Genomic DNA, 57,671 nt, shown 5'->3' with positions numbered 1-57,671 from the left:
ATGGGCATATAAAATAAACGCTTCCAGACGGGCAACGGCTCACAAATCATCATATCCAATTCACCATCTTCCACCGAAGCCATGGGAAAAAAATGAAATCCACCGCCCGCACGCGATGAATTAAAGACCATGCATAAAAAGACAGGAAGGCCTGAAATCCGATAATGCTTAAATCTAAATAAGGCTGGAATTGCGGCCAAATAATAGCCCAAACCACCTTTGATGTGGCGTATCGCCTCCATCGAGCGTAAGACTTCGCCCTCTATTCCGATCCCCACACCATTTAAAAATAGCATCTCGTTCACCTGCCCCGCATCGAATCGCCCAGTGACACCAGCCAGCATACTAGCCAAATGAGCTTCACGCGAACAATCCCCAAAAAGTTTCCAGTAAAAATCATTCCCCGTTCCCCCTTTGAATAGGCCGATCGGCAAGGAACAAGTCGGATATCGATTCACAAAATAATTAAACGTTCCATCTCCCCCCATCACCCAAACTTCCTCAAATCCTTCCAGCGTGAATGGCCAATCCCGGTCAAAAACCGTGATTTGATGCGTAGGACACTGATTCAAAACCCAGCTTACATAACTGGCCAACTCCTGTTGCTTGTGGGGATTAATTAAAAACGTAACCTTTTTAGGCATGTATGTAGTTTTTCAAGTGCTCAATCGTTTCCAAATGATCTTGAATCGTCGCTTTGATCAAATCATTACTAGAGATAATGCCTACTAATTCCGCATTTTCAACAACAGGAAGGTAGCGAATGTTTCGTTCCGACATCAAAATCATGCAGACTTCGATAGAACTGCCCAACTCAACCCCGGGCAAATCCGTTGACATAATTTCTGCAACCGTTGTATCCGATGAATTCTTATCCAGCAAAATTACCTTACGTGCATAATCACGCTCTGTCAATATACCGCGGTATTTCCCATGGTCCATGACCACTACAGAACCCACGTTACAATCTTGCATCAATTGCAAAGCCTCGATAATCTTTGCATCCGAAGGTATGGAAATCACAGTCGCATCCTTCTTGGTTAAAATGTCTTTGACCTTTTTCATGATATAAAAATTAGAATTATATAAAATAATACAATAATAATTCAATAAACAAGCCAAAATCAATCCGCTTTATTTTAGTAAGTTTGAAACATGAACCAAAACTACCCAACCGCCATCATAACCGGCGCTTCCAAAGGAATTGGACGTGCACTCGCCCTCCTACTTGCCGGACATAATTTCCAACTCAGCCTCATCGCACGCAATCAAGGCGAACTCAAAGACCTCGCCGCGGAGATTACCGAAATTGGGCACCGACCGCTTTATTTTGCCGGTGATATTGCCGATGAAGCCTTTATCAAAATGGCCATCGAAAAGACCGCACACACCTTCCAAAAAATTGACTTCTTAATTAACAATGCGGGCGTTGGCGCTTTTGGGCCAACCGAAAGTTATACGAGCGAAAAATGGGATCAAGTTTTTGACACCAATGTGAAAGGGACTTTTTTGTGCACCCAACACGTCTTACCTCACATGAAGGAAGCGAAAAAAGGCCACCTCATCACCATAGCATCAGACGTAGCGAAACGGGTTTTCGATGGTGGTTCCTTGTATTGCGCCTCAAAATATGCCCAACATGCCTTCACCGAAGCGGTACGAAAAGAAGTCAGAAAAGATGGAATCAAAGTTTCTACGGTGTATTCCGGTTTAGTGGACTCCCATTTTCATGCAGACCCACAAGGCGATCCATCCCACGCGGATTGGTTGAGCCCTGAAAATATGGCCGATAGCATCTATTACATCATGAATCAGCCCGCGCATGTCGTCATCGACGAACTGATGATTCACCCGTTATCGCAGGAATATTAGGGAACAGCCTAGTACTGTTTGCGCAAAAACATCCGATTATTTAAATTTAATCTGAAAATAAACCTATTGGAATGTATATAATAAAACCACACCTCAGCTTTAGTCAGATCATCAACATGAACGTTGGTTTTTTCGGCATTCAATATAGCTTCGGGCTCCAGCAAAGTGCGGTTAATCCCATATATGATTTCTTAGGAGCGAGTCCAGATGAAATACCCTTATTGAATTTAGCGGGACCAGTGACAGGTTTATTGATTCAGCCATTCATAGGTGCCCTTTCCGATAGCACCTGGCATCCACGCTGGGGACGCAGAAAGCCCTATTTCTTTATCGGGGCACTTTTATGTAGTATCTGTTTACTCTTGTACCCATTCAGTTCATCCTTGTGGATGGCCGCTAGTTTATTGTGGATATTGGATGCAGGAAATAACACCGCGATGGAACCCTATCGTGCGTTTGTGGCCGATAAACTCAATGAGGACCAGCAGCCCACAGGCTTTCAAATGCAAAGTTTTTTCACGGGTTTTGGCCAAACCTTAGCCAATTTATCACTCTTCATTTTCCCATTAATTTTTATCGGAAAAACCGGCTCCTTACCCACTTGGGTATATGCCTCCTTCTTTTTAGGAGCGATTTGTTCCATTGGATCGATTTGGTGGAGCATGCGGACAACATCGGAAATTGAACCCACAGCTGAGGAACTCGCCCAGATTCGGGCGCGCAAAGTCAGTGTGACGGAATCGGTTGTTGAGATTTTTCAAGCAATCAAGGTCATGCCAAAGGTGATGTGGCAATTAGCTTTGGTGTATTTATTTCAATGGTATGCCCTCTTCTGTTATTGGCAAAATTCTTCCAAAAGTATTGCCTTATCTGTTTGGAATGCAACACCAAAAGATAACCCGGAGCTATATGAAAAAGCGGTTTCCTGGACCGGTTTAGTGAACGGATGGTACAATATTGTGACGTTTTTATCCGCTTTGGCTTTAGCGAATTTCGCCAAAAAATACGGAGCCAAATCCGTGCACATGATCTGTTTATTGCTTGCCGCCATCGGATTTCTAGCGTTTCCACACATCGAAAACAAGAACCTGTTATTCTTTGCGATCTCAGGTTTTGGTGTTGGCTGGGCCAGCATGATGGGAATCCCCTACTTATTAGTTGTCAGTGACATCCCCAAAGAACGTTATGGCGTCTACATGGGCATCATCAACATGATGATTGTGATTCCGATGATCTTACAAAATATCTCGTTTGGGTATATTTTAAAGCACTTTTTAGATAACGACCCGAGAAATGCGATTACCTTTGCAGGCGTGTTATTGGCCATTGCTGCCGTAGCGACAGCTTTTATTAAACCATCCCCAACCAAACTAGCCTAATGAGTGTATTGTGTATTGGAGAAGCCTTGATCGATATGATCTGTACCGACAAAGGCTCGAGCTTATCAGACGGACAAAATTTTCTTAAAAAACCAGGTGGCGCTCCTACCAATGTGGCGGCGGCAATCGGTGCCTTAGGTGGCTCCGTGGCCTTATCTGCCAAAGTGGGCAATGACCCATTTGGCAAACAATTAAAACAAGTGATGGCTGAATTCCATGTGGACACAACGCATGTTCATTTAGATTCCAATCACTTTACCACCTTTGCTTTTGTCTCCTTAATGCTTGACGGCGAACGCGATTTCGTGTTTAACCGCGGCGCAGATGCGGAATTAACAGTGGACGAAGTCAATCAAATCGACCTAAGCCAAACGAACATTATCCATTTTGGATCAGCCACCGCATTTCTAGATGGACCCTTAAATGCCGCCTATTATCATTTATTGGATGCAGCGAAAAACGAAGGCAAAACGATCAGTTTTGATCCCAATTACCGGCATTTGTTGTTTGGCGACAAACAAGAAAGCTTCATCAAGCAATCGTGGATATTCCTGAAACAAGCGCATTTCACCAAATTAAGTGATGAAGAAGCAATGCTCATTACAGGAAAAAATTCCCTAGAAGAAGCGGCAGAAAACTTACTAAATAATATACCAGGAGTTTTTACGATTACACTAGGCAAAGAGGGAACGCTTTTGGGATTAGGTGGAAAAACCTATATCATTCCGAGTATTGCGATTAAGCCAACCGACACCACCGGTGCGGGTGATGCGTTCGTGGGTGCCGTCTTATACCAGTTGGATGAAGCATCCTTAAATCCTTCGAATTTAGGATATGAAGGTTGGAATAAAATCATCCAGAATGCCAACAAAGCCGGTGCGCGTACCTGTGAATATATGGGCGCGATGGAGGCATTTAAACATTTGAATAACAGCATTTTTAATTAATATACGTGTACAACCCAAGCCTTCAAAAGAAGCTCCACGAGCTAATCAAATCGCATAAAATCAAAGATGCCGCTTTCCAGGAACGCTTCACAGCGAACCTAGATGATATATTTACGCATTTTCATACCATTTACGGGTCACACCCCTTAGCGGCAGGATTATTCGAAACCTTATTAAATTCCATTTGTCAAGCGCACCTCGATCGATCGGATGCGTTAAAAAAGCGGGATGCCGACAAGGAAAAAAAAGGCACGTGGTTCTTGAGTCAAGACCTCGTGGGTATGAGTTTATATGTGGACCGCTTTGCTGGTCAAATCAATAAGCTCCCTTCTAAACTTCCTTACCTCGAAAAACTAGGCGTTAATTTCCTGCATTTGATGCCCCTGTTTAAAAGCCCGGAGGGTGAAAGTGATGGTGGCTATGCGGTGGAAGATTTCCGGGTGGTGGAAGATCGCTTAGGAACGATCGATGATTTACGCGCATTTCAGGCTGAATTACAAGCAAAAGACATGTATTTGATGATTGACATCGTGCTCAATCATACCTCGCATCACCACGAATGGGCGAAGTTGGCAAAGAAGGGAATCAAAGAATACCAGGATTATTTTTACATGTACGATGATCGCCGCATCCCGGATTTGATGGATGAGACGATGCCTGAAATTTTCCCAGAAAGTTCCCCGGGGAGTTTTACGTATGATGAAAAAGCCGACAAATGGGTGATGACCGTGTTTCATCACTACCAATGGGATTTGAATTACACGAATCCGCGCGTGTTTGTGGAGATGCTTGGCAATGTATTTTTCTATGCCAATTTGGGCGTGGATGTCGTCCGAATCGACGCACCGGCTTTCATTTGGAAACAAATGGGAACGACGTGCCAGAATCTTCCGGAGGCGCACCAACTACTACAATTGATTAAAATGTGCGTGGAAGTGGCCACACCGGGCATGGCGATTTTGGGCGAGGCGATTGTAGCTCCGGCGCAGATTATGGAGTATTTCGGTACCGGCAGATACGCAACACATGAATGTGATTTCGCTTACAATGCCACGCAAATGGCCGTGCAATGGGATGCCTTGGCGACAGGAGATATTCGCATTATGCAGCATGCGCAACATGAATTGCAACGTAAACCATTAGGAACCACGTGGTTAACCTACACGCGCTGCCATGATGATATTGGCCTAGGATATGACGACTACATGATTGAGCATGCGGGTTTTACTCCGTATGATCACCGGATGTACATCAAAAATTATTACAGCGGAACCTTCCCGGGTACGCCGGCGCGCGGTGCGTTGTTTGCTATCAATCCGAAAACGCAGGATGCGCGTTTATCTGGATCTTTGGCATCCTTGTGTGGCTTGGAATCAGCGATTGAGGCCAAAGACTCCGCGCTCATTCAAACATCGATCGATAAGATTTTATTAATGCAGGCGCAATCCATGTTTGTGGGTGGCTTACCGATGTTGTTTTATGGGGATGAGGTGGCTTATACCAACGACTATTCCTATTTACAAGATCCAGGAAAAAGTTATGATAATCGCTGGATGCACCGGCCGAATATCGACTGGAAACGCGCGGAACTAATTGACAAAAAAGGAACGATTGAACAACAGGTTTTTCAATCGATGCAACGATTAATTGCACTTCGTAAATCCTTGAAGGTCGTCGCTGACCTCAAAAATACCCGTTGGCTCGAAGTACACAACAACTCCGTCATCGGATTCGAACGTTTTCTAGCGGGTGAAAAAGTGTTCTTTATATTCAATTTCAGTGCTTCACCGCAAGCGCTAACCTGGTATGTATTGAATAGCTATGATTCACGTCCAGCTCAGGTGACCGATTTGTGGTCTCAGGAAACGTTACAGGTGGGCATGGATCATGAGTACATGCATTTTGCACCGTATCAATTTAGAATTTTGAAGTAGACGATGGTTAAACGTTTCAGGTTATTCTTGGTTTGCTGGGTGATTGGTCTCGTACCAATGGAATCAGCGCATGCCGTAATGAATTCCTTGGAATGGATTGAGCCGCAGACCTCGGTTCGCAAGCGTTTGAACTTAGAAAATTTGTTTATAGAGGAGCAGTTACCGTCAACCCTTTGGCAAAAATTAAGTCCATTTACCGTAGATGGAGAGGAATTGAAGACCTTGTTGTATCGATACAATAATTCCAGGTATTTTTTCCCAGACAAGCAGACCATTCGATTTACGATTCAGGGAACGGGATTTGTGTATGATTATAATACGGCAACGTCCCAATTAAAACGGATTGATCAGACGATCCATAGTGGCCATAATTTTGGGGCGTATCAATTTTACAGAAACAACATTTTGTATTCGGTAGGTGGCGAAGGGATGTGGAGTTACCATCGGCAAATCACGTATTTCGACGACAAGACGCGGGAGTGGGAAATTTTGAGACCTAAAAACCAGGGGCCAGAGGCGATGTCGAATGGCTTCCAAGGGTACTCGGACGCGGAAAATGCCTATTTTACAGGTGCTGGGGACCATAAGAACTACTTAGAGCATGAGAAGATTGAAATCCAACGTAGTTTTTATCGCTTCGATTTTATTGCCAAAAAATGGGACCATTTAGGTGAAATCAATCCTAATTTACCCATCACGGAGCATCGAATCATGTATTGGAATGGGGCTCATTTCATTCTTTTGGCGCGGGACCGACTTTTTATTATCAATCCGGTCAGCAATGAAGTGCATTTGTTTCGGGATAATAGCTCGTATTTTGAAGGAGGGGATAGACCGTATGTCCGACATGACACCATTTTTTATTTCCACAATGGGGATCAGGGGCCGGTGATCTCGGTACCTGTGAACGCGCTTTTGAAGAAGGCCAGTTATTTCGGAACGTTTTACGAAAAAGATTATTCGGCCTATTATTATGGCGCCATTGCTTGTTTACTGCTCGGATTAGGCGCTTGGCTTTTTATACGTAATCGATCAACCAAGGAAATTCGATTGGAAGCGGCTGAAATAAAATTATTAAAACGTCTGCTAGTAGAACAGAATAGACCTGTTAGTACACAGGAACTGAACAAGTTATTGGATTGCGATACGAAATCGCAGGAAAGCCAGCGACGTATTCGCTTCATGATGATCAAGCAGATCAATGAGAAGATTGAATTGCATTTGGATATTCACGATTGCATTGAGCGCATCCCATCCGAGGAGGATAAGCGCTTGACGAATTACCGACTGAAACTGGGGACGGAGAAAAAGATTAAGGATTTGGTGTAGCGATACCGCGCATCTTATCACGGCCATTTATCTCCAAAAACCCACCTAAAATTGATGTCCTCAGCCGGTTGATTTGTATTCGTCTGATGCCAGGCAAAATCACCTCCCGTACGGTGCGTATTCACATAAAATACCCGATGACCCCAAGCTAATTTCCGATCGCCCGACTGGTAAATTGGTGCATCCGCCAGGTGTTCATCAAACTGGCAATTGACCAAAAAGAACTGAGCCTCCCGGTGATAACGGCCGAGCTTATACCCCTTATCTCCTATAAAACGGCAGTTTTTGAGCACCGACTTCGCCCCTTCCTCACTAGAACCATCATGCCAAATCGCCGCACTCATGTTATGGCAAATGAACGTACAATTCTCAGCAAACGCATAGCCACGCGGACAGTACAAATCCACCCCACCTTCAATCTCACAATCATTGAAATAATACATCCCCGCATTCACATCCCACGGACTCATCGTATCGCCTCCACCTGACCGAAATGTACAATGCGCAAAACGTAAACGCGTCGCGCCCGGCATGGTCCGCACCGCAAACTGATGTCCATCCACACGTACCATTTTTTCCCCATCCTTCTCCCCTGACTCACGCGGTAACGCATATTTTTGAACCGACGATTGCGTCGTTTTTCCCGACTCATTCAGACACGGAATCGTGATGTCCTGCTTCGTAATTAAACCATAATCATTGATCACGGTCAAATGCTCAAAGCTCAAATCATGCCCTTTAATATTCAATACCCCAGCTCCATAATCATCCGGATTTGAACAGCGCCAAATATCCCGCGCCTGCGTAAACTTGATAACAACCCCAGCACGCGATTGCCCAATCATCCGCAAATCATGACGCAAAGAATCAATGTACACTTTCTCTGAATACGTGCCGTTTTTGATAAAAATGGTTTGATTATTTGACCCTTGATTCACTGCCTCTTGGATCGTCCGCACATCCCCCGAACCATCTTGCGCCACGGTGATTTGCTGCATGAACTGATCGATTAGTTGGACCGTTTTATCGAACCAACGGGTAAACAACAGAAACGTATGCGGCGAATTTTCATGGGTATACACATCTGTAAAAAGGCCAAATTGACCCATCTGAGCACGAAAATCTTCCCTTCCCGCATGCATACGCCCAACACCTGAATTGATAAATAACACCGGCGGATCTTGTTTGGACACATGATGCAAAGCTGATCCCTGATTCCAAATAGCTGGATTCTCCGTTTTCGAATAGCCAAAATAAGACGTTGCTGCCGACGTCCGCACGCGGTCATCGCCTTCCCCCGACTCCGGATGAATGAAGGCCAATATCCCATCGAGGTCAATCACCCCTTTGATTTTTTGACCCGGACCAAATACATTTTCATCCTGAACGGAACCCAGCAACGCCGCCATTTGGCCGCCCGCTGAATAGCCCGCGACATAAATTTGCTTCGAATCGATATAGAGCTTGTTGGCTTGTTGGTGCAAATAAATCAACGCCGCCTGCGCATCTTCCATCGCAGCCGGATACAACGCCTCGGTCGACAAGCGATATTCCGCCAGAAACACCCGATATCCTTTTTTGGCCAAAGCCTGCGCCAGCGCGACATGTTGGGACCGATGGCCCGTTCGCCAGCCACCCCCGTGGAAAAACAACAGTGTCTTGCGGAAGCGCTTATCTTTTGGCTCATATACGTCCAAGACTAATTTCCGCTGGCCTATTCGCTTGTACACGAACGTGCGTGTAGCCTTAATTTCTTTGGCCGTATATTCCGCAAGTTTTAACGTGGGATCTGATTTGAGCGCGGATTGCCACGCAGAATAATTGGCAAAACTGGTATCTGGAATTCCGGTTAGTCCTTTCTTATTTTGGGCTAATAAACCCTGACAAACAAACAATAATATGATTCCGATCTTGCGCATATTTTATAAAGACAGGGAATCGAATTTTATAATCATTCTTAGTAACTTGGGCTTTTCAAATCTGAACCTATGCAAAAATTACGCGTATTAGTGGTGGGATGTGGCAACATGGGTGCCTCCCACGCAACAGCCTATCATAACGCAGCCGCTTTCGAAATTTGCGGCCTCGTTTCTCCCGGCAAAAGCAAGGAGACATTGAATCAAAAATTAGGCGGCTCCTACCCATTATTCGACGAATATCTATCGGCCCTCGCTGAAACCAAACCCGATGCCGTTTGCATCTCCACCTACCCAGACACGCACGAAGCGTACGCGATTGCGGCCATGGAAGCTGGTTGTCATGTGTTTATCGAAAAACCCATTGCCGATAGTTTAGCGGGCGCGATTCGCGTGGCAGCTGTGGCACAAAAAACAGGCAAAAAACTCGTTGTTGGCTATATTTTACGCCACCATCCTTCGTGGATTAAGTTTATCGAGATTGCCAAAGAAATGGGAAAACCGCTCGTGATGCGGATGAATTTGAACCAACAATCCCACGGATACATGTGGGATGTGCACCGTAATTTGATGGCGAGTTTAAGCCCAATCGTGGATTGCGGCGTGCATTACATCGATGTCATGTGCCAAATGACGCGTTCGAAACCCGTTCGTGTTTCAGCGATCGGGGCGCGCATGACGGAAGATATTCCAGCAGGAAATTACAATTATGGGCAGCTCCAAATTCATTTTGAAGATGGTTCCGTAGGCTGGTACGAAGCAGGTTGGGGTCCGATGATTTCCCAAACTGCTTATTTTGTCAAAGATGTTTTTGGTCCGAAAGGTTCTGTTTCCATTGTCGCCCAAAACGCAAGTGGCGAAGGGAAATCTGACTCCGTAGAATCCCATACCAAAACCGAATCATTGCGTGTGCACCATGCAGATATCAATGCTGAAAATGAATTCACCCGTGCAGATGAGTGGATTAACCTAACCGACGAACCCGATCACCAAGGTTTATGCGATCGCGAACAAGCTTATTTCTTACATGCTATTCAGGCAGATGTGGATTTAACAGATCACGTAGAAGACGCGGTGAACAGTTTGCGAATCGCATTCGCGTGCGATGAGTCTGTTAGGACGGGGAAGATGATTCAACTTTAAGTCCGAAGGGAATTAGTCCGGAGGGAAAGAGTCCGGAGGGAAAAAGTCCGAAGGGGAATTAGTCCGGAGGAAAATAGTCCGGAGGGAAATAGTCCGTAGGGGAAAAGTAATAAGTCCGAAGTCTATAGGAGATTGTTCAAGCTATTAGCTTTTGACTCATTCCCTATGGACTTCGGACTCTTTTACTTCGGACTATTTTACTTCAAATACCCCCCCAACCAATTCCTAACCTCCTGATAATGAAACTTCGAATTATCTGGACTTAGGATCCAATGATTCTCGCCGGGGAAAACAATCAATTTACTTGGGATTTGTAAGCGCTGATGGATACTCCAGTTTTCGAGCGTGTTGTTGATGGGTACACGGAAATCATTTTCCCCAACGGTCAATAACATCGGCGTTTTGAAATTAGCGGCAAAACGCATCGGATTCTGTTCTTTCCAAGTTTTACTCGGCACCCATGGGGCACTTCCATTCATTAATTCACGACCCCAAATTACATCCGAAGTTCCCCATTGCACCTCCGAATTCACCAATCCCGCGTGCGCAATTAAACATTTGAAATGCGAGGTAGTCGCCTGCATCCAGTTGGCCAAATGCCCTCCATACGACGCACCTCCAGCTGCTTGGCGGGAGGCATCAATAAACGGATAGCGCTTAATGGCATCTGCCGCAGCCTCTAAAATTTCATTTCCGGGTCCTTTAAATGGATCAAATTGAATGTCTTGGGCGAATTTCTCGCCATAGCCTACTGAACCTGTGTAGTCGGTCATGACCAAGACATAATCGGAAGAACCTAATACATAAGGGTTCCAACGGGAACCAAAAACATCCTTAAATGAGATGGCGGGTCCTCCGTGCATCAACACGAAAAGTGGGTATTTTTTTGACGCATCAAAACCCGCCGGACGCAAGATGGTACTACGAATCATTTTACCACGGGATGATTTAGTCCAAAAAACCTCTGGTTTAGGCAAATCCAATGAGGCCAAAACTGCATCATTCGCTTTGGAAATTCCGATGCGTTTTCCACCTACATAGGTAAACACTTCGGCCGGCGCAGCGATATGCTGGTAGGTGTAGGCCACAACGCCATTCGATACCGACAACGCAGTCACAGAACCAGACTCCCCGCCAAACAGCGGTTTCACTTCACCTGACTCGATCGAAATCTGAATCGCTCGATCCACACCTTGATCTTCGATACTCGCGTAAATCGATTCACCGGAGATTTGCATGTCGTTGATCGGGCGATCTAAGCCCACGGCTAATTCAGTCCGACCGCTCATACTTGGCCACGCAAAACGGTACAGGTGATTTAAATAATAGATTTTGTTGCCATTCACATGTCCAGTCGACATGAGGTATTTCCCATCTTCCGAAAATTGAACTTGGGCATAATCGGTGATTTCATCACTGATCAATTTCGCCTCGCCGCCGGTAATGGAAATGGCATATAGATGTGACGTTGCCGACTGGTAAGCAGTCCTATTATATTCTGTTGTTGCTGAGAAGACAATTTGAGAACCGTCAGGAGAAATGTCAAACGCTCCCAATTGGAAACCTTTGGATTCCACTAAGCTTACCTGAGCGAAAATATTCTTGAGTGTAGGCTTGGGCGCTGTAACATCCATCACGAAAATGTGTGTTTGTTTTTCATCGAGCCAAGCATCCCAATAGCGAATCGGGAAGGAGGTATATACCCGTGCTTTAGTTTTGATTTTCTTCTTATCCTCCGCCATTTTCTTGCTAAGTGAATCTGTGAACGCTGTTGGGTATACGCGCGACGTAAATGCGATCAATCGGCCATCCGAACTAATTTTAGCTCCTGAAACACCCGTAGACAAATTCGTCAAACGTTGTGCTTCACCGCCAAAATCAAGATTTAAGCGGTATAATTGAGCGACTTCATCGCCTTCACGTTTCGCAGAAAAAAAGATTTGATTGGCAGTTGGGTGCCAGAAATAACCCTCTTCACCGCCTTTGGTATTCGTTATTTTTCGTGGCTCCGTAGACCCGTCGGCTGCCGCAAGCCACAAATCCGTAGTTTGTTCTTCCGTATTGTAAGACGTCTCGGTCCGACTGTAAATCACCCATTTGCCGGAAGGGCTGAGCGCGGGTGCACCGATTTTTTTTAGCATCCACATGCGTTCATGTGTCATCGCTGGTTTCTGCCCAAAGGAATTAAATCCGCAAGCAAATAGAATAATTAGGAGAATTTTTTTCATGTAAAACATTTAGCTTCGTAAATTAGTTGATAATTCTTCATCATTTAAAATCTTATGAAAAAAAAATACGCATTACTTAGTTTGGCGTTAACCTTAAGTATAGGTACCCTGAACGCACAAACTCCGGCCAAATTCATTGACCGCGCAAACATGAATCTTTCCGTAAAGCCTGGAGATGATTTCGTGCAATATTCAAATGGCACTTGGTTGAAAAACAATGTCATTCCAGCCAAAGAAACACGCTGGGGCAGCTTCAACCAACTTCGTGATTTCAATATCAATGCCGTTAAAACCATCCTCGAAGGAACGCAGAGCTCACAAGCCGCTGCAGGTTCAGTGGAGCGTCGTGTAGCTGATTTCTATGCAGCAGCGATGGACAGTTTGACGATTGAAAAACTAGGTTTTTCGCCAATTCAAGCCGATTTAAACCAAATCAACGCGATTCAATTCAAGTCTCAGATCATCACGGAAATTGCCCGCATGCGCAAGACGGGTGCTGGTTCTCCCCTATTCAGTTTCTACGTGGGTCAAGACCGCAAGCAAGTGGACAAAATGGTACCGCAGTTGGGCCAAGGTGGAACATCTTTACCTGATCGCGATTTATACTTAAAGTCGGACGCACGTAGTTTAAAGATCCAAGAAGGATTTAAAACCTACGTAGCAACTTTGTTCGAACTGATTGGCACATCTCCTGCACAAGCAAAAGCGAATGCAGAGTCTATTTTCCAATTGGAGAAAAAATTAGCGGAAGCACAAATGTCGCGTTTGGAAATGCGAGATCCATATAAGACCTATAACAAACTTGTCTTTGCGGATTTCAACCAAAAAACTCCGGCATTCAATTGGGCATTGACGTTCCAAGATTTTGGCACAAAAGCACCTGATTCGGTCTTGGTTTCTGCGCCTAAATTCTTTGAGTCTGTCAACAAAATGTTGATCGAAACACCTGTGGAGACATGGAAAACATATTTGACTTGGAATCTATTGAAGGGTTCTTCTAGCTACTTAAGTTCTCCATTTGTGAAGGCTAGCTTCACATTCAATCAAATTGTGAGTGGTCAAAAAGTACAAACGCCTCGTTGGCAACGCATGTCATCCCTAACCGATGGCGTCGTAGGTGAATTATTAGGCCAGTTATATGTAGCCAAATATTTCAAGCCAGAAGCGAAGGTGCGTATGGAGGAATTGGTTAAAAATCTGCGCAAGGCATTTGAGATTCGGATTAAGCAATTGGATTGGATGAGCGAGGAAACGAAGCAAAGAGCCTTAGCTAAATTATATGCCTTTACGCCGAAAATCGGTTATCCAGATACATGGAAGAATTATGAAGGTTTAGAAATTTCACCAAACACCTTCTACCAAAACATGCGTAATGCAGGTGCGTGGGGATTCCAAGAGAACATCGCTCAGATCGGAAAACCGGTAGACCGCACGAAGTGGGGCATGACGCCGCCTACTGTTAATGCGTATTACAGCCCGGTAATGAATGAAATCGTATTCCCAGCGGGAATTTTACAATTCCCATTCTTTGATGCCAAAGCGGATGATGCGATTAATTATGGTGGTATTGGTGGCGTTATTGGCCATGAAATGTCCCATGGATTTGACGATTCAGGGAGTCAATATGACAAAGATGGAACGTTACGTAACTGGTGGAGCAAAGAGGATTTAGCAAAATTCAAAGCGAAGACAGAGTTGTTGGGCAAGCAATTTGATGCCTATACGGTATTGGATACCATCCATGTGAATGGCAAGTTGACAATGGGCGAGAACATCGGTGATTTAGGTGGTTTAAACGTGGCTTATGAGGCATTTAAGATGACGAAGCAAGGCAAGTCCAAAACGAAAATTGATGGATTTACACCAGACCAACGATTCTTCTTAGCGTGGGCTCAGGTGTGGAGAAGCAAGACATTGCCTGAAACAGCTGCGAATTTGGTACAAACAGATCCACACTCACCAGCTGAATACCGTACCATCGGAGCACCCGTTAATATGGATGCGTGGTATCAGGCGTTCGGTGTGAAACCGGGTGATAAATTGTATAAGAAGCCAGAGGATCGGATTAAGATATGGTAAATAGAATTGAGAGGTGAGAGGTAAGAGGTAAGAGGTAAAAAATCCTCTCACCTCTTACCTCTCACTTCTTACTTCTTAAATAAATATAAAAAGGCGACCTTCGGTCGCCTTTTTATATTTATTTAAGATACTTCTCTAACCACTGAAACTGTTCCCAAAGCAAGTGAAGGACATTTTCACGGCCACGATAGCTATGCGCTTCGTAGGGTAAATACACAAAACGAGTTGTACCACCATTTCCTTTTAAAGCGGCATATAAACGCTCACTGTTGATTGGGAAGGTACCTGTGTTATCATCCTGCTCGCCGTGCACTAATAAAATCGGTTCCTTGATTTTATCTGCATAACTAAATGGGCTCATCTCAAAATATAATTGAGGTGCTTGCCAGTAGGTACGATCTTCATTTTGGAAACCAAATGGCGTTAAGGTACGGTTATAAGCACCACTGCGTGCGATACCCGCCTTAAACAAATCCGTATGGGCCAATAAATTAGCCGTCATAAAGGCACCATAACTATGACCACCTACAGCCATGCGCTTGCGATCGCCTACGCCTAATTGAACCAAATGATCAATCGCTGCAGAAGCATTTAAACGTAATTGATCTACAAAATTATCGTTTGGCTTCTTAGAAGGATCCGTAGAGACAATCGGCATTTCCGCATTATCCAAAATCGCATAACCCTGTGTCGCATAGTAAATAGGCGAAGCCCAGCTCAAAGTTGTAAAACGGTCTTTACTTCCACGAATCTGTGCCGCATCTGCTGCCGAATTAAATTCACGTGGGTAGGCCCAGATTAACACTGGCAACGGACCATCTTTCTCTTTGTTATAGCCTTTAGGTAAGTATAAATCTCCCGTCAGGTCTACCCCATCAGCTCGCTTATACTTGATTTTCTCCTTCGTGATCCCGACTAAATTCGGATAAGGATTTTCAAAATGAGTCAATGCTTTATCTAGGGCAGGATTCAATAGATTCTTGATGTAGTAATTTGGCACCTCTGTTTGAGATTCCTTTCTGCTCAAAACAATACCTTTTTCCGCATCGATCACCTCTTCTACTTGCTCAAAATGACCCGGCTTCGCGCGCCAAATAATCTCATTTTTCTTCGTAGCTAAATCGAATTTGGCGATAAATGGAAGGTCACCTTGATCTGAAGAGCCAACCGGGTTGTTCATCAAAATCTTAGTTCCGCCATCCGTTACTTGAATCACCTCGCGTCCAAACGCATTTTTTGTCTGAACTGGACTTCCTGGATTGCGGTAAGCATCTGTTAGATTACGTTCATACAAAACCTCCATTGTTCCTGTCTGTGGCGTATAGCGACTCACTTTAGACGACTGCTTCCCGCGCAATACCTCGGATACCAATGCGAGATTTTTGTCTCCCCAAGTCACCCCGGCAAAACGCGTTTTGGTTTTAAACAACTCCTTCGCTGCTTGCGTAAATGGCGCAGCTAAGCTATAAACCGCATCATGAAATTCCACTTGCTTCTTGATGAAACCACTATCCAACGGCATCGCGTACACAATTGAAGCTGGCTCATCATCACGCCACTCAAAACCTCTTGGGACATTTTGCACGTTGTCATTACCTGCTGGAGCACTCTCCGCAGAAGGAAGCTTAGCTAATTCCTTGATCACTTTTCCATCCAGATTCATCACCGAAACAGTGGATGTAAATCCATACGCCGGCACCGCATACGAGAATGGTTTCGTTAAAGTACGCATCATCACATACTGACGATCAGGCGATAGTTGAAAGGAGTTGGTCAGCTCAGGCTTGCCGACTTTCTTATTCACCCCATTTTTGTACAGGACCAGTTGGCTCTCCGCATAATACGCAAACAAACTCTCATCATACGGCGATTTGATCAAATCCTGGAACGTGGGACGTGGAGCAGCCTTGCCAATATTTTGTTGGATCGTTGGCCCCTTCGGCGTAATTGGGCGCTTGGGTGCGCCAGCTGCGTCATGTGTGGTGGCTTTGTATAAAATAGTTTGATCATCGACCCAAGTAAAGGCATTGCCTAGGACTTGGTTAATCGGGTCAACATTCACGCGTGTCGCTTTTTTGGTGGCGATATCGATGACATATAGATCTACCCGATTCACTTCGGATTGGGTAAATGCAATTTTAGTTTCGGATGGATTCCAGGCGATTGCTCCGGCAGCTAGGTTTTTGGGAAGGCCAACAATCGCGATGGGAGCACCGGATTTGATGGACTGCAACGTAATACTGCTGATGGGGCTTTGTCGGCTTGGAGAAAAATTAAGGGGATTCAATCGCAATCCCGCAATCTTCATTTCCGGTTGGCCTAATTCCTCCACACTTGGATACGAATTACGGCCAAGTAATAACAGGTATTCTGCTTTGGAATCAATGCGCACAAAAGGAGTTGGCTTCGCTAAAAGCAAGTCGGCAATTTCCTTAGGCGGCAATTGGTACGCATCAGTATCTTGTGCGTGGCTAACGCTAGCAGCACCTACAAAAAGGGCTATAGACAAAAATAAGGTTGATTTTTTCATAGGATAAATAAGGGATAAAAAAAGGTGGCTGAAATCAGCCACCTTTTAAAATTTAATTTATAGTGGATTTTGTGTAACCGCTGGATTGGCATTAATCTCACGACGTGGAATTAAGAATTCCCAACGTGCATCACCCGGAGCTACATCGAACAATAGTGCAACTGAAGCAATGGCATTGGTACCATTACGATTCAATGGGGCATTGGTACGCTTCAAATCTAAGAAACGGTGTCCTTCACCCCAAAGTTCTACACGACGATGTACTAAAATTTCATCAATTAAAGCTTGGCCTGTATTTGTCGACTTCACATAAGCAGCATCTCTAGTTTTGATTAAATCAAATAATACTTGAGATGCACCAGCTGCATCGTTTAAACGCGCTTTCGCTTCTGCTTCAATTAAGTACATTTCAGCTGCACGCATGTAAGGTACATCACCCATAGCTGATGTTGAAGGCGTACCTGGTAATCTGAACTTCTGGTTCAAGAATTTAGGACGCACACCCCCTGGAGGCACGATTGAATTAGCTGCAGTTGGTGTCTCCACCCACATCTTTGATCTAACGTCCGTTGCAGGAATTTGCTTATAAAGCAAGTTATTGATAACCTTTGGATAGGTACGAATAACCGTCGAGTTGTAGTTACATGAAATATACGAGTGGTATCCACCGAAATATTCCGTTTGATCTTCTAAGTGATCAAAACCCCACATCCACTCGGAATTAGCGATATCTTGGAAGCCATCTAAATATTGCGTTGCATTCATTGGTTGGTAACCAGCGCGAGCTTCGGCTGCAAATTTGGCAGCATTTGCCCAATCTTGCTGTACTAAAGCCACACGTGCTTGCATTCCTTTAACCACATTTAAATTGAAATGTGATTTGTTAATGCGCGAAGCAGTCAATAACAACGCAGCATCCGCTAGGTCTTTATTGATTTGTGCGTATACTTCCTCTACGGTATTACGTGGTTTTCCTTCGGTCGTTGGCTCTAATACCAATGGCACACCTAATTGCGTATTAGGCTTCGCACGAGACTCATAACGCTTACCGTACAATTGAACCAAGTTAAAGTATCCGAAAGCACGTAAAGCCAAAGCCTCACCTTTCAATGCATTCCGATCAGCCGCAGGACCTACGGCCTTATCAATATTGGCAATACCAATATTCGCATTACCAATGATACGGTAGTACATCTCATACGGAAATTGAACCAAGGTGTTAACGTCTGAACGGTGTGCTGTCCAACGAGTCTCACCCACGTGCCAAGAAGCAGCAGTGGTTCCAAGCACCATATCCTCGCCCATGTGATCCAAAATAATCATCATCGCTGGGTGACCTGAGTGACCTTGTGAGCTCAAATAACGCACGACAAAGGAACGGTAGATACCGTTGATAGCTGCTGCTGCGTTTTTTGTTGTAGCATAAGCAGAACCTGCATCGATACTTGCCGTAGGCTTCGTATCCAAATATGTTGTCTCACATGAAAAAGAAATCATGCTGAGAAAGAAAGCGAAAATTATTAAACTTTTATTTTTCATGATTCTAATGATTATAAGGAGAATGAAAGACCTAATACCAATGATTTCGCCGGGCTATACACGTTACTTGTCGTTCCTCCAAAGTTTTGTTGGACGTTCATACCGCTTCTGCGAGACAACATCAAGAAGTTTTCACCACTCATGTATACTTGGGCGTTATCGATTTTGAATTTATTCAGCACCGACTTTGGCAAACGGTATGCCAAGGTTACCGTACGAATATTCATGAAGCTACCGTCGATTAACCAACGGTCTGACGCTGCATCAAAATCGGCCGTACGACCCGCATCCATACGTGGTACCTCGGTGATATCACCTGGATTTTGCCAACGCTTCAAGATATCCACGTGTTTGGCATTGTGGTAACCCGCACTCATTAAACCAGCATAGGCACCATCGTAGATTTTACCACCTAGTTGATACACCATTAATGCCGTCAATGAGAAGCCTTTATAGCTTACGGACGTATTGACCGATCCAGTCAAATCTGGAATAGATGACCCATTATACCAAAAACGTGCATTCGCAATGTTATTTGTTAAGGTATCACCTGAAGCCGTAATTCTTGAGTTAGAAGCTACATATGAAATCGCACGATATTCAGCCGCTCCCGTTTCTGGGTTTACGCCTTTGTACTCACGTAACCAATAATCATATAATGAACTTCCTTCTTTCAACTTCTTCGTTCCGTCGATGATCTCCTTGCTCTCTTTTGGCATCTTAGTGATTTGATTCTCTAAACGAGTCGCATTCAAATCAATGTGCCAGTTGAAGTCTTTCGTACGAATGACATCATAGCCTAACTGAAGCTCAATACCTTTGTTGTACATCGATCCAATGTTACGCGTCTCAGATCCGATACCCACAGAAAGTGGCAAAGGAACAGCAAAAATCAAGTTGGTCGACTGACGGTTGAAGTATTCAATCGTACCTGATAAACGGTTCTTGAATAAGCCAAACTCAACAGCTACGTCAAATGCCGTATTTGTTTCCCACTCCAATGACTTGCTTCCTAAAGAAGATTGCAAGATACCGGGCTCCGTAGCATTGTTCCAACCCAAGGCGTATAATGGCTGCCAAGCGTAGTTGCTGATACCACCATCATTACCTGTTTGACCCCAAGAACTTCTTAGTTTCAAGTTATCGATGAAGCTAAATTGCTTGATAAAATCTTCTTGATCTAAACGCCAAGCAGCTGATGCTGAGTAGAAAGTACCCCAACGCTTATCTTGGTAAAACTTAGAAGATCCATCGCGACGTGCGGAGAACGAAACAAAATATTTCGAATCATAATCGTAATTCAAACGAGAGAAGTAACCTTCTACGCGACGCATGTCATATTGTGATGTTAAGTTAGTTGTTGTCGTAAAGTTGATCAACTCATAATTTCCATCCAAAATTTGCTGCGAACGTGAACCATCTAAGCTATTGCTTACTAAGTTGTAGTTTTCATGACCTACTAAGGCATCCACATTGTGCTTGCCAAAGGTATGGTTGTAAGTCAACAACTGGGATAAGTTGTAATTCGTAATGTTTTCAAACAAATTAGACGCACGACCTGCTGGCGCACCATCACCGATTTCTGGGTTACCAAAAACAATGGAGTTAGCGTTTGTAATATCCACACCTACGTTAGACGTAAATTTGAAATCTTTTAAGAACGTAACTTCTGCATACGTACGACCACCTAATAAGTTTCTACGGAAGAAGTTTTCGTTCAATTCCGTTTCAGCAACTACGTGACGACCACCATATTGTGGACGATTCGATAAACCTAACGCACTTAAGTTACCGTAGTCATAGCGACGGCGGCCATCTTCAGTCGTTAAGAATGAACCTGGATTTTTAGGATCATACGCATATACTGGATAAATAGGCGCCATACCACGTGTAAAGAAGAATGGATTAACAAATGAAGTTCCACCATCAGCCGTTGATTGATTCGATGTAGTCACCGTCGTGTTCATATTAGCACCTACCTTAAACCAATCTTTCATTTGGCTGTTCACATTCAAACGAGCCGTAAAACGATCGTAATCGGATTTAATTTGATATCCTTTATCGTTCAAATAAGACACCGATAAGAAGTAATCGGTCTTGCCATTTGACCCAGAAAAATTCGCATTTACCTCATCACGAACTCCTTGACGCATCACCGCTTTTTCCCAGTTTAAATCATCTGGGTTGTAAATCATTTGGGCAGATGGATTAAGTTTTCCGTCTGTACCTACCAATTGAGCAAAAGGCACATTATATACGTTATAACCTGTTCCTACAATCGCACCTAAACCCGCTGAGGCTGTAGAACTAGCTGTAGCAATAGGCACAGGGCTAGCTGCGCGGTAAGCTAAGTTGTTACGGTTAGACTCCCACATCAATGGGTAATAATCTGCAGCACCTACACGGTCATACTCCGGCAAAGCGCGTGTGTTAAAACCTTTGGTGTATTTGATGTTAATTGAATTTTTACCATTCAAACCTTTCTTGGTAGTGACCATCACCACACCATTCGCTGCACGCGCACCATATAGGGCCGTAGAAGCTGCATCTTTCAACACAGTAATGGACTGAATATCATCATTGTTTAGATTCGCAATACTCGCTGAGTATGGCACACCGTCAACGACGTATAATGGATCATTCGAAGATGAAATCGAACCGAAACCACGAATACGCACGGCTGGAGATGAGCCTGGCTGACCTCCGGTAGAAGTAGTCGTCACACCGGCTGCAATACCTTCTAAGGCCTGGCCAATGTTGGTAATCGGACGTACACCTAATTTTTCTGCTCCGATGGACGCAGAAGAACCTGTAAATGAGGCTTTTTTCGCCGTACCAAAGGTCGTAACGATAACCTCATCGAGTTGAGATGTGTTTGATTGAAGTGAAATATTGACAACCGAACGATTTCCAACACGAACTTCTTGCGACGCGTAGCCTACTGAGCTAACCACAAGAACTGCAGAAGGAGCTACGGAGAGTTTAAATCCACCGTCGGCATCCGTTGTTGTACCTTTTGTTGTCCCTTTAATCGCGATATTAACTCCAGGTAATGTAGAACCATCTTCCGTGGTTACTTTTCCTGAGATCGCTCGATCTTGTGCTAGCAAGGGGACTAATGCGCTAAGCCACAAGAAAATACTGACTAGTAACGTTTTTTTCATAATGTCTTTAGTTTAAACAAATGATGAATAAAAAATAATTTGGCAAATATATAAACAGGAACTTTTTTAACAATTATTATGATAAAATGTTTTTATAAAAGTCATAAAAAAATAGGCGGCCTTTTCGGGGCCGCCTATTCAAACTAATTTTGAGATATCTTATTTACCGATACTTGGGTTTGTTTGAACCTCAACTAATGGAATACCAAAGATATAACGTGGGTCAGATGGCTGAATGATCGCACCTGCACCGAACGAGTTCAAAGGCTCACCACGACGTAACACGTCATTGGCACGGAAACCTTCTCCCAATAATTCAATACGACGCTCAGTCAAAATTGCACGAACAACTTCTGCCTTGGTAGCTAACGAAGGGAACACATATGAAGCATCTGAACGCGCGTGAACCGCACGTAAGATAGCTGTTGCACGTGTTAAGTTACCTAATTCAGCTTCTGCTTCTGCTACGTTCAACAAAACTTCTGCGTAACGGATGTTAGGCACATAATCCACGAATGGAGCCACTCCACTGAATTTAGTCAATGATGGAGCATTCGCAACGGCTGTTTTAGCAACAGTCAATTTAGTCTTGCGATCATCATTTGCACCAAACTGAGCATTATTGTAAATACCTGTTGGACCTGGATTTAATGTATACTCTACGTTACCCGCATTCCAGTAAAAACCTAATTGGTTTTGTGTTCCTGGAGCGTTTGTTGCATCCATTGGGAAAGAGAATACAGATTCCGTAGATGTATAAGGAGCCTTAAATACATTGGAAACATCTGCTTGCAACGTGTGAGCCACACGTGTTGTCGAACGGAATGGTGCAGCTGCAGAGACAATTTTATTGCTTTCTGTAAGTACAGCAGCGTAATCTCCCATAGCCAACAATACACGTACTTTCAACGCAATAGCTGTGTTTTTGTGCGCACGAGTAGTGTTCAACAAGGCAGTACCATACGAATCTGGTAATTCAGCTTCTGCTTCATTCAAATCCTTTAATACTTGTGCATAAACTTGCGCTACAGAAGAACGAGCTAAATCGTTATTTGCAGAAGAAGCCTCCCCTTTTAATCGTAAAGGCAAACCAGCCGAAGCTCCTTTGTCAATAATGTAAGGCTTAGCAAAGAATTGTACCATCGAGAAATAAGTTAATGCACGCAAGAACTTAGCCTCACCACGGTAATTCGCAGCTAATACAGGAGTAACCGCCGTTGGATTAGCTGTTAAACCCTCAAGAAATAAGTTGACACGGTTAATTGTCAAATACCCTTGAATCCAGAAGCCAGCAATATACGAATCTGAAGGATCTTGATTTCCTTGATACGTACCGTAACCTGTTACACCGTTTGTTGTCCGGTTAATCCACTCCTCACCACGGATATCGTTGTAAATCAAATAACGACCTCCAAATAAACTTCCGCTTTTCGCAGAACCATACAAACCATTTACCTGAGAAAGTACACGTGCAGGCGTATTAAATACGGTTGCATCTGATAAATCCAATTCAGGAACTGCATTAAGGAATTCCTTATTGCATGAAGAAACAGTCATCGCAAGTGCGACAGACAAGATTCCTATTTTTGTTGTGAATAATTTCATTTTATATCTGCGTTAAAATTATAGACCAATGTTGATACCAAAAGTAAATGCACGTCCTTGAGGAATTGAGTTACGCTCAATACCTGAAGCCAAGTTCGAATCACCATTTGATGAAATTTCAGGGTCAACACCTAAGTAAGGAGTGAACAACAATAAGTTGGTTCCTTGTGCGTACACACGAATAGATGAAATTCCCATCGATGATAAGTTCGTAGGGATTTTATATCCTAAGGTTGCAGTCTGCAAACGTAAGAAATCACCTTTTTGAATGTTAGCATCAATCAAGAAAGCAGATCCATTCGAGATGTTATCACCATAAATAGCACGAGGTATTTCAGTGATTTGACCTGGAGTCTTCCAAGAATCTAACACATCCACTGAGTTGTTCCAAACACGTTGGTCGCGAAGACCCGCTTGTGAACCATTGTAGATGTAGTTACCACCTGAGAATGTAAAGTTCATTCCTAAATCAAATCCTTTGTAACGGAATGTGTTATTGAAACCACCGTAGAATGTAGGTAAGGTATTACCCAAAATCTGCTGCTGACTCGAAGGTGAAGTTGTAGGCTTACCATCTAAAGTTGTCCATGCATTTGCTCCACCTTGGTGTAAGTATTGTACTTTAGTACCATCACGTGTAACGAAGATACGGCGACCATTCTCTGGATTAACACCAGCAGTCTTCACACCATAAATTTGTGCTGCAGAATAACCTACTTTTGTAATACTTGTCGTCTCTAAACCTGATGTAGCAGTCAAGATTGGCGTATTTGCATCAACCAATGACGTAACCATGTTTTCGTTCGTTGCAAAGTTTACGTTCGTTGTCCAAACAAAACCATTTTTATCAATTGGTGTTGCTGTAACAGCTAATTCATATCCTTTGTTGTACATCGAACCTACGTTAGCCAAGATTGAGTTTCCTGGAATACCTTTAGAAGGTGACTGAGGAACGTTCAAAATCAAGTTATCAATATCCTTGTAGTAGTAGTTTGCTTCTACTTGAACACGATCATTCAAGAAGCTAACATCCAAACCAATGTTTGTTTGCGTAGATGTCTCCCACTTCAAGTCCTTGTTTCCAGCTTGGTTAAACGCTAACGTTGGCGCTGCTCCATATAAACTAGACGCGAATGTTGAATAAGAACCGTATGCATTCGGTACGTTACCGTTACCTACTTTACCATAACTAGCCTTCAAACGCAAGTTTGAGATCTTGTTTCCTAAGTCCATGCTCTTGAAGAATTTCTCTTCTGATACAGTCCAACCTAAAGAAGCTCCACCGAAATCACCCCAACGGTTTTCAGAAGATAATGCTGAGTTACCATCACGACGAACGTTTGCGCTAAAGAAATACTTGTTGGCATAGCTATACGAGAAGCTTGTAAAATATGCTTCATAAGCCACTTGTGAGATACCGTTACCAGCCGCTAAATTCGTTCCGTAGTTTCCTTGGAAATCTGTAAAGAAGAAGTCAGCTAAACCTTGACGCTGTGCACCCCAGTTTAAGACACGTGTTTTCTGAACGTCAGAACCTGCCACAACAGAGAAATTATGCTTCTCAGCTAATACCTTATTGTATTGCAATGTGTTAATTAAGTTCCAGTTATCTGAACGTGCTGTGTTGTTATACGCATCACCACTTACAGACCAGCCATCACCATTGAATGGGTTGAAGAAACGAATGTTCTCTGTGTTACGACGATCCCAAGAATAACTTGTTTTCGCAGTTAAACCTTCCGCTAAACGGAATTCACCGCCTAAATTAGCAATCAAACGTGTGTTTTCAGATGTAATCTTATCCAAATCACGTACAACAGCTGGGTTAGGGAACTGTGCTGGCAATAAGTTGTTTAAACGACCAATTGTGTTGTTTTCCAAATTGTATGAACCATCTGGTAAACGTGCAGGCAAGTTAGGTACTTGCGCTACTGCAATACGACCTAAACCTGATGTATTAAATGCACCACCTGCGTTCGAACCTGACATCGGAGCCTTGTTATAGGTGTTCGAGTAGTTGAAGTTGGCAGTCAATTTCAACCACTTCGTTGCTTGGTGATCCATATTGAAACGACCTGAACGACGTTGGAAGCTATTGCTTTTCAAGAAACCATCTTGATCTGAGTAACCTGCAGAGAAATAGTAGCTTGTTTTTTCGTTACCACCATTGATAGACAAGTTGTGGTTTTGCGAGAATGATGTTTGGTATACTTCTTTGTACCAATCTGTATCGATTAATGAACCATCTGCATTGTAAGAAGGCAAGAATGATTTATTCTGTGCATTACGCTGTGAAGCTGCTACAGCATTCGGATTTAATGCTAATGCATTCGCAATCGCACCATTTTTGTGCAACATGTATTGCTCAGCGTTTAATACATCTGGAAGACGTACTGCTTCTGAAACACCAGCCCAAGATTCAATCGAAACTTTTGCTTTTCCTGACTTACCACGCTTGGTTGTAATCAACAAAACACCAGCACCTGCACGAGATCCGTAGATCGCAGCTGAAGCCGCATCTTTCAAGATATCGATTGACTCAATGTCAGATGGGTTAATATCTGCCAACGGGTTGTTGGTCGTTGAGTTAGCTGAAACGTTATCCGTAGAAATTGGAATACCGTCAATAACGACTAAAGGAAACGAGCTCAATGAAAGTGAACTCAAACCACGTACACGAATCACAGGAGGGTTATTTAACAAACCGTTCGGTTGTGTAATGTTAACACCAGCTGCTTGACCCGTCAAACCTTGTGAGAAAGATTGTACCGGACGCTCAGCGATGGTAGCTGCCTTCACAGAAGATGCAGCACCTGTAAATTCTTGACGCTTTTTAGTTCCGTAACCTACGACAACCACTTCAGATAACTGCGTGTTATCTACTTGCAATTGCACATCGATCACTCCACGCGTACCTACTGCTACGGATTGTGTGCTAAAGCCAACGAACGAGTACACTAAAGAAGCGCCGTCGTTAACTGAAATCTTGTAAGAACCGTCAGCAGCCGTTGTTGTTCCTTTAGAAGAACCTTTGGCACTAACGCTTACGCCCGGAAGACCGCTCCCGTCCTCAGACGAAGTGACTTTACCGGTAACTTGCCTTGTTTGAGCGAATAATGTGCTTACTACAGCCATCATCAACACCCAGGATAGTACTAGTTTTTTCATGTTGTTTAGTTTAATGAATGAATTAGAATCCGAAATTTACTACCGAAACTCCAAAAACCAACTATTTGTTTAGAATTATTCTATAAGACCACAGGTAAACAATAGAATATTTGGCAAAAATAGGGCGAACCCGAAGATGCAGCGCTATTGATTTATCCAACCATACACGCCAAAAAAATCAAAGGCTGTCCTTGGGAAAGAACAGCCTTTGATACGTATGATTAAACAAACCGTATTATGGTCTTGTATCCCAGAATACTTTCGATAACATGTTCGATTTTTGTTTAAAGTTGGTATTCGCACTAACCTCCGAATCAGGATAGAACAAAGAACGAGGAATACCACCTGTCATGGCGGCAACGCTCGCGTCAACTGCTCTAAGCGCAGGATAACCCGTACGTCTCCAATCGTTCCATGGCTCAACAGCCACACCATAATTCGCGACATACTTCTCCGTAATGATTTTTGCGATATTACCTTCCAACGAAGTTGCATTTAGATTTCCATGCGCAGCAATGTACGCATTTTGATCTGCAGCGCTAACGCCCACCATGCTCATAGATGCTCTAATACCTTCTCTAAAGAAACCTTCCGCCGCGCTTGCACCCGCACCGTAACGTAATGCATGCTCTGCACGGATGAAATTATATTCAGCAAATGTTAATAAGCGAATCGGTGCAGCACCGGTATACGCATTATTATAAGCTGCTGCTGCAACAATAGCTCCAGACGCATTAACACTCGTCGCAGGAATGGCAGATTTCAAGTTTCCACGTAGGAATGTATGTGCGCGAGAATAGGCAAATGACTGACCATCCACTGGAGTTGCCCCTTTGTAGGTCCCTGAACCAAACGGAAAATCAGTGAAGTAGAATGGTCTTCTCGGATCCGTTGTACCATTCATCATGTCTACAAGTGTCTTGTTCGGGAAAAACTGATCTGGTCTTGAAATCTCAAACTGATGGATTGAGTTTTGAGACGAAACGGCATCAACAAAGCTCATTTGGAAATTATCCGCATTAGAACTTAAGAAGATCGCGTTGCTAGAAACAAGGGCATCCATTTTAGATTTAGCAAAAGCAGGATCTTTAGCTGAGTAATGTAAAAACAAACGCAGTTTCAAGGTGTTCGCTAAGCGCTCCCATCGCGTACGGTTACCCAAAAATATCGTCTCATCATTACCTGGACTTAAAGCAGACGTAGTTGCCTTCACATCAGCGATACCTTGATCAATTAATTCAATGACTTTGGTATAAATAACTTCATCATCATCAAGCTTCGGCTGATTAATCTCAGGTGATTTAAATGCTTCTGAATAGGGTAAGTCTCCCCACATATCGACTGCCTGAGAATATACGTATGCCTTCAAAATACGAGCAACTCCACGGTAGTGTGGGCTTTTCTCGCTGTTGGCAATGATATATTCAATATCTGCCAACTGGCCAGCAAATAAAGACGCGTATAAATTGTTCACGTCTGTAGGCTGAATTAGATATCTAGCATATTCACGTGACTGCGTACCTGCCGCTCCTTGTCCAGCAAATTGCTGTGCAATCAGGGAAGTAAAACGATGCATATCGCTACCACCTCTAAAACCTACGTTAACGGTAACGCTGGTAAGTACTTGAGAGATCGGTGCGGAAGTTGGCGAGTTCGGACTAACATTGATGTCCAAATAACTGTCGCAAGAGCTCGTAACCACAAAAACAGCGGCTACCAAACTCATTGATATATATCTGATAATTTTCATATGCTTATAAATATTTATGATTAAAAAGTAGCTCGTAAGAAGAAACCATAATTTCTACTTTGAGGTAAACCATTTGCCTCAAAACCTTGTGAATTTGTCACACCTGTTGCATTAGTCTCTGGATCAAAATGCGGGAAGTTCGGTGCGTATAACCAAAGATTACGACCATTAACCCCAAGCTCCATCTTACCAATTGGCGTTTTGGCTAACACTTTACTTGGCACTGTGTAGGAAATTGACGCCTCACGTAGTCGTAACCAAGAACCATCAAATACATACGATTCACCTGTACCAAAATTGTAGATGTTGGTCCAATAATCTTGCGCTGTAATAGCAGTTGTATTTGGCTGACCATTCGCTAACGTTCCTTCGATTACGTATGGTTTAGCTAAGTCACCATTAGCCGCGAATCTGTCAAACTCGGCTGTTTCTTTCGCAGTACCGCTTCGGTATAAGTCACCGATATTACGTGAATACACATCGCCACCTTTACGGATATCAATTAAGAAGTTGAAATTAAAATTCTTGTAACGAATGTTATTCGTGATACCAGCTGTCCAATCCGGGTTGGTATTTCCGATGGCCCCTTGTAATGGACTCAAGGAAGGTAAACCATTCGCACCAATCAATTTCTTACCATCTGACGCTCTGTTAAACACAGATCCAAACAATAAACCATACGGTTGGCCTGCATAAAGACGTGTTCCTGGCGTAGTAAATCCACCTAATTGGATAAATTCAACCCCTTTCGCTAACGACTCAACAATTGGATCTAGTGTAGTAAAGTTGGCCGAGATATCCCATGAACCGTTGCTTGTTTGCAAAGGAGTACCCGTGATTAACAATTCAAATCCTTTTTGCTTCAATGAACCAGCATTTCTGTTCTGTGAAGTAAAACCAGTAGAGGGGCCTACCGGCACAGCAAAGATCAAGTCTGTCGACAAGGTGTTGAAATAATTCATTTCAATACCCAATCTGTTCTTGAAAAACTTAGCTTCTAATCCAATTTCTCTTGAAGTCGTAAACTCAGGTCCCAAGTTCGGGTCAGCCTGCGTGTTGCTCAATGTACGTCCACCCAAGTTATTATAAGGGAAGTTGATTACAGGACCGAAACCATCACTAGCTCCTGCTAATAGGAATAAGGTGTTGGTTGCATAGGTACCTGCCTCTTTACCTACTTTAGCATAGTTTCCAGATAATTTCAAGAAACTTAACACATTCGACTTCAATGCAGGGAATGCCTCCGTGGCAATAAAGCTACCCGCGATAGATGGGTAGAAATAGGAGTTCTGACCCGCACCAAACGTAGAAGAATAATCATTTCTTCCTGTAAAGCTCAGGTTAGCATAACCTTTGTAGCTAAAGTTAAACTCTCCGAATACACCCACTAATCTTCTGTTTGCCGTTTGATTAAATGCAGTTACCACCGAAGCATTGGAAATATTCTTTAGATCTCTGATTGCTAAGTTTCTACCTGTTGTACTCATGTATGTCGTTCTACTTTCAACAATCTCATTACCGATATTGAAGTCCAACTTCAAATCATCTGTAATATTTTTATTACCAATAATCTGGAAATAGGAGTTCATATCTCTTGAAGTCAATGAACTATTCGCAATACCACCTGTACCGCCAGCAGATGTATTCGCACCACCGCGTGCACCAATTTGGTCATATCCAACAGTGCCATACGCAGAGGCATCAACACCTAATCGATAATTAACCGCTAACCAAGGCTTTAGATAATATTTCAAAGCAACATTACCGATTACACGATCCAACTCATCCGTGAACGTGTTATTTTTCAACGTCCAGTATGGGTTATCTGTGTTATCAAAAAATACTTGATTTCCTGTAGCAGGATCTTCGAATGGAATTCCTGATAAATCATAGTTTCTTGGCATGAACCAAGATCTGAAGAACGGGTTCGAAAGTTGGTTACCAATTTGTGATCTTTCAGAAACTGAAGTAATATATTGCGCAGAAACGCTAGCAGATAGTTTTTCCGATACCTGTGAATTAGCATTCAAGGTGAAGTTGTTTCTATTGAGGGAATTACTACTTAGAATACCCGTTTCTTGCAAATTTCCGTATGAGAATCTAAATGCTGATTTATCCGTTCCACCTTGAAAACTAAGGTTGTTCTGCATATTAAATCCTTGTTGGAAAATATCTTTCACGTTGTTCGGATAAGCCGTTAAGTTTTCTTGCTTACCAAACGCATTCGTAACTGTTTGACCAGCAATTTTAGGTCCCCAGGAAAGATTACTAATCGGGTTATAGGTACCTCTAACAGATCCTTGCGCATATTCATTTTGATACTCAGGCATTCTGTTTACTTCCACTACGTTGTAAGAGGAGTTAAATACCACGCTATTTTTCTGACCAGTCTTACCTTTTTTCGTGGTGATCAAGATTGCTCCGTTGGCCGCTCTTGAACCATAAAGTGCAGCTGCTGCTGGACCTTTCAGGATGGACATGTTCTCAATATCTTCTTGGTTGATGTCAATCGCTCTATTTGAATTGGAAACACCATTTTGCAATGCGTTAGAACCTCCACCGTTGTCGATAGGCACACCATCCACCACAAATAAGGGTTGGTTAGATCCCGTAAACGTCGTAAAACCACGAATAAAAATGGCAGTGGATGATCCCACCATACCATTTGATGAAGCAATACGGACACCGGCTACCTTCGCAGCAAGTGCATTCACGGGGTTCGTTGTTCTACCTACCGTCAATTGCTCGTTCGTAATCGTTGATGTAGCATAACCTAACGATTTCTTATCGCGAAGGACTCCACCCGCTGTTACGACAACCTCATTGAGTAATTTGGAGTCTACCTCTAAAATTACGTTAAGTGAATTCGCATTACCGACAGGAATCGTTTTGTTAAGGAAACCTACCGAAGAGAATACTAACGACGCACCATTTCCTACCGAAATTTTGTAGGTTCCATCTGCAGATGTCGTTGTTCCTGTAGTTGTACCTTTGATGCTGACACTGACTCCCGGAATTGTACTCCCATCCTCAGATGAAGTAACTTTACCGGTAACTTGCCTTGTTTGAGCGAATAATGTACTGACTACAGTCATCATTAACACCCAGGAGAGTACTAGTTTTTTCATGTTGTTTAGTTTAATGAATATTAATTCGAAAAATAGTATTCATACGCCAAAACCCCATGTATTATTAATAAATCTTCTTTATAAGCTTCATAAAACAAAATATTATTTGGCAAAAAAAAGGGCAACCCAATGGATTGCCCTTTTCGTACTCACGTTACAATTAACTAGTTTTTATCCCAGAATAATTTTGTTGTGACAACATCACCGCCAATTGCCGAAGCAGCAGCCGTGTAGTTCTTACCATTCAATGTCTGCTCCGTATTTGGATACGTTAGACGTGTAGGGAAGCCAGACTTCGCGTTAATAGGAGCCGTGATCTTCGGTTGGTCTAAACGACGAACTTCAGTCCAGGTCTCATACGGACGGTTATATGAAGCAATCCATTTTTGCGTTCCAATTTTTTGCTTCCAATCTCCTGCAGCCGTAGCGTATGCCACTTCAGGTTGTGCTAAATAAGCAGCAGCCTGCGCAGCAGTACCACCCCAATAAAGGATAGAAGCAGTAATTGCGTTATTGTAATGCGACTCAGCTGAACCAGCGACTGTAAATCCTCTTTCTTTAGCTTCCGCACGTAAGAATTCAGTTTCTACATAATCCGCTAATACATAAGGTGCATCCGCAGCAACTACTTTCGCACCAGCGCGAGAGAAGTCTACATACGTATTTACTTTACCTACAATTCCACCAGCATATTTACCACCATTGTTAGTAGAGAAATATAATCCGGTACGTGGATCATTCCAGCCTAACAATTTATCCATCAGATCTTTCGCAGCGATGTAATCTTGACGACCACCTAAAACGATGTCCACGTGAATTGGATTTTGGTTAGGAGAAGCTGTTAAATACGTAAACAAGCCATTATCTGCAGCTGAAGAAATAGCGCCTGCATCTGAAGCTTCCGCAGCAGCTTTTGCCGCAGAACCATCAACATCTGCTAAAACCATACCTAACTTGAAACGTAAGGTATTGCCAAACTTAGCCCACTTAGACACATTACCTTTGTAAACCACATCTTCTGATGCTGTAAAGCCAGCAGCTGAAGCATCAAGTTTAGCGATGGATGCATTTAAACGTGTCAACAAGCTAGCTGAAACTGTTTTTGCATCATCATATACTGGGAACAATTGTGTGGCATCAAGTGCTTGAGTATACGGAACGTTACCGAATGTATTCACCAGAATACTAAATGTATACACTTCCATGATATCTAAGATGGCTAGTTTATTTGCCTTTTCCTTAGGTAACAAGGTTGGATCTGCGTTGATTAAACGAGCAGATTCACGTAAATCAGCTAATACATCGCGGTACATACCATTCCACCATGAATTGGGAATCGCACGTGTTGCGAAATCGTACTGTGCTTCATCTTGATATACGGCCATAGCCCATTGGCTAGTCGTAAAACGGAACACGTTTGTGTTCACACTAGCAGTAGCTAAGTTGCCCGCAAGCGACTTAACTGCATTTGAAAACAAGGTCGGTGCTGGAATAGCAGCCGGCTTTTTTGTTTCCACATTTAGTGAGGCTAAATCCTCTGTACAAGCTGATGCAAGAAACAAAAGCGGTACAAAAACTAAAAATATTCTTTTCATCTGTATGTTAAAATTTAGGATGATTAAAACAATAATTTCACGTTAAAACCAACGGAACGGGTTGTTGGATACGCACCTGATTGATATCCTTGCAAGTTACCTGCAGATAAATTCTCCTCAGGATCTGAATAAGGAATGTTCTTGTGAATAAGCCACAAGTTGCGTCCGAAAACAGATAAATCTACTCCCTTCACGCCACCTAATTTAGCAACGATTGCACGTGGCAATGAATACGTTAAGTTAGCCTCACGCAATTTCACGAACGATGCATCATAAATGAACGCATGTTGTGGATTACGGTAATATCCGAAGATACCATAGTCATTACCTACACGAATGTTATTCTTAGAACCATCCGCTAAAACGCCTGGTACGATAACACCACCACCATCAGCTAAATCATTACGCGAAGGCTTGCCTAAATCATTAAGCAATGCTGATTCCGCTAACACACCTGTTGCAGCTCCATAATATTGATCCAACGAGAAGATAGAACCTCCAGCTTTCACATCAATCAAGAAACTAAATGTTACATTCTTGTAACGGAATGAGTTATTAACACCACCGATCCAATCCGGATTAACATTACCGATGTTGTTCGTCGTAGTCGTAGTCATGTCATAGTATCCATTAGCTTTCACTAATTTCTCACCATTCACAAACTTCCAAGTTCTACCTTTCAAAATACCGTAAGGCTCACCCACTGTTGCGTTTAATGTAACACCACCTTGGAAAGAGGCCAACTGTAAATTTTGGCTTTCATTGTATAGACTTAACACTTTATTGCGATTACGCGTAAAGTTTACGTTTACATTCCATGAGAAATCTGGAGTTTTGATTGGATTTGCGTAAACGCTAACCTCAAAACCTTTGTTCTCAATGTTACCTGCATTAACAAATGTTGAATTATAACCTGTAGCTGTAGAAACGGCTGCTGGCAAAATTTGATCCAACGTGTTTGTGTGGTAGTAAGTCAAATCAAATCCAAAACGGTTTTGCATGAATGCCATTTCCAAACCAATCTCTTTCGAAATCGTTTGCTCTGGCTTCAAACCTGGATTGTTTTGCGTTCCCGGTACCGAGAATAAAATAGTCGAACCGAAAGGTGCCGGTTGATCATATACGTTTTTGATTGATCCCCAAGGAGCATCATTACCTACCGTTGCATAGTTCGCACGCAATTTACCTGATGTTAACCAAGGCAAATCTTCTAAGTGATGTGAGAATAACCAGCTAGCTGAACCAGCATAATATAAATACGCATTGTTTTCAACTGGCAAAGTAGACGATTTGTCTTGACGTACCGTTCCATCTAATGTTAAGAAGTCTTTGTATGTCAATGTCGCTCCTCCAAAAAGACCAAACACTTCACGTGGATTGTAATTTTCAGAAGGTGCAGAAACCGTACCTTTAGAGTTTGCAATTGAATACAAACCAGGAACGATCAAACCACCATTCGTGATAGCATAGATCGAACGGTTTAACGACTTACGTAAGTTTAAACCAGCTAACGCTTTCAAGTTAATATCTGCCGTCAAATTCTTGTCAAAGTTTGAGATTAAATCATAGTTGATTTCCTCAAAGTGACGATCATAACGTGAATATTCAGGAATATCCGTAGAACCTACAGCAATACGCTCCTCTTGGAATTCATCATATGAATCCATCGTAATACGTCCTAAGATATTTAAATAATCTGTAGGCTTGTAATTCAACATCGCATTACCAAACACACGTGTACGTGTATCGTTCTCATAATTTTGGTAACGAGTCCAGTAGTAGTTATCTGTATAGATAGGCTTCAAACCAGCTGCAGTAGAAGGATCAGACCAGTTCCACGTAACGTTCTTGTTGTTACGGAAATAAGCTTCTTTTTGCTCTACAATATCTACGTTCGTTTGATACCACTGACGGAAGTTTTGATTCACATTCAATCCATCATAACCTGTACCGTAACGACCTAAACCAGAAACAACCGAAAAGTTAGACGTAGCCGAAGCAACTAACTTAGGTGAAATCTGATACGTACCTGAAATGTTCATGATGTTCTTAATCACCGATGAATTCGGCAATGTACCACGATCTTCGTTACGCGTATACCCTAATTTGAAAGATCCTTTATCCGTTGCTCCATCTAATGCAATATTAGTATTGTTAGAAATCGCAGTCTCATAGAATTTTTCAGGTGTATTCGCCGCAGCTGACCAAGGCTTCGCTTTTTGGAAGTTAGGACCAGCAGGATCAAAAGCATCCCAGTGATAAACCATACGACCATCAAATTTAGTACCGTATGAAGCATCTTCCGATGTAGGTACGACTAAATCATCTTGACCATCACCATTCGCATCAAAATAGAAGAAACCATCTTTTTGATATGGATCAGAATAACCAGCACCATATTGGTTTTGGTATTTAGGGAAAGTTGTTTTGTCAATTGTTCCAACAGATAAACCTGAGTTGATTGTCAAACCTAAACCTTTCTTCGCTTTCTTCGTCGTGATCATGATCACACCATTCGATGCACGAGAACCGTAAAGTGCCGTAGCCGCAGCTCCCTTCAATACCGTCATTGACTCAATATCATCCGGGTTAATATCTGCCGCAGCATTACCGTAATCATATCCTCCACGACCTGTACGCTGGTTCGTTGAGTTTGTCACCGAGTTATCGATCGGCACACCATCCACAACAAACATGGCTTGGTTATTACCTGTTAACGACTTAGATCCACGAATAACAACGTTCGTCGAACCACCGATTGAGTTACCTTGTGTAATTTGAACACCCGATACTTTACCAGATAATTGAGAGAATGCGTTACCTGAACGGACACGCGTTAACTCATCTCCTTTAATTTGTTGCGCAGCATAAGGCAATGAGTTTTTTGTACGGGTTAAACCCAAGGCAGTAACGACAACTTCGTTTAATTCAGAAGCATCAGATGCCAACACTACGTTAATAGCTGTTTGACTTCCTACTGAAATTGTTTGTTGCTTATATCCGACAAAGCCGAATACTAATACTGCACCGTCACCTACTGAAATCTTGTAAGATCCATCGGCGCCAGTTGTTGTACCACGAGCGGTACCTTTCAAGCTGACACTAACTCCTGGCAGAGCAGCACCATCTTCTGATGAAGTAACTTTACCAGTTACTTGTCTTGTTTGAGCAAATAATGAACTGCAAACAGTCATTACCATTACCCAAATGAGTAAGAGTTTTTTCATGTTGATTAATTTAATTAATGAAAAATATTAATAAAAGTTATGCAAGTTAGAGATTTTCTTTTTGCGACCAAAGAAAATTTTGAAAAAGGAATGGTCAACCTACCGAAACCCCGCTGAAATTCAATAAAGCCAAATCTTTTCGTGGATTTCCACTAAATAAACAATCTGAACCCACTAGAATACTTGCCATAAATTAAGCATAGCGAAACACCTGTAAAAAAGAAAAGGGAGTAAGCTTTCGCTTACCCCCTTTCTACTGTCATAAATATGACGAATTAATTTACTTCCAACTTGGATTTTGAACCAAATTAGGATTTGCATTCGTCAAAGTCTCCGTGATAGGGAATGTCCACTCACGTGATGTAGGTGTTAATGAACACTTATCTACTGGAGATTGTGCAGGAATTCCGCACGTACTTCCTCTTTGTAACGTTCTAGATGTACGCTTCAAATCAAAGAAACGGTGACCTTCGCCAACGAACTCTCTTCTTCTTTCATCTGCGATGGCATTTACCAACGTAGCTCCTGTTAAATCTTCATTCACATAGCCGCTGATTCTAGCCGTTCTAACTGCGTTCAAATCACGCATCGCTAAGGCATCTTGAGGCGAGCTTGAACGTGCATACGCTTCAGCTCTAATCAAGTATAATTCAGCTGTTTTCATGGCAATAAAATTCGCATTACCGTTAGACACACCACCTTTACCTCTATACTTCGTTAAAGCTAATGCCTGAGGAACTTCCGTAGTTCTGTTCACATTCGCAAAATAAGCACCGTAACGGATGTCATTACTACGAATTAAACCTGTTGTACCTGCAATCGTTGCGATTTCTAACGCTGGACGGAAATAACTTCTGTTATTCGTTGCGAAGAAAGCAAGGAATGATGGTCCACTTTGGCCTGCATCAAATTGTACGTTCCAGATGATCTCACCAGCAGCTGCCTCTGAGTACATTCCGTTGAACGTAGTTTGATTGTTAACTAAAGCCGGTGCAATAGCGATACCTGCCGTTGCTGCTGCGATTGCATCCGCATACAAACCTGCATAAAGCGAAACACGTGCTTTCAATAAATGAACAGCTGCTAAACCCATTTTAGGACGAATGACTGCAAATCCTTGATTTACATTTTTGTCAACATCCGCTAAAAGTGTTTGTGCTGCATTAATGTCAGCAAACATTTCATCATAGTATACTTTGTTGGATAATCTTACTGGCTTTGCATCAGAAGAAATTTCAAACGTTTTGCTATAATTCAACGCTAACGTTGTCGTGCTGTTGCGATCATAATTCTCTGCAAAATATCTGAAAAGATCAAAATGCGCCATAGCTCTAATCGCATGTGCTTGACCTTTGATACGATTTGCCGTCTTTTTGTTCGCTGGCGTGGTAAACTTATCTACATCACGCAATACAATGTTTGCTACAGAAATTACCTTGTAACCTGCATTGTAGATGTTCGTGATTTGAGCGGTATTTTGCTGAAACTGGAAATTTGACATATCTCTCGAATTTGCCAATGTTTGGATTGTTTCATACAAGTTATCACTTAACACATCGGGCATAATGGCTAAGCCAGCACCCGTACCACTTCCAGAACCATAGTAATCATTAGCTCTAAAGTTTGCATAGGCACCGTCAAGTACCTGCTCTAATTGACCCATGTTAGATGGGTTATTCACAGCGTCCAGCGTAAATTCTGGCGCAAGATTAACAAAACTGTCTTGGCAGCTTTGCAACGTAAATGCAGCGATTAATACCAATGCTGAGGTACGTTTGAATATTTTAGTTATCATAATATCTAAGTGTTTAATAATTAAAACCCAATGCTTAAACCAAATGTAGTTTGTACCAATGAAGGATACTGAGCACCTGTTAATGAAGTACCTGTAGCCTCTGGATCAAAACCTCTAAATTTAGTAATCGTAAATAGGTTTTGTCCTTGAACAAAAACACGTGCGGATCTTACTTTAATTTTCTTTAAAGTGTTCGCATTAAACGTGTAACCTAATGTTACGTTACGAAGTCTCCAGAAACTAGCATCATCAATTAATCTAGATGTTTGAGCTCTGTATGGGTTTCCTGGTCTTGGAACATCCGTGATTTTATTCGTTGGCGTCCACTCATTAAGCACAGAAATATGCATGTTATCCCAGTAATACGTCGGGTTAATGATGTTATTCAAATCATTATTATACATTTCTCTTCCTAAGAAGAAGTTGGCCTGAGCACTTAAATCAAACCCTGCATACGAAAGTCTAGTAGTCAAACCACCGAACAATGGTGCATCAGACGTACCATACTTGATTTTATCGGCTACGTTAAATGTCTGTGTTTTTGTACCATCTAACTTCGTGTACAAAGCATTTCCTGTTTCAGGATCAACACCCGCAAAAGGAACCAAGAACAACGTATTGATTGGACTTCCTTTAGATAATACCGTCACACCAGAAATTACGTTGTCTTGAGGTAATGCCACAATTTCGTTTTTGTTGTATGAGATATTACCACCAATGTTCCATGTGAATGATCCAGTTTTGATAATGTCTGCATTTAACGAAAATTCAATACCTTGGTTTTGAACCTCACCAAAGTTACTTTGGATCGATGTGAAACCACCTGCAGAAGGATCTACCGGAAGGTTATAGAATTGATCCGTTGTATTTCTTGAATAAACTTCAACCGTACCATTGATTCTATTTTTCATGACAGAAAAGTCAACACCAATATTGGCTGTTGAGTTGATCTCCCATGTTAAACTTGGGTTACCCGGTACACTTGGAGTCCATGCTCCCACACCTGCGTATGAAGTTCTTCCGAATTGTGGAATTGGATACAAATCAGCACCGTTGTTACCCGTTGTACCATAACTAGCTCTAAACTTAAGGCTAGAGATAAACGCGATATCGCGGATAAATGCTTCTTCGCTAGCTAACCACACAGCTCCTACAGATCCAAAGTTTGCCCACTTGTTGTTCAAACCAAATCTAGATGAACCATCGCGACGTGCAACAACGTTCAAGAAATACTTACCATCATAACCGTAGTTTACGGTAGCAAAAGCAGACATTAAGCCATATTGCTCACCATTACCTGCAACCGCTGGAATGTAGTTAGGCGTCGTAGCCGTTCCTGGCGTGATACCTGCTTCGTTCGTAAATCCATTCGTAAATCCGTAACCTGTAAATTGAAAAGATCTGAAGTCATTCTTGATCAATTCACCAAAAACACCTGCACTGATTTCGTGCTTACCGAACGTCGCATTGTAGTTTACTGAAGTCGTTCCTGTAAAGCGGAAGTTTCTGTTCATCGCTCTTGTCAAGATACCTTGACGTGCAATACCACCTGAAACACGTGGATCTGTAAACGCCGCATTTTCATTTTGTGTATAATCTACACCCCAGTTTGTTCTTAAAAACAAACCTTTTACTGCTGGAATGTGATACTCTAAATATGAAGTAGCAATACCTTTAATTTGCTTATTAAAGTTGTAGTTTAAAAACAACTCCATCGCACCGTTTGGCTGGCCTGAACCTAATTGGCCCGTACCTGCACCACCTGATTGATTGTAGCTTCCATCAGGAAGTTGGGCTACCTCATATGGATTACTCCAACGAATCGCATTCAAAGGTGAACTTAAAAACGTATTCGCTTCTGACGTATTTGTTCTATCAGAGAAACCACCTTGAATACCTAAACCAAATTTGAAATTCTTAACCGTGTTGTCCACATTCGCACGTACTGTGTAACGCTTCAAACCAGTAGTCTTGACAATACCTTCTTGATCCATGTAAGCTAAAGAAGCATAGAACTTGCTCGCTTCGTTACCACCTGTGGCCGAGATTTGATGTTGCTCCGTTTTCGCAGTGCGGAACAATTCATCACGCCAGCTAAAATTAACTTTGCTTAATGAATCACTCTCTGCTTTTGACCATCCGTACGGATTGCCACGCTGAAGCTCATACTTAATTTTCTCCTCACTATTCATCACAATTAAACGATCTTCTGGCATCGTGCTTTGACCTAATTGATAATCATAGTTGATTTGAACTTGACCCGCTTTACCACGCTTAGTTGTAATAACGAATACTCCGTTAGCTCCTCTAGAACCGTAAATACCTGTTGACACAGCATCCTTAAGCACTTCGATACTCTCGAAGTCACCCTGGTTCATTGTCTGAAAATCAGCCGCTGAAATCTCAACTCCATCCATAATAAATAATGGCGTATTTACACCATTGATGGAACCGTTACCACGAATACGCACAACGGCTTGTTGGCCTGGTTGACCACCATTCGCCATAACAGATACACCTGTCGCCGCACCTTGCAAAGCCTGGTCGAATGAACCAAATGGCTGCTTAGCTACTTCTTTAGATGAAATGTTTGCTGTCGCTCCAGAGAAAGTTCGCTTTTGAATTGAACTATAACCTGTCACAACTACTTCAGATAACTGACGTGAATCCGTAGATAACGCCACGTTGATAACCGATTGATTACCTACTGAAACACTTTGTGTGTTTAATCCTACAAAGGAGAATACCAATGTAGTGGATGCACTTGGAACTGAAACGGAATAACTTCCGTCTACATTTGTTTGCGTTCCTTTGTTTGTTCCTTTAATAGAAACAGTGACACCTGGTAGCCCCGAGCCGTCCTCGGCCGAAGTTACCTTTCCGGTTATCTTTCTGTCCTGCGCAATTAAGCTGGTTAGGGTGAAGAAAGCCAACACGAAAGTCATGAGTAAATTTTTTTTCATGTACTTTTTAGTTTGGGGTGAGAAAATTTGTTTAACTAATTAATTGTAACTCGAAAATTAGGGAAATGTTAATAAAGAGACAAATTTTTGCCAAATTATCAACGGCCAAATGGACAATTTTCAGAATAAACGAAGGGAAAACACTTAAATCACACTGATTTAGCGTATGGAAACACAAACGAATAGGAATATACTCAGGTTAGGACTACCTGCTCATTTTGATTAAAATAGTACGATTCCGTGAAATTAGACGATTTGGTTTAATACGAGCACGCCCAATAGACCCGCTACAGACACAATCGTTTCCATCAAGGACCAGGAACGAATCGTTTCTTTGACCGACAAATTAAAATATTCTTTAAACATCCAAAATCCGGTATCATTCACATGCGAGAACATCAAACTCCCCGCACCAATACTCAAGACCATTAAATTAGGATTAACATCTCCCGCAGCGACCAAAGGCAAAATCATCCCCGCCGCCGTTAAGCCTGCGATCGTCGCCGAACCAATACATACACGAATGATCGCAGCCATCAACCAGCCTAATACTAAGGGAGGAATCGGTAAACTACCCAAATAGCCTGCAATTTCTTTGCTGACTCCGGACACCAACAAAACCTCTTTAAAAGTTCCCGCACCCGCAATGATCAATAAAATCATGCCCACATCCTTCACCGCTTCCGTGTAAATACCCATCACATGCTCCATGGATTTCCCTAAGCGTAAGCCCAAGGTCCAGGTGGCGAAACAGATGGCCACCAACATTACCATGGCCGGATCGGAGATTAAATGTAAAAAAGGGCTGAAAGTGGAATCTTTGCCCAGCTGCACATCGAGCGCAGTCGTCACCACTAATAAAAAGACGGGCAACAAGGCCGTTAAAAAACTCGAAAACGTACTTGGCAATTCATCTTCCGGAACCTCCTGAACAGCAAACGTCTTCAAGGGTTTGGGCTTGATATGACCGAGCGTTTTAGCAAAAATAGGTCCAGCCAAGATAATCGCCGGAATAGAAACAATGATCCCATAAATTAAAGTCGTCCCCATATTCGCATGGAACTGCGCGACCAAAGCAGCTGGAGAAGGGTGTGGTGGTAAATATCCGTGGGCCACCGACAAAGAAGCCATCATGGGAACACCCGCCATCAAAGGATTTAATTTGAATTTCTGCACCAGGGCAAAAATCAGTGGGATCATCAGCACAAAGCCGACATTATAAAATAAAGGAATACCAATAATGAATCCCGTGAACATCAAGCCCCAGGAAATATTCTTTTCGCCAAACAACCGAATCAACGTCGACGCGATTTGTTGGGCCGCCCCACTACTCGCCACCAATTTCCCCAGCATCGCCCCTAACACAATAATGGTCACCAAGGAACCCAGCGTATCCCCCAAACCTTTTTGAATCGATTTCGCCAAATCAGGCAATGGCAATCCTAAGAGTACGCCCGCGCACAAACTCACCAAAAGAAAGGCGATAAATGAATTGACTTTTAAATAGGTGATGAGAAAGACCAACAGGCCTATACAGAGGATAACGATTGCAATGGACATCTGATTAAATAGGTTTTGCACCAAAGTACAAATAATTCTTTTTAAAGAAAAGACGTTGGACGTTGGACGCTAGACGTCAGACGCTAGACGCTAGACGTTGGACGTTGGACGTCGGAATAAATGGTAGAGACGCGATACGTCACGTTTTGAAAAAATAAAAGACGCGAAGTATCGCGTCTCTACAATAATCGGCGCGCAAAGCGCCTCAAACTTTGGCAATCCTGAAAGGTTTGCCAATGAAAAAAACAAGAATCAAAGTCAAACGTCCAGCGTCCAACGTCTAACGTCTAGATTTAAAATTCCCCGTAAGTATCCTCCAAATACTGCTTCATCACCAGAATATCTTCCTTCGAAGTTAAATCCGGCACATTCTCCGCTAATGGAATGGTATAAAAACCACGCCCTTCGCCTTCTCCAAACATCACCACCGACGTAGGTAATTCCTTTTCATTACGCACCGCATGGAACGGTGTCTTAGCCAAATAAGGCAAGAACGTCGACGCCTCGAAGACAAACACGTTCATACTCACGCCCAAGCGGCCAATCTTGGCCATCAACTCCTCCGCCTGCTCAGCCGTAGGCTTTTCAATAATCTCCAATAAATACCCATCCGCATCTGTGCGAATCAAGGCAAACGCTGAAATACGCTCCGCCGGATACAATAAACTATCGCGGTGATACGAGATCAACGCATTCGGTTCCGGAGATGCCCAAAGCGTTTTCAACGCATTCACACTATATAGGTTATCGGAATTACAAACAATTACGCGTCCCGTTTGCCAATCCGCATGTTGCATTAATGCCTGATAAACTGCATCCGCTGTTCCGGCTGGCTTCTCGCGATCCGCAGGGATTTGTTGGCGTGCGAACACGATTTTCATGCCCCAGCACGCATCTTTGGCCATTAGGCTTTCGCAATATTCCTGCGACACCCTATCCGTAGGGTGCAATAATAACATCACCTCTTCTATCCCCGCCAAATGCGCATTGTATAATTGGTAATCAATTAAAGTCTTTCCATTCTTACCCACTTGAATCATTCCCTTCGTCACCGAGTTTGCTTGCGCAACTAAGTTCGGATCTAAATCACTCGCTCCTTCGGCCATCGCCTTCTTCATACGCGAAGCCATTCCGCCCGCCAAAATCAATAATCTCTTTTTCATATCTTAATAAAATAAACTTGCTTTCTCTTCTTGCGTACCTACATCGACGCGAATAATGTACCCTTTTCCCCCTGCCTCATTGATCGCTTGCACCACCGCTTCCGGATTTTGCGGGGAATAGGCAAACATGCAACCACCGCCACCTGAACCATTAATCTTGGCTCCCAAAGCTCCTGCTCCCAAAGCTGCCTCGATCATGCGATCGATTTTCGGCGTCGAAATGCGCTTATGTTCACGCAAATTCACTTGGTGCTGGTTTAACAAATCTCCCAAACGCGCATCTTCCCAAGGAGTCTCCCCTTCAAACATGGCTTTGGCAGCGAGTAAAATATCACGATCCGAAATATTTGCGGATAATAAAATCCACTCGTCGGCGGTCAATAAAGATTTATACGCTGCACAGGCTTCGATTGTGGTCGTTGCCAAATCGAACGCCGGATCTACTTGTTTAATTTTTTCAATACCACCCAAGGTCCCAAATTTGACATGGGCTAAAATGCCGAGTGTATCTTTAGCCTCACCGGAATCACCTAAAACAAATGTGCCGAGATCCCGGGCATAGGTTTTAATAGAAATTTCTGGTTGGCTAGCCAAGTAAATAACATTGCCCACCGCCGTGGCATACTGATCCATCATCCCACCGGGTTCCGTAAACTCCAGTACTTCGGCTTCGTAGGTGATTTCACCCACTTCCTTTTGGGAATAACCCAGCTTATACATTTCATTGAGCAATTGCACCCATGAAACGAGTAAGGCAGAGGAACTCGACGTGCCTGAATTGATGGGAATATTACCGCGTACTTCTAATTCTAATCCTTTGTCGATGACATGTCCCCGGCGCTGCAACACGTTGCAAACACTTTTGAAATAGTCACGCTCCTGCGTATACGCTAATGGGTAATCCAGGACGAATTCGTCACTTTTTTGCACATCAGGCAGTTCAAAATGAACCACACGATCGGGGCGAAAAGCGCCTTTGATTTGAATACGTTTTGAAATCGCAGCCGCGATAACGGGAAGACCTAAATAGTCTTGATGTTCACCAAACAAACAAATCCTCCCCGGAGTAGATACAATCATATGCATTGACAATAAACAAAAGTACAAAATTGATTTTAAAAAAATAGTTTACCTTTGAACCACGCAATCTAAACCAATGATTACAAACCGCTTCCCTGCAGTTGATTATTTTCGCGGGTTTATCTTATTTCTGTTGGCCGCCGAAAGCACCGGCCTCTACGAGCACCTCGAAACGCTCTTCCCTCATTCCTTTATTTTGAAGCAATTTTTCCATGCCGACTGGCAAGGATTACATTTTTGGGATTTGATCCAACCGGGATTTATGTTGATTGCTGGATCTGCCCTTTATTTTTCGACCTATAAACGATTAGACCAAGGAGCAACCTATGCCACGATATGGCCTCACGTCATCAAAAGGTCCATTTTCCTATTCCTTGCCGGCACCGGATTACATTGCATTTACCGGGGTGAAATGGTATTGGAATTGTGGAATGTATTGACCCAACTCGCCTTTACGACACTGATTACATTCTTTTTGCTGCGCTTTTCGATTCCCTTGCAAATCGCCGCATCGCTCCTATTGTTATTGATTTCCCATTCCCTGTATGTGTTTAGTTCGATTCCGGGTTATGACCAACCGTATACCCCGGATCAAAATTTTGGATCCTACATCGATCTGTTCCTGATGGGAAAACTCAGTCGTGGACATTGGATTGCGATGAACTTTTTACCTACGGCGGCTCATACGATTTGGGGTGCGTTGATCGGCCGAATGATACATCGGACGAGCCCACCCCAACTCGTTTTTCGCACGTTTTTGGGCCTCGGGGTCTTGGGGGTTATTGCCGGATATGGGCTCGATATGGCTGGAATTCCAATCATCAAACGAACAGCGACTTTATCCTTCACGCTCGCATCTGCTGGCTGGATTACCTTACTCATGGCCCTTTTCTACAAAAACTGGTCAAGTGAAAAACCCGTGCTCGCCATGCCTAAGTACCTGAATTCAATTGGCAATAACTCCTTATTGATCTACCTCTTCTTCGAAACCATCGTTCCGCAATGGTTGAATAAAACGACTCACATATTTGTGGCCGGATTCGCGCATTTGGTTTCGATTCCAGAAGCCTGGGGCGATGTGCTTACGTCGATCGTGGTGCTGATGCTGATTGTCAAATTAGCGACGTGGTTGGATTCCAAAAAGATTTATTTCAAATTGTAGACACGGTGTTTAGTCCGGAGGGAAGGAGTCCGAAGTCCGGAGGATTATAGTCCGAAGGAAAATAGTCCGGAGGGAAATAGTCCGGAGGGAATGAGTCCGGAGTCCAGAGGATTATAGTCCGAAGGAAAATAGTCCGGAGGAAAATAGTCTGGAGTTTCCTACATAAATAGCTATCAACGTCCAATCTGTATTGCAACTCTATAATTCTATACTATACTGACGACTCCGGACTATAGACTCCGGACTAACGTCCAACGTCTGACGTATAGCGTCTGGCATATAAGCTACTGCTCATTGATGAGCTGTAGCTTATATGCCCACGTCTGCGCAATATTCCACGCCTTCGTCTTTGCCTCTTCGGTTTTAGGACCTGCAAAATGAGCGTCTAGGGTGGCGGAAAACATTTCGAACCAACGGTCAAAATGAGCCATGGTCAACGGGACTTTTTGGTTGATTTCTAAGTGCGGACGCATGGGTGCGCCTTTGTAATTGGATCCATCGAGCAGTAGCATCTCCCAGAAATCGTACATTTTGGGCAAATGATGTGTCCAATCTACCTGCATCACATCGATAAACACATGCCCCACCAAATCATCCGATTTCATGCCGCCATAAAAGGCATCCACAAAAACCTTGATGTCATCTCGAGAGGCGATGTCGTTCATTACTTGCGTGTTTTGACATTGGCCAATAACCATTGACCTACTTTCGCACCTTGCTTCGCACCCTCGTCTAAGGCTGGGCGGAAGTGAATTCCACCGTACAGCCGACTAACCGATGCCTCATCCGATGCCTGAATAAATGAAGTAAACTTACGTGGCGGCAAGCCGTAGGGAACCTCCGTGGAATCATTGAATGCCACATTATCGCCATACACCTTCGTTAATACCTCAGCAGCTGCACGCGAAATCGTACTGTGACCCGACGTATATTCTGGGAATGGAGGCGTTTGCAACACCGGAATCCAAGTCTTATCAATCGACGCATTAATTACAGTCTCTGGACGAATGCGAATCGACCGGTATTTCTCATCCCAGCACGAAATAAATCCATCAAAAATAGCTAAGGATGTTAAAGCCAACGCCTCCGCTGTTTCCACATAGGTCTTGTTGTATTGACGCGAAATTTGCGCCACAATGCCCAACCAGTGTCCACCCGGCGACATTTTCTTGGTCGCAAACATCGCATGTCCGGTAATATTCATTTTAAAGGGATTACAATCCCAGAAGTTGGCAATATCCCGCTGCTCATTCGTCAAATTCTTCACTGTCTCATACGAATCCATCACCTCTTTGTAGTAAGGACTGCCTTTGGTTAAATCAAATTTAGACGGTTCCGGCGCTCTAAATTGAGCCGAAGAATCCAAGGCCACGGGACGAACTTTCGTCCAATAAGGCTCAACCGCATCCATATAGGCAGGGGGCGTCGGGGTCCAAGTTCCTGGTAAATTCGTCACTGTAAAGCGGAAACCACGCGTTTGCTTGTAATTATCTTTGGCAGCCCAGCGCATCACGGATGCCGCAATGGAATCGCCTAATGCGACCGAACGCTCATATACCTCATCCGGCATGCCCGTCTTGCGGAAATCTGCCTCGATTTGTTTGTCAAATTCAACATATAATTCTTGGGCGAAGGTTAACTTTTTACCCACGGAAAGAAACGCACGGGTGGAAACCAAGGGATAACAATATTCCAATCCTGCCTCTGGCTGAGCCACTTTTTCGAAGCCATTTAACTGACCCACAAACGAGCGAAAACGCTTGTCGGCATGAATCGCCCCTTCGTATCCCGCCACACTGGCATACATATAAATACGGGAAGAAACCGGTGGCGCGAAGATATCGTGGATGATACTTTCGGTCAACATATTTTGTGCACGCTCCAAAAACTTGGGATTCGATGCCTCCTGCTGATAGTTCGGGTTGGTTTTTTTACATGAGGTAAAAGCGGCCAACAAGGCAAATATGAGTACTATTCTTTTCATACGATCAAACAAAATGAGCGACAAAGATACAAATTAAGTGGAAAAATTTCCTGATAAATATCAGGCCGGCAAACAGCTTTCCGCGGCTTCTCGACCTGAATGCATGGCCGACTGCAATGACGGGAAGCCCGTAAAGTCACCGGCTAACACGATACCCGCCTCCACAGCTTTTTGCTTCAGTTCATCAAAAGCACCTACGACCGGTAAAGCTTCCGGCAGCAGGTACTCCTTCAAAAATGCCCATTTTTGGATGCTGGGGCCAACAAACAGAGCGAGCTCCGCTAAAACATCTGCCGACTGCATTGAGACATCGAGTGTGGTCACGGAAATCAAATCCTTGCCTTTCGGCGCATAGCTTGGCTGTACATTATTCAAGTAAGCATAATGCAACACCCGACTATTGGGTACTAAATGCAACATCGACTTATTGTCGGCTGAAGCAGGCGCTTGAAAATAAAGGGTCTTCGTGCTCCAAAAGGCACCTTTTTCGAGTGACACCCCCAACAGTTTCGCCGCAGTCGAAGCGTCCGTGGCTAGAATCACACGGCTTGCTTCCACGCTAGACCCATCCGCAAAATTTACTTGATGCGCTGAAACTTGAGTCACCTGCGTACCCAGACGAATCGAATCTGCAGGTAACGCAGCTGCTATGTGTAAAGGAATTGCCCCGATACCCGCAGCAGGCATCGCCGCAGTCCCCTCTAAAAATTGCTTCATGTAATAGCGAAACAAGGAAGCTGGCGGATTCAAACCTGCCGACAAAAATATCCCGGCAAAAAACGGCCGTAAAAAATGTGCTTGGAATTTAGTTGAGAAACCCCAGCGATTTAGAAAATCTTGCGTGGATTCATGGGACCCTAATGGTTCTACATCTTTTTGCGTGATGAACCACAAGCGGGCTAATAACAAAGCATCCTTTATGGTCATGATCCCAGAAGCTAAGGCATCGAACAGAGACCCCGGTTGTTTGAGGGGATTCACGAAGGCCAACCAGCCAGCTTGATACCACAAATAAGCGCCCGATTCAAACGAGGCTAGATCCAAGGCAGGCAAGTCCAAACTGCGTTGCACTTCCGGATAATTTGTTTGTAAAACTTGAAATCCTACATCGAGTGTAAAGCCTTTGACATGCTCGGAGTGGAGACGTCCGCCTACGTGATTTTGGGCGTCCACCAACAAAAATGGAATCTGATTTAAATGCAATTGTGAGGCGGCCTGCAAGCCGGCCATTCCGGCTCCAATGATGACAACTGGTTTCATGAATTAATTAAAATGAACAAAGTCCATAAACTTACAAAAGTTTAAAGTCTTTTTTATTACTTTGCAGATTAAATGGGTACTAGGAATGGATTATACAATTAAGAAGGAACACGACTACCAGTATATCGAGGAGGGATCCGGCGATACTCTTCTGCTCCTTCACGGTTTATTTGGTGCTCTCAGCAACTGGGAAGGTGTTATCACCCACTTCATCCAAAAATACAAAGTCATCATTCCGCTTATGCCCATTCACGACATGCCCATCAAAGAGGCAGGTTGCGAAGGTTTAACCACATTCATTGAAGGATTTGTCGCCTACAAAAAGATGGACAAATTCAGCTTAATCGGCAATTCCTTAGGCGGCCATGTCGCCTTGATTTATACCCTAAAATACCCTGAGAAGGTTCAACGATTAATCCTAACGGGATCGTCCGGATTGTTCGAAAATTCCATGGGTGGATCCTATCCCAAACGAGGTAATTACGAGTATATCAAAGAGCGCGTGGAATACACGTTCTACGACCCGAAAACGGCGAGCAAGGAATTGGTCGACGAGGTATTCGAAATTACCAATAGCATTCCTAAAGTGATGCGCATTATCGCCATTGCCAAATCCGCGCAGCGGAACAATATGGCCAAAGATATTGTTCGGATCAAAACCCCTACCCTGTTGATTTGGGGCTTAAATGATACGATTACCCCACCGCAAGTGGGCCACGAATTCAATGAATTAATTCCCGGTTCAGAACTACATTTCATAGATAAATGTTGCCATGCACCCATGATGGAAAGACCGCAAGAATTCAACCATATTTTAGCCAAATGGCTAGACCAAAATCCCGTATAGCATGCTCACGCTCGCTTACTTATCGTACGATTTTCCGGTATTGAAACTAACAGATTCAATACAAAAAGCGATGAAGGCATTTCATACCCATGAACTGACCAACATCGCCGTTTTGGATGGTAAAAAGTATGTAGGCAATATCACCGAAGAGCTGGTGGCGAACAGCCAACATCCCGATGGAAAATTGAGTGAGTTAACAGCCTATTTCAAGGATTATTCGTTGGAGGCCGACGAGGATTTATTCGCTAGTCTACCCCTCTTTGAAAAGAGTCAATTCAAGTTAATCCCAGTCGTGAATGACGCCCAAGAATGGCAAGGATATATTAGCCTGAACACGGTGGGTGAAGCCATTGCACTGAACGGTTTTAATGGACAAGATGGTGGAGTTATTTACATCCCCTTCCACATTCAACACGATTCTTTCAGTTTAATTGCCCGAATTATCGAAGAAAATCGTGGATTAATTACGCGTTCATGTATGCTTCGAAATAGCAAAGATGCCTTGGGCTTACCCGAGTTAATGGTTCAAATCCAAACCGAACAATTCTCAGGAATCATCCAAGGATTGGAACGCCACGGGGTGATTATCAACAAAGCCTATATGTTTGGTAAGCGCGAAGCGGCTGATAATGAGCGCTTTGACTTATTAATGAAATTTTTAAATCCCTAACCGGTGTCACTACGTTTAGCCATTCATGGGAAGTCTTTTAATGCGGAAACCAAACCGCTGATGGAGGCCATTTGGCAAGAAATTACGTCCAAAAACTGCGTGCCCATTCTATCCGAATACTTTAAACAGCATTTACTAGAACACCAATTTGACGTAGCGAATATCCCTACCTACAACGAAAAAACGGGAACCCCGACCGACGCGCACATGGCGTGGAGTATCGGTGGCGACGGTACCTTATTGGAAACCTTGACGCACATCGGGGCGAAAGAATTACCTATTCTGGGTTTAAATACGGGCCGATTAGGCTTCTTGGCGACGTTGTCGCCTCAAGATGTTAGCCCGGCATTGGACCAATTAATCCAAGGAAATTACCGAATCGAAGACCGTACGCTGGTGAGCGTGCAGACGGACATCGAATTATTTGAGGATAAACAATTTGGCTTAAATGAGGTCGGCATTATGAAGACGGACACGTCTTCCATGATCGTGATCAAAGCTTTTGTGGACGGCAACTACCTCAATTCGTATTGGGCAGATGGTTTAATTGTGTCCACGGCCACCGGGTCAACGGGCTACTCGCTTTCAGTAGGTGGTCCTTTAGTGATGCCAAGTTCAGATATTTTAATCATCGCGCCGATGAGCCCGCACAACTTAAACGTGCGTCCATTGGTCGTTTCAAGTGAATCAAAATTGCGCTTTGAAGTCACGAGCCGCAGTCAAAATTTCCTAATTTCCATCGATTCCCGCTCCCGCGTCATCGATTCCAAATTCGCCATCGAGGTCCAAAAAGCACCTTTCGCAGCTAAAATCGTGAAGATTCCTGGAGATGATTTCTTAACTACGTTAAGGAGTAAGTTGAATTGGGGGTTGGATGTTCGAAATTAATTCCTGCGGAATTAATTTCGAGTCCGAAGCAGAAAAGTCCGGAGGAAAAAAGTCCGTAGTGATTTAGTCCGAAGTCCGAAGGAAATTAGTCCGGAGGGATATAGTCTGCAGTCCGTAGGAAAATCAGTCCGAAGTCCGAAGGAAATTAGTATAGAGTCGAAATATTAAAAGAATTTACTAGCAAATCAATTTCCTAAATCCTCCTCCGGACTTCGGACTTTTTCCCTCCGGACTCCATCCTGACTTACAACAACCTTTTGAGCTCATTCAACTTCAACAGCGCCTCAATCGGCGATAAGGTATTCACATCCAATTCGCCTAATTGCTCCTCGATTTTCTTGAGGCCTTCCGGGATTTCAGCACCGAATAAACTCAGCTGATAGTTGTTTTTCGGCATGTCTTTGAGCTTGTCTACATTCGCCTCGAGGACATGATCCTTCTCTAGATTTTGTAAAATCTCATGTGCACGCAGCACGAGTGAAGTTGGCATTCCGGCCATCTGAGCCACGTGAATACCAAAACTATGTGCCGATCCACCAGGAACTAATTTCCGCAAGAAAATAATCTTATTACCCACTTCCTTCACGGAAACGTGGAAATTCTTGATGCGTGGAAAATCCTCTGCCAATTCATTCAATTCATGGTAGTGCGTAGCGAACAATGTTTTGGCTCTGCATTTTGGATGGTTGTGCACATGCTCTGCAATCGCCCAAGCCATGGAAACGCCGTCATACGTAGAAGTACCCCGGCCAATCTCATCCAATAAAACCAAGGAATTATTGGACAAATTATTTAAAATCGCGGCCGTTTCGGTCATCTCCACCATGAAGGTCGACTCCCCTTTGGAAAGATTATCTGACGCCCCTACTCGGGTGAAAACCTTGTCCACTAATCCGATCGACGCAGAAGTCGCCGGCACGAAAGAGCCCATTTGCGCCATCAACACAATGAGAGCTGTCTGACGTAAAAGGGCCGATTTACCTGCCATGTTCGGCCCGGTAATCATAATGATTTGTTGGGTCTCGTTATCTAAATACACGTCATTGGGCACGTATTCTTCTCCCAATGGCAATTGCTGTTCAATAACGGGATGTCGGCCTGCCTCAATTTGTATCGAATCACCGGTATGTAACGTAGGCTGCACGTAACCGTTGCGTTTGGCCACGACGGCAAAACTGGTCAATACATCCAAGGTCGCGATGCCGTGCGCATTCAACTGAATCAACTCCAAATATTCGAGTGATTCACGCACCAGCTCATGAAAAATCCCAAATTCAATCGTCGATATTTTGTCCTCCGCACTTAAAATCTTCTCCTCATATCCCTTCAATTCCTCCGTAATGTACCGCTCCGCATTCACGAGCGTCTGCTTGCGAATCCACTCCGGCGGTACCCGGTCTTTATGCGCATTGGTCACCTCTAAATAATAGCCAAAAACCTTATTATAGGCCACTTTTAACGACGTAATACCGGTGCGTTCGATCTCACGTTTCTGCATCGCGGCCAGGTAGTCCTTGCCGTTTGTCGACAATAAATGTAGCTCGTCTAACTCCGCCAAATACCCCGTTTTGATGATGCCACCCTGATGCACGAGCATCGGTGCATCGTCGCGCAACGCGGACTCAATCTTCTGCACCAAATGCAAACACGGATTCAATTGATCCGCCCACTTCTGTAAAATTTCAGCGGGATGCGACGCCAAGGTTTCCTTGATCGCCGGAATTTGTTGCAAGGCTCGTTTCAATTGAACCAATTCCCGCGGGTTAATTCGCCCAGCCGCCACTTTGGAAATCAAGCGTTCCAAATCACCGATCGGCTTAAGTAAATTGATCAATGCCTCGAGGACATCGGGTAGTTCCAACAATCCCGCAACGCCTTGTTGGCGCTCCTGAATCGCCCCCAACTCCTTCAGTGGCAACACCATCCACTTCCGCAACAGACGCGCACCCATGGGCGTGAGCGTTTGGTCCAATAAGGAAATCAATGGAACGCCGCCTTCCTGCACGGAATAAACAAGCTCCAGATTACGAATGGTAAAGCGATCGAGCCACACAAATTTGTCCTCTTCGATCCGTTGGATCGTGGCAATATGACCCAATTGCTTATGCTCCGTCTCCGCCAAGTAATGCAAAATCACCCCGGCGGCGATGATACCCAGCGGCATATTTTCGATGCCAAAACCTTTCAGATTTTTGGTCTTGAAATGTTCGGTTAATAAGGGATAGGTAAATTCATGGGAAAAAATCCATTCTTCTAGGGAGAAGGAATGGGTTTGGTCCCCGAAATTTTCTTGGTACACCGAACGGTATTTTTTTGGGTATAAAATCTCTGCGGGCATGAAACTCTGAATCAGCTTTTGGACATAGGCCAAAGGCCCTTGCGAGCACATGAATTCCCCGGTGGATATATCTAAAAATGCCACGCCGTATTGCGCGTCTTTTTCTTGGTAGCTAATCGCGGCAACGTAATTATTGCGTTTATGATCGAGCACTTGATCGTTGAACGAAACACCGGGTGTCACTAATTCGGTTACGCCACGTTTCACGATGCCTTTGGCTTCGGCTGGATTCTCCAACTGGTCACAGATGGCTACACGCTGGCCGGCACGTACTAATTTGGGTAAATAGGTATCTAAGGAATGGTGCGGAAATCCCGCTAAATGATCATCGGCATTGCCGTTATTCCGGCGTGTCAGCGTGATCCCTAAAATTTTGGAAGCCTTGACCGCATCTTCGCCAAACGTCTCATAAAAGTCACCTACCCGGAATAGCAAAATAGCACCCGGATATTTGGCTTTGATTTGATTAAACTGTCTGGAAAGTGGGGTCTCTCCTTTTTTCAAAGGTTCTTGCCCATCGGGTAATTTTTTGGCCAAAATTTTTGTCGCTAATGAAAACAAAAATAAGTCAAATTTTATACATTTACCATTCTTTAAAACCTTATCAATAACTATGATTAATTCGTCTATTTACATTCAATCCCAACAAGAAGTTTTCGACGTGGTGATTGTGGGTTCTGGAGCCGGAGGAGGAATGGCAGCACATACATTAACGAAGGCGGGAGCCAAAGTTTGTGTGTTGGAAGCAGGCCAACCGTTCGACCCAGCTGACCCCAAAGACATGACCCAAATGAAATGGCCTTACGAGTCATTGCGCCGCGGTTCAAGTTCTTCACTACGTAATTTTGGTGATTTTGATGCCGCTTATGGCGGTTGGGATATCGAAGGAGAACCCTACACACGAAAAGATGGCACCAAATTCGACTGGTTCCGTTCGCGGATGGTGGGTGGCCGTACGAACCACTGGGGACGTATTTCCTTGCGTTTTGGACCGGATGATTTTAAAAGAAAAAGTATTGATGGATTGGGTGATGACTGGCCGATTGGCTATGACGATGTCAAACCGTATTACGATAAAGTAGATAAATTGATTGGGGTTTTCGGTACAAACGAAGGCTTGCGCAATAACCCGGATGGTTATTTCTTACCTCCTCCGCAACCTCGTTTGCACGAGTTAATGATTAAAAAGGCGAATAAAGCCTTAGGTATCCCGACCTATCCTTCCCGGATGTCGATGTTGACAAAACCCATCAACAATGAGCGTGGCCAATGTTTTTATTGCGGCCAATGCAACCGTGGGTGTTCGGCCTACGCGGATTTCTCTTCCTCTTCGGTATTGATTAAACCATCTGCAGCAACGGGTAATTTAACAATGTTGCCGTTCGCGATGGCGCGTGAGGTAACGACAGATCCGGCAACGGGTTTAGCGACTGGCGTTTCGTATATCCACACAGGTACGATGCAAGAATATACCGTACGCGGTAAGATTGTTGTTTTGGCTGCTAGTGCGGGTGAAACAGCTCGTTTATTATTGAATTCCAAAAGTTCTCGCTTCCCGAATGGTTTAGCTAATTCGAGTGGTGTGGTAGGTAAATATTTAAATGACTCGACGGGTGCATCTCGTTCGGCGATCATTCCGAAGTTGTTTGACAGAAAACGTTACAATGAAGATGGTGTGGGTGGTATGCACATTTACACGCCGTGGTGGTTAGACAACTCCAAACTAGATTTCCCTCGTGGTTACCACATCGAATATGGTGGAGGTATGGGTATGCCAAGTTACGGTTTTGGTTGGGGCATCGAAGGCCTAAACGGCCGCGAGAACTTCACACGTGATGGTTTGAAAAAGGCAGCGGGTGGATATGGTGCAACCTTGAAAGAAGATTACCGCAGGTTCTACGGAGCGTATGTGAATTTTGCAGGACGTGGGGAACCGGTTGTTCGTGAGGACAATTACTGTGAAATCGACCCGAATGTGGTAGATAAATACGGTATTCCGGTGTTACGTTTCCATTACAAATGGGCGGATTACGAAGTGAAACAAGCGAAGCACATGCAGGATACCTTTGAGGAAATCATCCATGCGATGGGTGGTGAGCCGATGGGCAAAAAGCCGGGTGCGGAAAATAATTATGGTTTGGCGGATCCAGGACGTATCATCCACGAAGTGGGCACGGCGCGTATGGGTAATGATAAGAATACCTCGGTATTGAATTCAAATTGCCAAGCACATGATGTGAAGAATTTATTTGTCGCGGATGCGGCGCCATTTGTTTCTCAGGGAGATAAAAATGCGACGTGGACGATTTTGGCATTATCGCTACGGACATCGGAGTACATTATTGATCAACGTAAAAAAGGCAACCTATAATGAAAAGAAGAGACTATTTAAAAAATATGGGCTTAAGTTCGTTGGGCTTAGCCGTATTCAATCCCGATGAAAAGGCGATTGAAAATTTAGAATTAGGCAAAACTGCAGTGAAAAGACCAAACGGTCGGACGCAAGAAGAGGCAGAAATGGAAGCCCGCTTACAGGCGGAAGTATTTTTGAACAAACATGAATTGGATACGATTACAATCTTGTCGGACATCATCATTCCGGCTGATAAGAAATCGGGTAGTGCGTCGCAATCGGGCGTAACGGCATTCATCGAATTCATTGTGAAAGATAAGCCGGAGTTCAAGACACCGATGCGCGGTGGATTACGTTGGCTGGACTCGGAGTCTAACAAGCGTTTTGGCAAGAAATTTACAGAGATTACCGCGGCACAACGTATCAACATCGTGGATGATATCGCTTATCCGGAAACGGCACCGAAGCATTTATCGCAGGGCGTGAGTTTCTTTACCTTGATGCGTAATTTAACGGCGACTGGATTTTATACGTCGAAGATGGGCATCGCGGATTTAGATTACAAAGGCAATACCCCGAATCAATGGAATGGTGTTCCGGATGAGGTATTGAAGCAGTATGGATTAAGTTATGACGCATAGTCGGGTCATTCGACCTAATATTTTCAAACACATTCCTCAGCTCGTGGCGGGTGTTTCGACTCGCCACGGCGGAGTGAGTTTACAAGCGTATCAATCATTAAATTTAGGGGTGCATACGGACGATGATCCATCGACCATCACTCAAAATCTTTCGCTTTTTTGTTCAGATTTAGGCATAGCGCCTGAATCACTAGCTCGCTCCTATCAGGTGCATGGTTCTGAAATTTGGACGACCTCTTGCGCGGGGTATCAGACAGGTTTTGATGCTGTTTTGACGTCCGAGCAGGGTATTATCGCCGGTGTGGGCATCGCGGATTGCTGCCCGATATTATTGGCAGATCCGGTGCGGTTTTCTGTCGCGGCCATTCATGCCGGTTGGAAAGGCACCGTCGCCCAAATCGTTTCCAAAACGGCCTCCGCCATGATGGCCAGCG

General features: G+C 43.6%; 36 protein-coding genes (2 of these 36 only partly in view). 14 read left to right on the top strand and 22 right to left on the bottom strand.

Features of this window, described 5'->3' with window-relative positions; genetic code table 11:
* Together U0R10_RS01410 and U0R10_RS01405 are read right to left on the bottom strand one after the other, a co-directional pair.
* Positions 1 to 644, bottom strand: partial view of a diacylglycerol/lipid kinase family protein gene (locus tag U0R10_RS01410; RefSeq protein ID WP_377981896.1) — the 5' portion only. Its footprint begins 175 nt before the window's first position; only the first 644 of its 819 coding nucleotides appear in the window; its start codon is at positions 642 to 644; its stop codon lies beyond the left edge, outside the window.
* A complete protein-coding gene (locus U0R10_RS01405; protein WP_377981895.1) occupies positions 637 to 1,065 on the bottom strand; it encodes a CBS domain-containing protein in 429 nt (142 codons plus the stop codon). The genes U0R10_RS01410 and U0R10_RS01405 overlap by 8 nt, the downstream gene beginning before the upstream one ends.
* A gap of 90 nt (positions 1,066 to 1,155) precedes the next feature.
* Between U0R10_RS01405 and U0R10_RS01400 the strand changes: the two genes are divergently transcribed.
* The 5 genes from U0R10_RS01400 (at position 1,156) to U0R10_RS01380 (ending at position 7,461) form a co-directional block, all read left to right on the top strand.
* Positions 1,156 to 1,872 carry an SDR family oxidoreductase gene (locus tag U0R10_RS01400; RefSeq protein WP_377981894.1) on the top strand — a complete coding sequence of 239 codons (717 nt, stop codon included), beginning with the start codon at positions 1,156 to 1,158 and terminating at the stop codon, positions 1,870 to 1,872.
* Between the two features lie 71 nt (positions 1,873 to 1,943).
* The gene (locus U0R10_RS01395) at positions 1,944 to 3,251 is read left to right on the top strand and encodes an MFS transporter (protein WP_377981893.1); all 1,308 of its coding nucleotides are present in this window, start codon (positions 1,944 to 1,946) and stop codon (positions 3,249 to 3,251) included.
* The gene (locus U0R10_RS01390; RefSeq protein WP_377981892.1) at positions 3,251 to 4,198 is read left to right on the top strand and encodes a carbohydrate kinase family protein; all 948 of its coding nucleotides are present in this window, start codon (positions 3,251 to 3,253) and stop codon (positions 4,196 to 4,198) included. The genes U0R10_RS01395 and U0R10_RS01390 overlap by 1 nt, the downstream gene beginning before the upstream one ends.
* Positions 4,199 to 4,203: 5 nt before the next feature.
* A complete protein-coding gene (locus U0R10_RS01385; protein ID WP_377981891.1) occupies positions 4,204 to 6,132 on the top strand; it encodes an alpha-amylase family glycosyl hydrolase in 1,929 nt (642 codons plus the stop codon).
* A 57-nt stretch (positions 6,133 to 6,189) separates the two neighbouring features.
* Positions 6,190 to 7,461, top strand: coding sequence for a hypothetical protein (locus U0R10_RS01380; RefSeq protein WP_377981890.1), 1,272 nt, complete (start codon positions 6,190 to 6,192; stop codon positions 7,459 to 7,461).
* A gap of 17 nt (positions 7,462 to 7,478) precedes the next feature.
* On the opposite strand, the gene U0R10_RS01375 is transcribed toward U0R10_RS01380, so the two are convergent.
* The gene (locus tag U0R10_RS01375; RefSeq protein ID WP_377981889.1) at positions 7,479 to 9,380 is read right to left on the bottom strand and encodes a pectinesterase family protein; all 1,902 of its coding nucleotides are present in this window, start codon (positions 9,378 to 9,380) and stop codon (positions 7,479 to 7,481) included.
* Between the two features lie 69 nt (positions 9,381 to 9,449).
* On the opposite strand from U0R10_RS01375, the gene U0R10_RS01370 reads away from it, so the two are divergent.
* Positions 9,450 to 10,520, top strand: a complete 1,071-nt coding sequence (locus U0R10_RS01370; RefSeq protein ID WP_377981888.1) for a Gfo/Idh/MocA family protein — start codon at positions 9,450 to 9,452, stop codon at positions 10,518 to 10,520.
* 197 nt (positions 10,521 to 10,717) lie between these two features.
* Here the strand turns inward: U0R10_RS01370 and U0R10_RS01365 are convergent, their stop codons facing one another.
* A complete protein-coding gene (locus tag U0R10_RS01365; protein ID WP_377981887.1) occupies positions 10,718 to 12,748 on the bottom strand; it encodes a S9 family peptidase in 2,031 nt (676 codons plus the stop codon).
* Positions 12,749 to 12,802: 54 nt separating this feature from the next.
* Here U0R10_RS01365 and U0R10_RS01360 point away from each other — a divergent pair, with 54 nt between their 5' ends.
* Positions 12,803 to 14,827: a M13 family metallopeptidase gene (locus tag U0R10_RS01360; RefSeq protein WP_377981886.1), complete on the top strand. Its 2,025-nt coding sequence runs from the start codon at positions 12,803 to 12,805 to the stop codon at positions 14,825 to 14,827.
* A gap of 118 nt (positions 14,828 to 14,945) precedes the next feature.
* Here the strand turns inward: U0R10_RS01360 and U0R10_RS01355 are convergent, their stop codons facing one another.
* The 14 genes from U0R10_RS01355 to U0R10_RS01290 all read right to left on the bottom strand — a co-directional run bounded on the left by U0R10_RS01355 (position 14,946) and on the right by U0R10_RS01290 (position 45,094).
* Positions 14,946 to 17,357: an alpha/beta hydrolase family protein gene (locus tag U0R10_RS01355; protein ID WP_377981885.1), complete on the bottom strand. Its 2,412-nt coding sequence runs from the start codon at positions 17,355 to 17,357 to the stop codon at positions 14,946 to 14,948.
* A gap of 57 nt (positions 17,358 to 17,414) precedes the next feature.
* Positions 17,415 to 18,896: a RagB/SusD family nutrient uptake outer membrane protein gene (locus U0R10_RS01350; RefSeq protein WP_377981884.1), complete on the bottom strand. Its 1,482-nt coding sequence runs from the start codon at positions 18,894 to 18,896 to the stop codon at positions 17,415 to 17,417.
* 11 nt (positions 18,897 to 18,907) lie between these two features.
* Positions 18,908 to 22,060, bottom strand: coding sequence for a SusC/RagA family TonB-linked outer membrane protein (locus U0R10_RS01345; RefSeq protein ID WP_377981883.1), 3,153 nt, complete (start codon positions 22,058 to 22,060; stop codon positions 18,908 to 18,910).
* A gap of 159 nt (positions 22,061 to 22,219) precedes the next feature.
* Positions 22,220 to 23,665, bottom strand: a complete 1,446-nt coding sequence (locus tag U0R10_RS01340; protein ID WP_377981882.1) for a RagB/SusD family nutrient uptake outer membrane protein — start codon at positions 23,663 to 23,665, stop codon at positions 22,220 to 22,222.
* Between the two features lie 18 nt (positions 23,666 to 23,683).
* On the bottom strand, positions 23,684 to 26,833 hold the full coding sequence (locus U0R10_RS01335; protein ID WP_377981881.1) for a SusC/RagA family TonB-linked outer membrane protein: 3,150 nt from the start codon (positions 26,831 to 26,833) through the stop codon (positions 23,684 to 23,686).
* A gap of 235 nt (positions 26,834 to 27,068) precedes the next feature.
* A complete protein-coding gene (locus tag U0R10_RS01330) occupies positions 27,069 to 28,583 on the bottom strand; it encodes a SusD/RagB family nutrient-binding outer membrane lipoprotein (protein ID WP_377981880.1) in 1,515 nt (504 codons plus the stop codon).
* Positions 28,584 to 28,603: 20 nt separating this feature from the next.
* On the bottom strand, positions 28,604 to 31,711 hold the full coding sequence (locus U0R10_RS01325) for a SusC/RagA family TonB-linked outer membrane protein (RefSeq protein ID WP_377981879.1): 3,108 nt from the start codon (positions 31,709 to 31,711) through the stop codon (positions 28,604 to 28,606).
* Positions 31,712 to 31,875: 164 nt separating this feature from the next.
* Positions 31,876 to 33,306 carry a SusD/RagB family nutrient-binding outer membrane lipoprotein gene (locus U0R10_RS01320; RefSeq protein WP_377981878.1) on the bottom strand — a complete coding sequence of 477 codons (1,431 nt, stop codon included), beginning with the start codon at positions 33,304 to 33,306 and terminating at the stop codon, positions 31,876 to 31,878.
* A 23-nt stretch (positions 33,307 to 33,329) separates the two neighbouring features.
* The gene (locus tag U0R10_RS01315; RefSeq protein WP_377981877.1) at positions 33,330 to 36,533 is read right to left on the bottom strand and encodes a SusC/RagA family TonB-linked outer membrane protein; all 3,204 of its coding nucleotides are present in this window, start codon (positions 36,531 to 36,533) and stop codon (positions 33,330 to 33,332) included.
* A 280-nt stretch (positions 36,534 to 36,813) separates the two neighbouring features.
* Positions 36,814 to 38,328, bottom strand: coding sequence for a RagB/SusD family nutrient uptake outer membrane protein (locus tag U0R10_RS01310; protein WP_377981876.1), 1,515 nt, complete (start codon positions 38,326 to 38,328; stop codon positions 36,814 to 36,816).
* 20 nt (positions 38,329 to 38,348) lie between these two features.
* A complete protein-coding gene (locus U0R10_RS01305; RefSeq protein WP_377981875.1) occupies positions 38,349 to 41,291 on the bottom strand; it encodes a SusC/RagA family TonB-linked outer membrane protein in 2,943 nt (980 codons plus the stop codon).
* A 246-nt stretch (positions 41,292 to 41,537) separates the two neighbouring features.
* On the bottom strand, positions 41,538 to 42,851 hold the full coding sequence (locus U0R10_RS01300; protein ID WP_377981874.1) for a gluconate:H+ symporter: 1,314 nt from the start codon (positions 42,849 to 42,851) through the stop codon (positions 41,538 to 41,540).
* A gap of 293 nt (positions 42,852 to 43,144) precedes the next feature.
* The gene (locus U0R10_RS01295) at positions 43,145 to 44,014 is read right to left on the bottom strand and encodes a sugar phosphate nucleotidyltransferase (protein ID WP_377981873.1); all 870 of its coding nucleotides are present in this window, start codon (positions 44,012 to 44,014) and stop codon (positions 43,145 to 43,147) included.
* A 3-nt stretch (positions 44,015 to 44,017) separates the two neighbouring features.
* Complete coding sequence (locus U0R10_RS01290) at positions 44,018 to 45,094, bottom strand: mevalonate kinase family protein (protein ID WP_377981872.1); 1,077 nt, start codon at positions 45,092 to 45,094, stop codon at positions 44,018 to 44,020.
* Between the two features lie 76 nt (positions 45,095 to 45,170).
* Here U0R10_RS01290 and U0R10_RS01285 point away from each other — a divergent pair, with 76 nt between their 5' ends.
* Entirely contained in the window at positions 45,171 to 46,256 is a 1,086-nt protein-coding gene (locus tag U0R10_RS01285; RefSeq protein ID WP_377981871.1) for a DUF5009 domain-containing protein, read from the top strand.
* Between the two features lie 284 nt (positions 46,257 to 46,540).
* Here the strand turns inward: U0R10_RS01285 and U0R10_RS01280 are convergent, their stop codons facing one another.
* From U0R10_RS01280 to U0R10_RS01270, 3 genes are read right to left on the bottom strand one after another with little or no spacing between them, the layout of a single operon-like run.
* Positions 46,541 to 46,921: a group III truncated hemoglobin gene (locus U0R10_RS01280; protein WP_377981870.1), complete on the bottom strand. Its 381-nt coding sequence runs from the start codon at positions 46,919 to 46,921 to the stop codon at positions 46,541 to 46,543.
* Positions 46,921 to 48,240, bottom strand: a complete 1,320-nt coding sequence (locus U0R10_RS01275; protein WP_377981869.1) for a vanadium-dependent haloperoxidase — start codon at positions 48,238 to 48,240, stop codon at positions 46,921 to 46,923. The genes U0R10_RS01280 and U0R10_RS01275 overlap by 1 nt, the downstream gene beginning before the upstream one ends.
* Positions 48,241 to 48,300: 60 nt before the next feature.
* On the bottom strand, positions 48,301 to 49,500 hold the full coding sequence (locus U0R10_RS01270) for a protoporphyrinogen/coproporphyrinogen oxidase (RefSeq protein ID WP_377981868.1): 1,200 nt from the start codon (positions 49,498 to 49,500) through the stop codon (positions 48,301 to 48,303).
* A gap of 85 nt (positions 49,501 to 49,585) precedes the next feature.
* Here U0R10_RS01270 and U0R10_RS01265 point away from each other — a divergent pair, with 85 nt between their 5' ends.
* The 3 genes from U0R10_RS01265 to U0R10_RS01255 are packed head-to-tail and all read left to right on the top strand — an operon-like array spanning position 49,586 to position 51,905.
* Positions 49,586 to 50,347, top strand: coding sequence for an alpha/beta fold hydrolase (locus U0R10_RS01265; protein WP_377981867.1), 762 nt, complete (start codon positions 49,586 to 49,588; stop codon positions 50,345 to 50,347).
* 1 nt (position 50,348) lies between these two features.
* Positions 50,349 to 51,017 carry a CBS domain-containing protein gene (locus U0R10_RS01260; protein ID WP_377981866.1) on the top strand — a complete coding sequence of 223 codons (669 nt, stop codon included), beginning with the start codon at positions 50,349 to 50,351 and terminating at the stop codon, positions 51,015 to 51,017.
* A gap of 3 nt (positions 51,018 to 51,020) precedes the next feature.
* Positions 51,021 to 51,905 carry an NAD kinase gene (locus U0R10_RS01255; RefSeq protein WP_377981865.1) on the top strand — a complete coding sequence of 295 codons (885 nt, stop codon included), beginning with the start codon at positions 51,021 to 51,023 and terminating at the stop codon, positions 51,903 to 51,905.
* A gap of 244 nt (positions 51,906 to 52,149) precedes the next feature.
* On the opposite strand, the gene mutS is transcribed toward U0R10_RS01255, so the two are convergent.
* Positions 52,150 to 54,780 carry a DNA mismatch repair protein MutS gene (gene mutS / locus U0R10_RS01250; RefSeq protein WP_377983002.1) on the bottom strand — a complete coding sequence of 877 codons (2,631 nt, stop codon included), beginning with the start codon at positions 54,778 to 54,780 and terminating at the stop codon, positions 52,150 to 52,152.
* Positions 54,781 to 54,856: 76 nt separating this feature from the next.
* Here mutS and U0R10_RS01245 point away from each other — a divergent pair, with 76 nt between their 5' ends.
* The 3 genes in view from U0R10_RS01245 to pgeF are tightly spaced (each overlapping or abutting the next) and all read left to right on the top strand, a layout consistent with a single transcriptional unit that may run on beyond the window.
* Positions 54,857 to 56,614, top strand: coding sequence for a GMC family oxidoreductase (locus tag U0R10_RS01245; protein ID WP_377981864.1), 1,758 nt, complete (start codon positions 54,857 to 54,859; stop codon positions 56,612 to 56,614).
* Positions 56,614 to 57,237: a gluconate 2-dehydrogenase subunit 3 family protein gene (locus tag U0R10_RS01240; RefSeq protein ID WP_377981863.1), complete on the top strand. Its 624-nt coding sequence runs from the start codon at positions 56,614 to 56,616 to the stop codon at positions 57,235 to 57,237. The genes U0R10_RS01245 and U0R10_RS01240 overlap by 1 nt, the downstream gene beginning before the upstream one ends.
* Positions 57,227 to 57,671, top strand: partial view of a peptidoglycan editing factor PgeF gene (pgeF, locus tag U0R10_RS01235; RefSeq protein ID WP_377981862.1) — the 5' portion only. It continues 293 nt past the right edge of the window; the window shows 445 of its 738 coding nt (coding positions 1-445); the start codon lies at positions 57,227 to 57,229; its stop codon lies beyond the right edge, outside the window. Before U0R10_RS01240 ends, pgeF begins: the two co-directional genes overlap by 11 nt.

Origin of the sequence: Aquirufa avitistagni (assembly GCF_042715545.1) — a bacterium.
Classification (GTDB): domain Bacteria; phylum Bacteroidota; class Bacteroidia; order Cytophagales; family Spirosomataceae; genus Aquirufa; species Aquirufa avitistagni.
Note: the sequence above shows the minus strand (reverse complement) of the source record. Positions and strands in the feature narration are given on the sequence as shown.

Coding starts and splice junctions, on each gene's coding strand:
- U0R10_RS01300 (WP_377981874.1), bottom strand. CDS start 42,851: ATGTCCATTGCAATCGTTATCCTCTGTATAGGCCTGTTGGTCTTTCTC.
- U0R10_RS01375 (WP_377981889.1), bottom strand. CDS start 9,380: ATGCGCAAGATCGGAATCATATTATTGTTTGTTTGTCAGGGTTTATTA.
- U0R10_RS01350 (WP_377981884.1), bottom strand. CDS start 18,896: ATGAAAAATAAAAGTTTAATAATTTTCGCTTTCTTTCTCAGCATGATT.
- U0R10_RS01260 (WP_377981866.1), top strand. CDS start 50,349: ATGCTCACGCTCGCTTACTTATCGTACGATTTTCCGGTATTGAAACTA.
- U0R10_RS01355 (WP_377981885.1), bottom strand. CDS start 17,357: ATGAAAAAATCAACCTTATTTTTGTCTATAGCCCTTTTTGTAGGTGCT.
- U0R10_RS01395 (WP_377981893.1), top strand. CDS start 1,944: ATGTATATAATAAAACCACACCTCAGCTTTAGTCAGATCATCAACATG.
- U0R10_RS01325 (WP_377981879.1), bottom strand. CDS start 31,711: ATGAAAAAACTAGTACTCTCCTGGGTGTTAATGATGACTGTAGTCAGT.
- U0R10_RS01265 (WP_377981867.1), top strand. CDS start 49,586: ATGGATTATACAATTAAGAAGGAACACGACTACCAGTATATCGAGGAG.
- U0R10_RS01280 (WP_377981870.1), bottom strand. CDS start 46,921: ATGAACGACATCGCCTCTCGAGATGACATCAAGGTTTTTGTGGATGCC.
- U0R10_RS01365 (WP_377981887.1), bottom strand. CDS start 12,748: ATGAAAAAAATTCTCCTAATTATTCTATTTGCTTGCGGATTTAATTCC.
- U0R10_RS01400 (WP_377981894.1), top strand. CDS start 1,156: ATGAACCAAAACTACCCAACCGCCATCATAACCGGCGCTTCCAAAGGA.
- U0R10_RS01320 (WP_377981878.1), bottom strand. CDS start 33,306: ATGAAAAGAATATTTTTAGTTTTTGTACCGCTTTTGTTTCTTGCATCA.
- U0R10_RS01360 (WP_377981886.1), top strand. CDS start 12,803: ATGAAAAAAAAATACGCATTACTTAGTTTGGCGTTAACCTTAAGTATA.
- U0R10_RS01390 (WP_377981892.1), top strand. CDS start 3,251: ATGAGTGTATTGTGTATTGGAGAAGCCTTGATCGATATGATCTGTACC.
- U0R10_RS01310 (WP_377981876.1), bottom strand. CDS start 38,328: ATGATAACTAAAATATTCAAACGTACCTCAGCATTGGTATTAATCGCT.
- U0R10_RS01340 (WP_377981882.1), bottom strand. CDS start 23,665: ATGAAATTATTCACAACAAAAATAGGAATCTTGTCTGTCGCACTTGCG.
- U0R10_RS01285 (WP_377981871.1), top strand. CDS start 45,171: ATGATTACAAACCGCTTCCCTGCAGTTGATTATTTTCGCGGGTTTATC.
- U0R10_RS01330 (WP_377981880.1), bottom strand. CDS start 28,583: ATGAAAATTATCAGATATATATCAATGAGTTTGGTAGCCGCTGTTTTT.
- U0R10_RS01305 (WP_377981875.1), bottom strand. CDS start 41,291: ATGAAAAAAAATTTACTCATGACTTTCGTGTTGGCTTTCTTCACCCTA.
- U0R10_RS01345 (WP_377981883.1), bottom strand. CDS start 22,060: ATGAAAAAAACGTTACTAGTCAGTATTTTCTTGTGGCTTAGCGCATTA.
- U0R10_RS01275 (WP_377981869.1), bottom strand. CDS start 48,240: ATGAAAAGAATAGTACTCATATTTGCCTTGTTGGCCGCTTTTACCTCA.
- U0R10_RS01380 (WP_377981890.1), top strand. CDS start 6,190: ATGGAATCAGCGCATGCCGTAATGAATTCCTTGGAATGGATTGAGCCG.
- U0R10_RS01240 (WP_377981863.1), top strand. CDS start 56,614: ATGAAAAGAAGAGACTATTTAAAAAATATGGGCTTAAGTTCGTTGGGC.
- U0R10_RS01290 (WP_377981872.1), bottom strand. CDS start 45,094: ATGATTGTATCTACTCCGGGGAGGATTTGTTTGTTTGGTGAACATCAA.
- U0R10_RS01335 (WP_377981881.1), bottom strand. CDS start 26,833: ATGAAAAAACTAGTACTATCCTGGGTGTTGATGATGGCTGTAGTAAGC.
- U0R10_RS01245 (WP_377981864.1), top strand. CDS start 54,857: ATGATTAATTCGTCTATTTACATTCAATCCCAACAAGAAGTTTTCGAC.
- U0R10_RS01405 (WP_377981895.1), bottom strand. CDS start 1,065: ATGAAAAAGGTCAAAGACATTTTAACCAAGAAGGATGCGACTGTGATT.
- U0R10_RS01315 (WP_377981877.1), bottom strand. CDS start 36,533: ATGAAAAAACTCTTACTCATTTGGGTAATGGTAATGACTGTTTGCAGT.
- U0R10_RS01295 (WP_377981873.1), bottom strand. CDS start 44,014: ATGAAAAAGAGATTATTGATTTTGGCGGGCGGAATGGCTTCGCGTATG.
- U0R10_RS01370 (WP_377981888.1), top strand. CDS start 9,450: ATGCAAAAATTACGCGTATTAGTGGTGGGATGTGGCAACATGGGTGCC.
- U0R10_RS01270 (WP_377981868.1), bottom strand. CDS start 49,500: ATGAAACCAGTTGTCATCATTGGAGCCGGAATGGCCGGCTTGCAGGCC.